At 56.3% G+C, this 57,671-nt stretch carries 47 protein-coding genes and 1 tRNA gene (2 of these 48 cut by a window edge); 17 read left to right on the forward strand and 31 right to left on the reverse strand.

The genetic code is table 11. The features are described 5' to 3' along the window. Nucleotides 1–90 carry the 3' end of a permease gene (locus tag E5C26_RS02375; protein ID WP_135315133.1) on the forward strand. Its footprint begins 969 nt before the window's first position, so only the last 90 of its 1,059 coding nucleotides appear in the window; the start codon falls outside the window, past its left edge; it ends in the stop codon at nucleotides 88–90. A gap of 59 nt (nucleotides 91–149) precedes the next feature. On the opposite strand, the gene nrdG is transcribed toward E5C26_RS02375, so the two are convergent. From nrdG to E5C26_RS02390, 3 genes are all read right to left on the reverse strand, one after another. Further along, a complete protein-coding gene (nrdG, locus tag E5C26_RS02380) occupies nucleotides 150–614 on the reverse strand; it encodes an anaerobic ribonucleoside-triphosphate reductase-activating protein (protein ID WP_135314892.1) in 465 nt (154 codons plus the stop codon). Between the two features lie 60 nt (nucleotides 615–674). After that, nucleotides 675–2,813: an anaerobic ribonucleoside-triphosphate reductase gene (nrdD, locus tag E5C26_RS02385; RefSeq protein ID WP_135314893.1), complete on the reverse strand. Its 2,139-nt coding sequence runs from the start codon at nucleotides 2,811–2,813 to the stop codon at nucleotides 675–677. Nucleotides 2,814–3,085: 272 nt separating this feature from the next. After that, entirely contained in the window at nucleotides 3,086–3,994 is a 909-nt protein-coding gene (locus E5C26_RS02390) for a LysR family transcriptional regulator (protein WP_135314894.1), read from the reverse strand. Nucleotides 3,995–4,098: 104 nt separating this feature from the next. On the opposite strand from E5C26_RS02390, the gene E5C26_RS02395 reads away from it, so the two are divergent. Then, on the forward strand, nucleotides 4,099–4,623 hold the full coding sequence (locus E5C26_RS02395) for an NAD(P)H-dependent oxidoreductase (RefSeq protein ID WP_135314895.1): 525 nt from the start codon (nucleotides 4,099–4,101) through the stop codon (nucleotides 4,621–4,623). Nucleotides 4,624–4,653: 30 nt separating this feature from the next. Here the strand turns inward: E5C26_RS02395 and treC are convergent, their stop codons facing one another. Beyond that, on the reverse strand, nucleotides 4,654–6,318 hold the full coding sequence (gene treC, locus E5C26_RS02400; protein ID WP_135314896.1) for an alpha,alpha-phosphotrehalase: 1,665 nt from the start codon (nucleotides 6,316–6,318) through the stop codon (nucleotides 4,654–4,656). Nucleotides 6,319–6,363: 45 nt separating this feature from the next. Continuing rightward, entirely contained in the window at nucleotides 6,364–7,779 is a 1,416-nt protein-coding gene (gene treB, locus E5C26_RS02405) for a PTS trehalose transporter subunit IIBC (RefSeq protein WP_135314897.1), read from the reverse strand. Between the two features lie 321 nt (nucleotides 7,780–8,100). Here treB and E5C26_RS02410 point away from each other — a divergent pair, with 321 nt between their 5' ends. Next, nucleotides 8,101–8,514 carry an Exc2 family lipoprotein gene (locus tag E5C26_RS02410; RefSeq protein WP_135314898.1) on the forward strand — a complete coding sequence of 138 codons (414 nt, stop codon included), beginning with the start codon at nucleotides 8,101–8,103 and terminating at the stop codon, nucleotides 8,512–8,514. A 31-nt stretch (nucleotides 8,515–8,545) separates the two neighbouring features. Here the strand turns inward: E5C26_RS02410 and treR are convergent, their stop codons facing one another. Beyond that, the gene (gene treR / locus E5C26_RS02415; protein WP_135314899.1) at nucleotides 8,546–9,493 is read right to left on the reverse strand and encodes a trehalose operon repressor TreR; all 948 of its coding nucleotides are present in this window, start codon (nucleotides 9,491–9,493) and stop codon (nucleotides 8,546–8,548) included. 421 nt (nucleotides 9,494–9,914) lie between these two features. Here treR and mgtA point away from each other — a divergent pair, with 421 nt between their 5' ends. Both mgtA and E5C26_RS02425 read left to right on the forward strand, forming a co-directional pair. Next, nucleotides 9,915–12,623, forward strand: a complete 2,709-nt coding sequence (gene mgtA, locus E5C26_RS02420) for a magnesium-translocating P-type ATPase (RefSeq protein ID WP_135314900.1) — start codon at nucleotides 9,915–9,917, stop codon at nucleotides 12,621–12,623. 291 nt (nucleotides 12,624–12,914) lie between these two features. Then, nucleotides 12,915–15,308 (forward strand): beta-N-acetylhexosaminidase, encoded by a 2,394-nt coding sequence (locus E5C26_RS02425; RefSeq protein ID WP_135314901.1) that lies wholly within the window; start codon nucleotides 12,915–12,917, stop codon nucleotides 15,306–15,308. 53 nt (nucleotides 15,309–15,361) lie between these two features. Here the strand turns inward: E5C26_RS02425 and E5C26_RS02430 are convergent, their stop codons facing one another. The 4 genes from E5C26_RS02430 to E5C26_RS02445 form a co-directional block, all read right to left on the reverse strand. Continuing rightward, nucleotides 15,362–16,090 (reverse strand): proteasome-type protease, encoded by a 729-nt coding sequence (locus E5C26_RS02430; RefSeq protein ID WP_135314902.1) that lies wholly within the window; start codon nucleotides 16,088–16,090, stop codon nucleotides 15,362–15,364. A gap of 75 nt (nucleotides 16,091–16,165) precedes the next feature. Further along, nucleotides 16,166–16,960 (reverse strand): transglutaminase family protein, encoded by a 795-nt coding sequence (locus E5C26_RS02435; protein WP_135314903.1) that lies wholly within the window; start codon nucleotides 16,958–16,960, stop codon nucleotides 16,166–16,168. Then, on the reverse strand, nucleotides 16,957–17,886 hold the full coding sequence (locus E5C26_RS02440) for an alpha-E domain-containing protein (RefSeq protein ID WP_135314904.1): 930 nt from the start codon (nucleotides 17,884–17,886) through the stop codon (nucleotides 16,957–16,959). The genes E5C26_RS02435 and E5C26_RS02440 overlap by 4 nt, the downstream gene beginning before the upstream one ends. Next, on the reverse strand, nucleotides 17,880–19,316 hold the full coding sequence (locus E5C26_RS02445; protein WP_135314905.1) for a circularly permuted type 2 ATP-grasp protein: 1,437 nt from the start codon (nucleotides 19,314–19,316) through the stop codon (nucleotides 17,880–17,882). The genes E5C26_RS02440 and E5C26_RS02445 overlap by 7 nt, the downstream gene beginning before the upstream one ends. Before the next feature lie 282 nt (nucleotides 19,317–19,598). Here E5C26_RS02445 and E5C26_RS02450 point away from each other — a divergent pair, with 282 nt between their 5' ends. Together E5C26_RS02450 and E5C26_RS02455 are read left to right on the forward strand one after the other, a co-directional pair. Further along, on the forward strand, nucleotides 19,599–20,237 hold the full coding sequence (locus E5C26_RS02450; RefSeq protein WP_206194225.1) for a hypothetical protein: 639 nt from the start codon (nucleotides 19,599–19,601) through the stop codon (nucleotides 20,235–20,237). 8 nt (nucleotides 20,238–20,245) lie between these two features. Continuing rightward, nucleotides 20,246–20,512 carry a hypothetical protein gene (locus E5C26_RS02455; RefSeq protein ID WP_135314906.1) on the forward strand — a complete coding sequence of 89 codons (267 nt, stop codon included), beginning with the start codon at nucleotides 20,246–20,248 and terminating at the stop codon, nucleotides 20,510–20,512. Nucleotides 20,513–20,588: 76 nt separating this feature from the next. Here E5C26_RS02455 and E5C26_RS02460 read toward each other — a convergent pair whose 3' ends face one another. The 8 genes from E5C26_RS02460 to E5C26_RS02495 all read right to left on the reverse strand — a co-directional run bounded on the left by E5C26_RS02460 (nucleotide 20,589) and on the right by E5C26_RS02495 (nucleotide 30,202). Further along, complete coding sequence (locus E5C26_RS02460; RefSeq protein WP_135314907.1) at nucleotides 20,589–23,570, reverse strand: amino acid adenylation domain-containing protein; 2,982 nt, start codon at nucleotides 23,568–23,570, stop codon at nucleotides 20,589–20,591. A 213-nt stretch (nucleotides 23,571–23,783) separates the two neighbouring features. Then, a complete protein-coding gene (ridA, locus tag E5C26_RS02465; protein WP_017891419.1) occupies nucleotides 23,784–24,170 on the reverse strand; it encodes a 2-iminobutanoate/2-iminopropanoate deaminase in 387 nt (128 codons plus the stop codon). Between the two features lie 185 nt (nucleotides 24,171–24,355). Beyond that, on the reverse strand, nucleotides 24,356–24,820 hold the full coding sequence (pyrI, locus tag E5C26_RS02470; RefSeq protein ID WP_020825003.1) for an aspartate carbamoyltransferase regulatory subunit: 465 nt from the start codon (nucleotides 24,818–24,820) through the stop codon (nucleotides 24,356–24,358). 12 nt (nucleotides 24,821–24,832) lie between these two features. Continuing rightward, nucleotides 24,833–25,768, reverse strand: a complete 936-nt coding sequence (pyrB, locus tag E5C26_RS02475; RefSeq protein ID WP_012005001.1) for an aspartate carbamoyltransferase — start codon at nucleotides 25,766–25,768, stop codon at nucleotides 24,833–24,835. 303 nt (nucleotides 25,769–26,071) lie between these two features. Then, nucleotides 26,072–27,076, reverse strand: a complete 1,005-nt coding sequence (locus E5C26_RS02480; protein WP_135314908.1) for a FecCD family ABC transporter permease — start codon at nucleotides 27,074–27,076, stop codon at nucleotides 26,072–26,074. Then, entirely contained in the window at nucleotides 27,076–28,032 is a 957-nt protein-coding gene (locus E5C26_RS02485; RefSeq protein WP_135314909.1) for an ABC transporter substrate-binding protein, read from the reverse strand. The genes E5C26_RS02480 and E5C26_RS02485 overlap by 1 nt, the downstream gene beginning before the upstream one ends. 89 nt (nucleotides 28,033–28,121) lie before the next feature. Beyond that, nucleotides 28,122–28,940 (reverse strand): ABC transporter ATP-binding protein, encoded by an 819-nt coding sequence (locus E5C26_RS02490; RefSeq protein ID WP_135314910.1) that lies wholly within the window; start codon nucleotides 28,938–28,940, stop codon nucleotides 28,122–28,124. A 20-nt stretch (nucleotides 28,941–28,960) separates the two neighbouring features. After that, nucleotides 28,961–30,202 carry an amino acid deaminase gene (locus E5C26_RS02495; RefSeq protein ID WP_135314911.1) on the reverse strand — a complete coding sequence of 414 codons (1,242 nt, stop codon included), beginning with the start codon at nucleotides 30,200–30,202 and terminating at the stop codon, nucleotides 28,961–28,963. A gap of 192 nt (nucleotides 30,203–30,394) precedes the next feature. Here E5C26_RS02495 and E5C26_RS02500 point away from each other — a divergent pair, with 192 nt between their 5' ends. The 3 genes from E5C26_RS02500 to E5C26_RS02510 are packed head-to-tail and all read left to right on the forward strand — an operon-like array spanning nucleotide 30,395 to nucleotide 33,153. After that, nucleotides 30,395–31,258, forward strand: coding sequence for a MurR/RpiR family transcriptional regulator (locus E5C26_RS02500; RefSeq protein WP_135314912.1), 864 nt, complete (start codon nucleotides 30,395–30,397; stop codon nucleotides 31,256–31,258). Nucleotides 31,259–31,297: 39 nt separating this feature from the next. After that, nucleotides 31,298–32,737 (forward strand): N-acyl-D-amino-acid deacylase family protein, encoded by a 1,440-nt coding sequence (locus tag E5C26_RS02505; protein ID WP_135314913.1) that lies wholly within the window; start codon nucleotides 31,298–31,300, stop codon nucleotides 32,735–32,737. A gap of 17 nt (nucleotides 32,738–32,754) precedes the next feature. Then, nucleotides 32,755–33,153, forward strand: coding sequence for a RidA family protein (locus E5C26_RS02510; RefSeq protein ID WP_099065057.1), 399 nt, complete (start codon nucleotides 32,755–32,757; stop codon nucleotides 33,151–33,153). Nucleotides 33,154–33,269: 116 nt separating this feature from the next. On the opposite strand, the gene E5C26_RS02515 is transcribed toward E5C26_RS02510, so the two are convergent. From E5C26_RS02515 to argF (E5C26_RS02545), 7 genes are all read right to left on the reverse strand, one after another. Continuing rightward, nucleotides 33,270–34,838 (reverse strand): ABC transporter substrate-binding protein, encoded by a 1,569-nt coding sequence (locus E5C26_RS02515; RefSeq protein ID WP_135314914.1) that lies wholly within the window; start codon nucleotides 34,836–34,838, stop codon nucleotides 33,270–33,272. Between the two features lie 324 nt (nucleotides 34,839–35,162). Further along, on the reverse strand, nucleotides 35,163–35,654 hold the full coding sequence (locus E5C26_RS02520; protein ID WP_135314915.1) for an arginine repressor: 492 nt from the start codon (nucleotides 35,652–35,654) through the stop codon (nucleotides 35,163–35,165). 64 nt (nucleotides 35,655–35,718) lie between these two features. Continuing rightward, nucleotides 35,719–37,149 carry a basic amino acid/polyamine antiporter gene (locus tag E5C26_RS02525; protein ID WP_135314916.1) on the reverse strand — a complete coding sequence of 477 codons (1,431 nt, stop codon included), beginning with the start codon at nucleotides 37,147–37,149 and terminating at the stop codon, nucleotides 35,719–35,721. Nucleotides 37,150–37,235: 86 nt separating this feature from the next. Further along, nucleotides 37,236–38,240 carry an ornithine carbamoyltransferase gene (argF, locus tag E5C26_RS02530; RefSeq protein WP_135314917.1) on the reverse strand — a complete coding sequence of 335 codons (1,005 nt, stop codon included), beginning with the start codon at nucleotides 38,238–38,240 and terminating at the stop codon, nucleotides 37,236–37,238. Nucleotides 38,241–38,258: 18 nt separating this feature from the next. Continuing rightward, a complete protein-coding gene (arcC, locus tag E5C26_RS02535) occupies nucleotides 38,259–39,176 on the reverse strand; it encodes a carbamate kinase (RefSeq protein ID WP_441347647.1) in 918 nt (305 codons plus the stop codon). 19 nt (nucleotides 39,177–39,195) lie between these two features. After that, nucleotides 39,196–40,416, reverse strand: a complete 1,221-nt coding sequence (gene arcA / locus E5C26_RS02540; RefSeq protein ID WP_135314919.1) for an arginine deiminase — start codon at nucleotides 40,414–40,416, stop codon at nucleotides 39,196–39,198. Between the two features lie 619 nt (nucleotides 40,417–41,035). Then, nucleotides 41,036–42,055 carry an ornithine carbamoyltransferase gene (gene argF / locus E5C26_RS02545; RefSeq protein ID WP_012005010.1) on the reverse strand — a complete coding sequence of 340 codons (1,020 nt, stop codon included), beginning with the start codon at nucleotides 42,053–42,055 and terminating at the stop codon, nucleotides 41,036–41,038. A gap of 163 nt (nucleotides 42,056–42,218) precedes the next feature. Between argF (E5C26_RS02545) and rraB the strand changes: the two genes are divergently transcribed. Both rraB and miaE read left to right on the forward strand, forming a co-directional pair. Further along, entirely contained in the window at nucleotides 42,219–42,647 is a 429-nt protein-coding gene (gene rraB / locus E5C26_RS02550; protein WP_135314920.1) for a ribonuclease E inhibitor RraB, read from the forward strand. A 55-nt stretch (nucleotides 42,648–42,702) separates the two neighbouring features. Then, nucleotides 42,703–43,467 carry a tRNA isopentenyl-2-thiomethyl-A-37 hydroxylase MiaE gene (gene miaE, locus E5C26_RS02555; RefSeq protein WP_135314921.1) on the forward strand — a complete coding sequence of 255 codons (765 nt, stop codon included), beginning with the start codon at nucleotides 42,703–42,705 and terminating at the stop codon, nucleotides 43,465–43,467. A gap of 21 nt (nucleotides 43,468–43,488) precedes the next feature. On the opposite strand, the gene E5C26_RS02560 is transcribed toward miaE, so the two are convergent. Next, nucleotides 43,489–45,096 carry a GMC family oxidoreductase gene (locus tag E5C26_RS02560; protein WP_135314922.1) on the reverse strand — a complete coding sequence of 536 codons (1,608 nt, stop codon included), beginning with the start codon at nucleotides 45,094–45,096 and terminating at the stop codon, nucleotides 43,489–43,491. Nucleotides 45,097–45,448: 352 nt separating this feature from the next. On the opposite strand from E5C26_RS02560, the gene E5C26_RS02565 reads away from it, so the two are divergent. Continuing rightward, nucleotides 45,449–46,453: an acyltransferase family protein gene (locus tag E5C26_RS02565; protein ID WP_135314923.1), complete on the forward strand. Its 1,005-nt coding sequence runs from the start codon at nucleotides 45,449–45,451 to the stop codon at nucleotides 46,451–46,453. A 47-nt stretch (nucleotides 46,454–46,500) separates the two neighbouring features. Here E5C26_RS02565 and E5C26_RS02570 read toward each other — a convergent pair whose 3' ends face one another. The 4 genes from E5C26_RS02570 to pepA form a co-directional block, all read right to left on the reverse strand. After that, a complete protein-coding gene (locus E5C26_RS02570) occupies nucleotides 46,501–47,004 on the reverse strand; it encodes a GNAT family N-acetyltransferase (RefSeq protein WP_026142174.1) in 504 nt (167 codons plus the stop codon). Between the two features lie 327 nt (nucleotides 47,005–47,331). Further along, on the reverse strand, nucleotides 47,332–50,208 hold the full coding sequence (locus tag E5C26_RS02575; RefSeq protein WP_135314924.1) for a valine--tRNA ligase: 2,877 nt from the start codon (nucleotides 50,206–50,208) through the stop codon (nucleotides 47,332–47,334). Between the two features lie 13 nt (nucleotides 50,209–50,221). Beyond that, on the reverse strand, nucleotides 50,222–50,671 hold the full coding sequence (locus E5C26_RS02580) for a DNA polymerase III subunit chi (RefSeq protein ID WP_135314925.1): 450 nt from the start codon (nucleotides 50,669–50,671) through the stop codon (nucleotides 50,222–50,224). 84 nt (nucleotides 50,672–50,755) lie between these two features. After that, nucleotides 50,756–52,267, reverse strand: a complete 1,512-nt coding sequence (gene pepA / locus E5C26_RS02585) for a leucyl aminopeptidase (RefSeq protein WP_037424420.1) — start codon at nucleotides 52,265–52,267, stop codon at nucleotides 50,756–50,758. 280 nt (nucleotides 52,268–52,547) lie between these two features. On the opposite strand from pepA, the gene lptF reads away from it, so the two are divergent. The 4 genes from lptF to E5C26_RS02605 all read left to right on the forward strand — a co-directional run bounded on the left by lptF (nucleotide 52,548) and on the right by E5C26_RS02605 (nucleotide 56,587). Further along, the gene (gene lptF / locus E5C26_RS02590; protein WP_135314926.1) at nucleotides 52,548–53,642 is read left to right on the forward strand and encodes an LPS export ABC transporter permease LptF; all 1,095 of its coding nucleotides are present in this window, start codon (nucleotides 52,548–52,550) and stop codon (nucleotides 53,640–53,642) included. Next, nucleotides 53,642–54,712, forward strand: a complete 1,071-nt coding sequence (gene lptG, locus E5C26_RS02595) for an LPS export ABC transporter permease LptG (RefSeq protein WP_135314927.1) — start codon at nucleotides 53,642–53,644, stop codon at nucleotides 54,710–54,712. The genes lptF and lptG overlap by 1 nt, the downstream gene beginning before the upstream one ends. A gap of 359 nt (nucleotides 54,713–55,071) precedes the next feature. Beyond that, nucleotides 55,072–55,156, forward strand: a tRNA-Leu gene (locus E5C26_RS02600). Between the two features lie 165 nt (nucleotides 55,157–55,321). Next, nucleotides 55,322–56,587 carry a tyrosine-type recombinase/integrase gene (locus E5C26_RS02605; protein WP_135314928.1) on the forward strand — a complete coding sequence of 422 codons (1,266 nt, stop codon included), beginning with the start codon at nucleotides 55,322–55,324 and terminating at the stop codon, nucleotides 56,585–56,587. Nucleotides 56,588–56,977: 390 nt separating this feature from the next. Here the strand turns inward: E5C26_RS02605 and E5C26_RS02610 are convergent, their stop codons facing one another. Continuing rightward, nucleotides 56,978–57,671, reverse strand: the 3' end of a protein-coding gene (locus E5C26_RS02610; RefSeq protein ID WP_135314929.1) for a primase-helicase zinc-binding domain-containing protein. 1,640 nt of this gene lie beyond the right edge of the window; the window shows 694 of its 2,334 coding nt (coding positions 1,641–2,334); the start codon falls outside the window, past its right edge; it ends in the stop codon at nucleotides 56,978–56,980.

Consider the following 57,671-nt stretch of genomic DNA (forward strand, 5'->3'; position numbering starts at 1 on the left):
GCCTTTTCCGCCAAGGCCCTGTGCCTGACCGCCGCGCTGGTGGCGTTGTGCGGGATCGTCACAGGTGTGGTGGGAATGGGGCTGGTGTAGGTGGACGTGGCATTTCCCTCCTCCCTCTCCTGAGGGAGAGGGCCGGGGTGAGGGGATGATCAACGCAGCTTATGCACCACCTGATTGGCGCTGCCGCGCCAGATCAGCGCCGGGTCTTTTAAATCCTGCACAAACTTGCCGTCAATCAGCACGTTAATCCGATCCACTACCTGCATTTGCTGTTCATCCAGCTCCGCCAGCCGGTAACCGGTCCACAGCCAGATATCCTTGCCGCGGCACTCGGCATGCACTCTTTTCACCAATTGCAGCACCGCCGGGATATTGGCCGGATGCAGCGGATCGCCACCGGACAGCGACAGGCCCTGACGCGGAATACGTGTGTCGTTCAGATCGGCAATCAACCGGTCTTCCATCGCCTGGGTAAAAGGCTGGCCGGAGTTAAGCCGCCAGGTGCTTTTGTTGTAGCAACCGGGGCACTGGTGTACGCAACCGGCAACAAACAGCGTGCAGCGGGTGCCGGGGCCGTTGACCACGTCGAGGGGGTAATACTGGTGGTAATTCATATTTCGCTTTCTGATGGTAGGGGCTCAGCATGCTGAGCCCTGATGCATAGCGGCCCGGCGTTAGCCGATCTGGCCATTCCCCAGGTGTTTTACCCGGCGTTTCACTTCTTCCTGCTTGCCGGCGTTGAACGGCCTGGCATCCGGGCTGCCGAGGTAACCACACACCCGACGGGTGACGGAGACCTTGGACGGTTCGTGATTGCCGCATTTCGGGCAGGTAAAGCCCTTGCTGGTACAGGCAAACTCGCCGGTAAAGCCGCACTCGTAACACTCATCAATTGGCGTATTGGTGCCGTAATAAGGTACGCGGCTGTAGCTGTAATCCCACACGTCTTCCAGCGCTTTCAGGTTGTGCTGCAGGTTCGGGTATTCGCCGTAACAGATGAAACCGCCGTTGGCCAATGGGGGGTAAGGCGCTTCAAAATCCAGCTTGTCGTAAGGATTGACCTTTTTCTCCACGTCGAGGTGGAAGCTGTTGGTGTAATAGCCTTTGTCGGTGACGCCCGGCACCACGCCGAAATCGGCGGTATCCAACCGGCAGAAGCGGTCGCACAGGTTCTCGCTCGGCGTGCTGTACAGGCTGAAGCCATAACCGGTTTCTTCTTTCCAACTGTCGGTGGCGGCCCGCAGGCGGGCAACAATGGCAACCGCCTTGGCGCGCAGCGCTTCGTCGTCGTAGACGTGCCGTTGGTCACCGAACAGCGCGTTAATGGTTTCATGCAGGCCGATATAGCCCAGTGAGATCGACGCCCGGCCATTCTTGAAAATGTCGGCGATATTGTCGTCCGCCTTCAGGCGTACACCGCAGGCGCCTTCCATATACAGGATTGGCGCGACCCTGGCCTTGATGCCTTCCAGTCGGGCGATGCGCGTCATCAGCGCCTTTTTCGCCAACAGTAAACGTTGATCCAGCAACTGCCAGAAGCGGCTTTCATCCCCGACCGCTTCCAGCGCAATGCGCGGCAGGTTCAGGCTGATCACGCCGATATTGTTGCGGCCGTCGTGCACCAGTTCGCCATCTTCTTCATAGGTACCGAGGAAGCTGCGGCAGCCCATCGGGGTTTTGAACGAGCCGGTGACTTTCACCACCTGATCGTAATTGAGGATGTCCGGGTACATGCGCTTGCTGGCGCACTCCAGTGCCAGCTGCTTGATGTCGTAGTTCGGATCGCCGTACTGGTGATTAAGGCCGTCGCGGATGGCGAACACCAGTTTGGGGAATACCGCCGTCTTGCGGTTCTTGCCCAGCCCGGCGATGCGATTTTGCAGGATTGAACGCTGGATCATCCGTGATTCCCAGCAGGTGCCCAGGCCAAAACCGAAGGTCACGAACGGCGTCTGACCGTTGGCGGTGTGCAGGGTGTTGACTTCATATTCCAGCGACTGGAAGGCGTCGTAACACTCTTTCTCGGTGCGTGCCATGGCGTAGCCTTGCGCGTCCGGGATCTGCCACTGTTCGGCGACCTGCCGATGTTTGTTGAAGCTTTCGCTGACGAACGGGGCCAGGATCTCGTCGATGCGGTTAATGGTGGTGCCGCCATAAATATGGCTGGCAACCTGCGCGATGATCTGGGCGGTGACCGCAGTGGCGGTAGAGATCGACTTCGGGGGTTCGATCTCGGCGTTGCCCATCTTGAAGCCGTTGGTCAGCATGCCTTTCAGGTCGATCAACATGCAGTTGAACATCGGGAAGAAGGGCGAGTAATCCAGATCGTGGTAGTGGATCTCGCCGCGCTCGTGGGCCAGCACCACGTCACGCGGCAGGATGTGTTGCTTGGCATAGTGCTTGGCGACGATCCCGGCCAGCAGATCGCGCTGGGTGGGGATCACTTTGCTGTCCTTGTTGGCATTTTCGTTCAGCAGCGCCATGTTGCTTTGCTCCACCAGGCCGCGGATCTCCTGGTTCAGCCGACCGCGCAGTTCACGCGCTACGTCGCGATCGTGACGATATTCAATATAGGCACGGGCCAGCTGCTTGTATTCACCGGCCATCAACTGATTTTCTACCGCCTGCTGAATTTCATGGATATCAACGCGCTGCTGCTGTGACATCCGTTGAGCGACTACGCGGGCGACGGTAGCGCAGTAGTCGGCATTGACAATACCGACGGCCAGCGCGGCGCGCTCGATAGCTTGCCCAATACGTGCCTCGTCAAAAGGTACCTGACAACCGTCCCGTTTAATCACTACTGGTTTCACGTTGTTACTCCTTGTTCCCCGAGGGAGCGCAGATGCCCGGCAGGCTAAAAGCCGTTGGGTATCGGTATGATTTCGGCTTATCCACAGGGCAATGCCGCAGCGCACAAGGGCTGAGGCGACGTGTGGATGATTTTGTGGATAACTACTACATATAGGTGCTGGTGTTTCTTAACGCACTATATATAGATATTGGCGAGATTCTTTTGACGTAGAACAAGGAAATGGAAAGAGCGGGCGTTAGCTGTACAGACAGGAATTTTTGGCCTGAAAACTCAGGCCGGGCGGTGACGAAAATGCTCGAGCAGGAACTCAACCCAGACGCGCACCCGTGGCGGCAGGTCGGCGGAGGCATAGTACAGCCAGAGTGGGGTCGGCCGCGGCCAGCAATCCGCCAGCACAGGCTGCAGGGTGCCTTGTGCAAAATGATGCTCCGCATACCAGCGCGCCAGGCAGACGATGCCCAGCCCGGCCAGCGCCGCGTCCAGCAGCATTTCCGGGCGACTGGCCACCAGGCGGCCCTGCAGCTCCAGCGTTTTGGCTTCGCCGTGTTGTTGCAACGGCCATTTTACGCTGCGACCGGTGGCCGGGTTGCGGTGCAACAGGCAGTTGTGCTGCAACAGATCTTGCGGATCCTGCGGCATGCCGTGCAGCGTTAGATAGCCGGGCGAGGCCGCCAGCACCATCTGCATCGGGTACAAGGATCGCGCCACCAACCGGCTGTCGGGATCGACCCGGCTGCCGATCCCCACATCAAAACCTTCGCCCACCAGATTGACCACCCGTGCATCCAGCGAAAGATCGAGATCGATCTGCGGGTAGCGCTCAAGGAACTGCGGGATCAACGGCATCAGTATCTGCCGGCCAAAACCGGGGATCATGCTGACGCGCACCGTGCCGGAAGGGGTTTGCTGTGCGCTGCCGGCAGTTTCCAGTGTGGCGGACAGTGCCTGCCACAACGGTGCTACCTGCTGCAACAGCGCCTTGCCCTCATCGGTCAGCACCACGTTGTGGGTGTTACGCTGGAACAGCCGCAGCGCCAGTTTTTCTTCCAGCACGCGGATATTCTTGCTGATAGCCGCCGGCGTGACGCCCAGCTGGCGTGCGGCAGCGGAAAAGTTCTGTGCCTGGGCGGCAGCCAGGAATGCCGGCAGCAGACGGTGGACATCAAAGGGCAGCGACATAGTGGTTGATACTTTCAGTTGAAATTAAAGTGACAACTAACAGCCTACACCCGGCGCGCAAGAAATGGAAAAATGCGATATCAAATTTTAATCAAGGATCTCTTATGTCGCGCATTTTAGTGTTAACCGCTCACCGTTTTCCCGATGAATCACGGATTAACAAAACCTTGATCGACGCGCTGCGTCCTTTGCCGAACGTGACTGTTCATGAACTGATGCGTGTCTACCCGGACTATCAAATCGACGTGGCGCGCGAGCAGGAGTTGCTGCAGGGTCATGATGCGGTGGTGATGCTGTTCCCATTCTACTGGTACAGCTCCCCGGCGATCCTCAGTGAATGGCAGGACGCGGTATTAACCCACGGTTTCGCCTACGGCAGCGAAGGCACTCAACTGCAGGGTAAACCGCTGCAACTGGTGGTCACTACCGGCGGTAATCAACAGGCTTATACGCCAGAAGGTTATAACCGCTATCCGGTGGCAGATTTGCTGCGTCCGTTCCATGCGATGGCCAACCTGACCGGCATGGATTACCTGCCGCCGCATCTGGTTCAGGGGGTGTTTGATATTAGTGAGGAGCGTCTGGCGCAAGAGGCTGCCGGCGTGGTGGCACTGTTGAAAAAACTGTAGGGCGCGGCAACAGGCCACGCCCCGACAGCATCAGTCTTCCAGCAACCACCACACCGCTTCGAACGGTCGCAGGGTAGTGGCCTGCGGCTGGGCAGGGGCGTCGGTGTAGTTGCTCATCAACGGACGCCATAAATCAGACGGCTCCACGCCTTCGGCCTGCCAGGCAAGCGGTTCGCGGCTGAGGTTGGCCACCACCAGCAGGCGTTGGCCGTTCCAGCTACGTTGGTAGCACCACAGCGCCGGGTGAGCAGGGGCCAGATCACGGTAGTCACCGTGAGTCAGCAGCGGATACTGTTTGCGCAGGGTGATTAACTGGCGATAGGCGTAAAACACCGAGTCCAGATCGGCCAGCGCCGCTTCGGCGTTGATCTGCGGGTAGTTTTCCGCACAGCCGATCCACGGCGTGCCCTGGGTGAAACCGGCGTTCGGCGCGCTACTCCATTGCATTGGCGTGCGGCCGTTATCGCGCGATTTACTGGCCAGAATAGCCAGCAGTTCGGCGTCACTTTTCCCCTGTGCGCTGAGTTCGGTGTACATGTTCAGACTTTCCACATCACGATACTGCTCTATGGCGTTAAAGCCCGGGTTGGTCATGCCGATCTCTTCGCCCTGATAGATATAAGGCGTGCCCTGCATGCCATGCAGCACCATTGCCAGCATCTTGGCGGCCGGCACCCGCAGTTCAGCTTCATCACCGAAGCGTGAAACGATGCGCGGCTGATCGTGATTACACCAAAACAGCGCGTTCCACGCCTGATTGTGCATGCCTTGCTGCCAGTGGCTGAAAATCTGTTTGAGTTCGACGTAATCCGGCGCCGCCAGCGTCCATTTCTCGCCGCCGGCATAGTCCACCTTCAGGTGGTGGAAGTTGAAGGTCATCGACAGCTCTTCGCCGCTTTGCGCCGCGTACTGCCGGCAATGTTCCAGGGTGGTGGAGGACATTTCACCGACGGTCATCAGGCCACGCGGCTGGAACACGTCGCGGCTCATTTCCTGCAAAAATTCATGAATGCGTGGGCCATCGGTGTAGAAACGGCGGCCGTCACCCTGATTATCGGACGGGAAATCCTGCTGCTTGGAGACCAGATTGATCACGTCGAGGCGCAGACCGTCGACGCCTTTGTCGGCCCAGAACTGACAAACCTTCTTCAACTCTTCGCGTACCGGTGGGTGCTCCCAGTTGAGATCCGCCTGCTCGGTGGCGAACAGGTGCAGATAATACTGGCCGCTGTCGGCGTGCCATTGCCAGGCGTTGCCGCCAAACTTGGAGCGCCAGTTGTTCGGCAGGGCATCGCCTTCGCCGTCGCGCCAGACATAAAACTGGCGGTACGGGCTGTCAGGATCCTGCGAGGCTTTGAACCAGGGGTGTTCGGTCGAAGTGTGGTTGAACACCATATCCATCACGATGCGGATGCTGCGCTGGTGGGCGGCGGCAATCAGGCGGTCGAAATCCTCCATGGTGCCGTAGGCGGGGTCGATGGCGCAGTAGTCTGCCACGTCATACCCGTTGTCCACCTGCGGTGAGACATACACCGGCGTCAGCCAGATGGCGTCGATGCCCAGTTCCTGCAGATAGTCCAGCCGCTGCGTCACACCGGCCAGATCGCCGTAGCCGTTACCGGTGCTGTCCTGAAAACTCTTCGGATAGATTTGATAGATGACGCCGTTCTGCCACCAGGGGATTGGATTACTCATATAAATACCTTAACAGGCCCGGTGTACCGGGCCCCTACATTTCAATCAGACCGGCAGCTCACCGCGGCTGGCCTTGCGTTTGTAAACCATGATGGTCAGTACCAGCGGGATCACCACCGCCACCAGGATCGCCACCGTATAAATCATCCAGAACTGCGGTTTGATCGACAGAATGCCCGGCAAACCACCGACGCCGATACCGTTGGCCATCACACCGTCCAGGCCGCAGATCAGCCCGGCGAAGGCGGAGCCGATCATCGCGCACAGCATAGGGAAACGGTACTTCAGGTTGATCCCGTACATCGCCGGTTCGGTCACGCCGAGGTAGGCGGAGATGGCCGCCGGCACCGAGATTTCACGCTCGTTGGCCTTGCGGCTGACAATGATAATGCCCAGCACCGCCGAGGCCTGCGCAATGTTGGACAGCGCAATCAGTGGCCAGACCGGGGTGCCGCCCATGCTCTGGATCATCTGCATATCGATGGCCAGCGTGGTTTGGTGTACGCCGGTAATCACCAGTGGCGCATACAGGAAGCCAAACAGCGCGGCGCCAATAGGGGCAAAGCTACCGGTCATCACGGCTTTCACCGCCCAGGCTACGCCATCGCCAATCATGCGGCCGAACGGCCCGATAAACGCATGCGCCAGGAACACCGCCAGCAACAGGGAAACTACCGGCACCACCACCAGATACAGGTAATCCGGCACGATCTTTTTCAGGCGGGTCTCAATCCAGCCCAACGCCATACCGGCCAGCATGGAAGGGATCACCTGCGCCTGATAGCCGACTTTCTGAATGGTGAACCAGCCGAAGTTCCACACTTCCGGGATCTGCTGCCCGAGCTGATAGGAGTTCATCAGTTGCGGGGACACCAGCGTGACGCCCAGCACGATACCCAGCACTGGCGTACCGCCCATTTTTTTCACCGTTGACCAGCAAATGGCGACAGGCAGGAACATGAAGATGGCTTCACCGAGCAGCCACAGGAAGTCGTAAATGGTTTTCCACGCCGGATGCATCTGCGCCAGCGTTTGGCCGCCGGACATCGGGATGTCGCCGATCACGTTGCGGAAACCGAGGATCAAACCGCCGCTGATTAAAGCAGGCAGCAGCGGGAAGAAGATTTCGGCGAAGTGCGAGATGGCGCGTTCGCTCCAGGTCATGTTCTGGCGTGCTGCGACCTTGGCCTGCTCTTTGTCAGCTTCATTGACGCCGGTGGTGGCGATCAGGGCCTGGTAGTAATCCCCGACCTCGGGGCCGATCACCACCTGGAACTGCCCGGCGTTGGTAAAGCAGCCTTTGACCATTGGCAGCTCTTCGATTTCTTTCGGTTTGGCCAGGGCTGGGTCATTGAGAACAAAACGCAGCCTGGTAATGCAGTGGCTGACGGTAGCGATATTCTCGCGCCCGCCCACCAACACAATCAGGCGATCGATATCCTGCTGTTTTACTTTGCTCATTATTAGATACCTTTCTTGGTATGGGACTGCCGCAGAGGTGTTGTTGGAGTAATGATCAAAGCTTAGTCACTCCGCTTTTTTTATGGAATGGGAACGTTCCCGGTTTGGGGCGAGGATCACAAAACGATAAAAAAATGACCATTTATCCAACAGGGAATTTTGCGAGCCGGCCGAAACATCCGGAAATATTATCTTGAACAAGGACATTGACGGCTATACTGTCACCCTTAACAATCAATAAGTTGATTGAAATTAGCGCGACTCGTTAGTCCAATACGTTATGTGATCGTCGCTACCACGCACTTTTTTCAAGGAAGAATCATGATTCTGACATTGCCCCGGCTCCTTATTGTCTTCACCGCGCTGTTCCTGAGCGCCTGTACCAGCCAAAAAAGCAGCCCGGAACGCCACGCCAAGCATGCGATTTATCAAATGGCGCGAGAGGATTTCTCCCCCGAAATACGAACCCAAATTCCGGACTCGATAAAAGCCTCTATTCCGTTCTTTGACCAGTTCTATCAAATGGGGAAGGCCGATCGGGCCAAGGGATTGACGCGTCAGCAGGCAGAGCAGCGGGAAGCCTATTTCCGCAGCCCTGAATTCCTCAGCGACGTGGGGAAGAAAGGGACATTTATCAATCAGGAATATTCAGTGGATAACCCGCAAAAACAACGGCAGATCCTGCTGGATTCCGCCGTGGCGACCTACTGGGATGGCTATGACGGCCGGCCTTGAGGGGCGGTTACCACACTATCTAAACCCGCCTTCAGGCGAGTTGGCTTGGCACGATGATCTGGCGGATGCCCTGTTCGCCGCTAAGCTGGCCCAGCAGCTGTTGGGCGGCCTGCAGCCCGGCCGTGCCGTAGCCCAGATCAACCGAAAAGGTTTCGGGGAACAGGAAGTTTAGCAGCGGGGTATTACCGATCCCGCACACCTGCAGCGGGGCAATATGCTGCTGTTGCAGGTATTTGATCGCACCCAGTGCGATGGTGTCGGAGGCGCACACCAGCGCGGTGGTCTGGGCATCGATGACCGAGGCGGCCAGTTGGAAACCGCTCTGATAGCTCAGTTCGCCCAGCGCCACGCTCGGGGTAATCTGCTGTTGCCGACAGGCGTCGAGATAGGCCTGGTGGCGGCGCATACCGGTGGTGGCATCCGACAGTTGCACCCCCAGGTAGCCGATATGCCGGTGGCCTTGTTGCTGCAGGCGTTCCATCAGCAGCCGCACGGCACCGTCGTCGTCGTAGCAAACCGAAGAAAACCCCTCGTATTCGCGCGCCAGCACCACCATTTTATCCTGCCACGGGCTGAGCATCGCTGCCGTAAGATCGGTGAAACCGAACAGGATCACTCCGTCGACGTTACGCTGCTGCAGAACGTGCAAATGCTCTTCCACCAGCCGGGTCTCGAACTGGCTTTCCATTACGATAGGATCGAAGCCGTGCTGATACAGCAGCGGCAACATGGTGCGTACCGCCTGGTTTTCAGACGGAGAGTCGAGACGGGAAACGATAATGCCGACCACTTTGTCGCTCTGGCCGCGCATGGCACGTGCCGATTTGGACGGGGTGAACCCCTGCTGACGGATCACCGCTTCCACCCGTTCGCGGGTCTGCGGGCTCACGCTGCCTTCGTTGTTCAGCACGCGTGATACGGTGGATTTACCTACGCCGCTCAGGCGTGCGATGTCCTTGATGGTCAGCCGGTTTTGCATGGTTTAATTTTCATTGAGGTTAAAAGGCGTAAACTGACGGCCTACGCTGAATGCCCGTCAGCATAGCCTATTTTCCGCAACGGATCTTGGCGCTGTGCAGGGATTTACGTACCGCGCTGAACGGCCGCTCTTGTCGTTTGTTCTTTTCATTTACCGGAGGTTATCACCTATATGGATCCCGATCCGACCCCGTTAGACACCCACTCGGTGACCCGGTAAAACCTGCCCGCTTTGCGCTGCTGTTTTACCGGTGAAGTAATAAACGGTAACCGGTAGCGCGCGCCCGTCGTTCGCTCCTGCTGCTATTAAAAATGTAAGGATCTGCCCCGGCAGAGGCTTTTTGGCGTGTCCGAAAGCCTGGCCGGGGAGGATCTCGTGTTCACCCACTGCCGTTAGGCATTGGGCGACGAGGTGCGAAAAAATGAAACTGAAAAATATCCCCCGTCAACTGCTGGGCCTGCTCAGCCGCAATTTACCGCGCCGTTTGGTGCACCGTGACAGCCTGTTGGACGGCCTTGGCGGCAAAGCGCAGGGGTTGCCCGCCGGTTTGGCACAACAGCGGCTGGAATGCGCTGCCGCCAATTCCACCGAGCTTTATCTGCGTTTTCAAAGCCATCCGGAAGGCATAACCGCTCATGAGGCGGAGCGGGTACGCGAACGCTGCGGTGAGAACGTCATTGACGATCAGCAGCAAGAGGCCTGGTGGCAGCACCTGTGGCACTGCTATCGCAATCCGTTCAACCTGTTGCTGACCGCTCTGGGCATGATCTCTTATGCCACCGAGGATCTGACCGGCGCACTGGTGATCGCCCTGATGGTGGTGATCTCCACGTTGCTGAATTTCATTCAGGAAGCGCGATCCAACAAGGCGGCGGATGCACTGAAAGCCATGGTCAGCAACACCGCCACGGTTATCCGCAGTGACGCAGTGACCGGTAAAAGTGAGCATCTGGAACTGCCGATCTCGCAACTGGTGCCGGGCGACATCATCAAGCTGGCGGCGGGCGATATGATCCCGGCGGACTTGCGCGTGCTGTCGGCAAAAGATCTGTTTATCAGCCAGGCGGCGCTGACCGGTGAGTCTCTGCCGGTGGAGAAAATCGCCGAGTTGCGCGAACAGGTGGAAGATCCGCTGGAATGCCAAAACCTGTGCTTTATGGGTACTAACGTGGTGAGTGGCACCGCGCTGGCGATGGTGATTGGCACCGGCGGCGACACCTATTTCGGCCAACTTGCGCAGCGCGTGATCGGTCAGGATCAGCAACCCAATGCCTTCCAGAGCGGGATCAGTAAAGTCAGTTGGTTGTTGATCCGTTTTATGATGGTGATGACGCCAATTGTGCTGTTGATCAACGGCTATACCAAGGGCGACTGGTGGGAAGCGGCGCTGTTCGCGCTGTCGGTGGCGGTGGGGCTGACCCCGGAAATGCTGCCGATGATTGTCACTTCTACCCTGGCAAGAGGGGCGGTGAAACTGTCCAAACAGAAAGTGATCGTCAAGCGTCTGGACGCTATTCAGAACTTTGGCGCCATGGATATTCTGTGTACCGACAAAACCGGTACCCTGACCCAGGACAAAATCGTGCTGGAGCGCCATACCGACGTGTTCGGCGTCGCCAGCGATCGGGTGCTGCATTACGCCTGGCTGAACAGCTTCTACCAGACCGGGCTGAAAAACCTGCTCGACGTGGCGGTGCTGAGCTGTGCGCAGCAAAGCCAACAGCCGGATGCCTTGCAGCATTACCACAAAGTGGATGAGATCCCGTTTGATTTTGAACGTCGCCGGATGTCGGTGGTGGTGGCCAAAGACGCGCAATATCACGAGCTGATCTGCAAGGGCGCGCTGGAAGAGATGCTGGCGATTTGCAGCCATGTGCGGCAGGGAGATCAAGTGATCCCGCTGACCGAGGCATTGTTGGCACGCATTCGGCGCGTTACCGACGATCTCAACCAGCAGGGGCTGCGGGTGGTGGCGGTAGCCAACAAGATCCTACCGGCGCAGGCTTACGAATATGGCGTGGCTGACGAATCGGATCTGATCCTCGAAGGGTATGTGGCCTTCCTCGATCCGCCAAAAGAGAGCACCGAACCGGCGCTGGCGGCGCTGAAAAACAGCGGCGTAACGGTGAAAATCCTCACCGGCGACAACGAGCTGGTGGCGGCCAAGGTGTGTAAAGACGTCGGGCTGGCGGCGGATCATGTGCTGCGTGGCAGTGAGGTCGAACAGATGGACGACCAGCAACTGGCGCAGGCGGCGGCGCGTACCACGGTGTTCGCCAAGCTGACGCCGTTGCATAAGGAACGTATCGTCAAGCTGCTGCGTCAGCAGGGCCATGTGGTCGGTTTTATGGGCGACGGAATTAACGATGCTCCGGCGCTGCGTGCGGCGGATATCGGGATTTCAGTGGATTCTGCGGTGGATATCGCCAAGGAAGCGGCGGACATCATCCTGCTGGAAAAAAGCCTGATGGTGCTGGAGCAGGGGGTGATTGAGGGGCGTCGCACCTTCGCCAATATGCTCAAATACATCAAGATGACGGCCAGTTCCAACTTCGGTAACGTGTTCAGCGTGCTGATCGCCAGCGCCTTTTTGCCGTTCCTGCCGATGTTGCCGCTGCATCTGCTGATCCAGAACCTGATGTATGACATTTCGCAGGTCGCCATTCCGTTCGACAACGTCGATGACGATCAAATCACCCAGCCGCAGCGCTGGAACTCCGGCGATATTGGGCGTTTTATGGTGTTCTTTGGGCCGATCAGTTCGATTTTCGACATGCTGACCTTTAGCCTGATGTGGTGGGTGTTTAAAGCCAATACGCCGGAAATGCAGACGCTGTTCCAGTCCGGCTGGTTCGTTGAAGGGCTGCTGTCGCAAACGCTGATTGTGCATATGATCCGCACGCGCAAAATTCCGTTTATCCAGAGCCGTCCTTCGTGGCCGCTGTGCATCATGACCCTGCTGGTGATCGCCACCGGCATCGGCCTGACCTTCTCGCCGCTGGCCGGTTTCCTGCAGCTGCAGGCGCTACCGCTCGGTTATTTCCCATGGCTGGTGTTGATCCTGTGCGGTTATATGGTGCTGACCCAGTGTGTGAAAGGCTGGTTTGTGCGCCGTTACGGCTGGCAGTAATTCCCACGCCCCTCTTGCGTCCGTAAGAGGGGCATTTGTGATCCAACCCGGCTTTTCACCCTCACCGTTGGACATCTGCACTGTGCTCAGTCTTTATTTACAGCTTCGCTGTTGAGTTATATGACAATGTTGTTTTGAGCCCGAGATGCCCGGGCCTAGCGCACCGAGGGGCGCTCCGGCAGCTAAAGCTGCTACGACCCCTTCGGCACGCTCTCCCTAATAACAAACTTTGTCAGTAGCTTGTATAGCTTCGCTGTTTTTATTGATATTTTTTCCTCTGAGGAATTTCTGATGCACAGATCCCTGCGTTATACGCTACTGGCTTCATCGTTATTGTGTTCTCTGGGTGCATTGGCACAGCCGGCCGGTGATTTGCCGCTGATGCCCTGGCCGCAGCAGGTGGAACTGACCCAACCGGCGGGCAGGCTGGTGCTGGATCACCGCTTGTCGATTAATCTGCAGGGCGACGATTTGGCCGATGCGCTGCCGCGTTGGCGGCAACGTATTGAGCTGCAAACCGGTTGGACGCTGGCACCCCAGGCGGCAAAAGCCGCAGGCGTGGTGATTAACGTGAACATCAAGGACAAGGTGGCGGCGCAGCCACTGCCGGGCAGCGACGAGAGCTATAAACTGGTGGTGAGGCAGGATGGCATCACGCTGACCGCCAATACCCGTTTCGGGGCGCTGCGGGGCATGGAAACCCTGCTGCAACTGGTGCAGACCGACGGCCAGAACACCTTCCTGCCGCTGGTGAGCATCAGCGACGTGCCGCGTTTCCCGTGGCGCGGCGTGCTGCTGGATTCGGCGCGCCATTTCCTGCCGCTGGCGGATATTCTGCGCCAGCTCGACGGCATGGCGGCAGCCAAGCTCAACGTGTTCCACTGGCACCTGACCGACGATCAGGGCTGGCGCTTTGCTTCTGAGCATTATCCCAAGCTGCAACAGCAGGCCAGCGACGGCCAGTTTTATACTCGCGAACAGATGCAACAGGTGGTGGCCTATGCTACCGCGCGCGGCATCCGGGTGGTGCCGGAAATCGATCTGCCGGGCCATGCTTCCAGCATTGCCGTGGCTTACCCGGAGCTGATGAGCGCGCCGGGGCCGTATCAGATGGAGCGCAACTGGGGTGTCCATAAGCCAACGCTCGATCCGATCCGTGAGGAGGTTTATCAATTTGTTGACACCATTATTGGCGAACTGGCAGCGATCTTCCCCGATCCTTACCTGCATATCGGGGGTGACGAGGTGGATGCCAGCCAATGGAAGCAATCGAAAACCATTCAGGCCTTTATGCAGCAGCATCAGTTGGCGGACACCCATGCGTTGCAGGCCTACTTCAACCAGAAGCTGGAAAAAATCCTCGAACGGCACCAACGACAGATGGTCGGCTGGGATGAGATTTATCACCCGTCGCTGCCGCGCAGCATTGTGATCCAATCCTGGCAGGGGCAGGACTCACTGGGGGCCAGCGCGCAGGACGGCTACCAGGGCATTCTGTCCACCGGCTTTTACCTCGACCAACCGCAGAGCAGCGCCTATCACTATCGCAACGAGATCCTGCCGCAGCCACTGGGCGTCGCCACCGAGGTGCAACCCGATGAAAAGGCGCAGAGCTGGCAGTTCAGCATGCCGCGGCTGAAGGGCAGCGCGGTGGAAGGCAGCTTTACCCTGATTGAAGGGAAGCAGGGGTGGCGTGGCTTTATCGACTTCAACGGCAAATCCCGTCGTGCGCTGCAGGATATCGTCTGGCGTTCGCCGCAGCAGGTGAGTTTCCGCGTCGATACCTGGATGGGCGAGACGCGCCCGGTGTTCACGCTGCAACAGGATAAGCTCAGTGGGTATACGCTGGTTGGCAACGTGCGTTATCCGACCAGTGGCAGCAAGCTGACGGCGATCCCGGCGGGCAAGATGCCGGTGATACCGGACACGAAGCAGCAGGCCAATATTCTTGGCGGCGAGGCGGCGCTGTGGGCGGAAAACATCAGGGCGCCGATCCTCGATCTCAAGCTGTGGCCGCGCGGGTTCGCGGTGGCGGAGCGCCTGTGGTCGGCGCAGGACGTAACCGATGAAAACAACATGTACCGGCGGCTGGCGGCAGTTGACGCTTGGTCGGCCGTCTCGGTGGGCTTGCAGCAGCACGCAGAAACTGCCCGCGAATTCACCCGGCTGGCGAACAGCGTGCAGATCGCGCCGCTGCAAACCCTGGCCGAGGCGGTAGAGCCGGGCCAGTATTACACCCGTCAGCATTTGAAATTCAAAGCCGGTAATTACCATCAGTTCGAACCGCTGAATCGCTTTGCCGACGCTCTGCCGGCGGAAAGCAACGCAGTGCGCGAGATGGGGCTGCAGGTTGCGGCCCTGGTGAAAGATCGCAATGACAGTGCGGCGGCACAGGCGCTGCGCGAACGTTTACAACGCTGGCAGTTGAATACCGCGCCGGTAAAAACGGTGATTGCCGGTAACCGGGTGATGCAGGATCTGGCACCAGTGGCGCAGGATGTTGGTGCGCTGTCGGCACTGGGGCTGATGCTGTTGGAACGTTATCAGCAGAACAAACCCTTGAGCAAAGCCGAAGCCGGGCAGATACAGCAACAGCTGGATGCGGCGGCGCAAATACGCGACGAAGTGGTGATTGCGGCGGTTTATCCGCTGGAAGCCCTGCTGCGCGCCAGCGCGATCGAGTGAGGTGTGGGGCTCTGCATGCGTAGGGGCTCTGCATGCCGAGCCCTGACAAAAACCTACAGCTGCAGCGGCGGCAACTGTTTGAAAATGCTGACCAACCCTTCGCCCCAGCCTTTGCGGATGGCGTTGAAATGCGGATGATCTTCGGTGATACGGTATTGCTGCGCACTGCTGAAACTGTCGCGCGGGTAAATCATCACGTCGAGTGGCAGGCCGACCGACAGGTTACTGCGTAGCGTAGAATCGAGGGAGATTAGTGCGCACTGCATCGCCTGTTCCAGCGGGGTGTCGTAGTTCAGCACCCGATCGATAATCGGCTTGCCGTATTTGCTTTCGCCAATCTGGAAATAGGGCGTATCGCGGGTGGCCTCGATAAAATTCCCCTGCGGATAGATATGGAACAACCCCATCTCTTCGCCCTGGATCTGGCCACCGAGCAGCAGGCTGCAACTAAAATCGGTGGTACTGCCGCTCTGCTGGGCTTCGCTGTCGCGTTGGATCACTTCTCGTACCGTTTCGCCCACCAGCGTGGCGGCTTCGTACAGGCTGGGGGCATTGAGCAGATTGGGGCGTTCGGCGTCTTTGCAGCGGCGCTGCAGCAGACTGATGATGCTCTGGGTGGTCGCCAGGTTACCGGCGCTTTGCAGCACCAGCAAGCGCTCGCCGTCCTGCTGGAACACGTACAGTTTGCGGAAGGTAGAAATATGGTCCACTCCGGCATTGGTGCGTGAATCAGAAGCAAAGACCAGCCCGGATGACAAGCGCATGGCCACACAATAGGTCATTCCACATTCCCTCAAAACAAGACTGGCACGCTGCCAAACGCCAGCGTGCCGTAAAGCTTCATTTTCGGCAACAGGCTATTGCCCGCTGGGCATCATTTGCACTTCGGCTATGGTCTGCATATTCTCGCAGCCGCCGCCCAGCCGCATGCCGCGCACCGGGCAGGCGTCCAGATAGTCGATTCCCACCGCCAGCTTAAGGTGCTGATTCGGCAGACGGGTGTTGTTGGTCACGTCAAAACTGTGCCAGCGTTCGTCGACCCAGGCTTCCGCCCAGGCATGGGTGGCGACGTGGGTGGAGTCCTCGCTGTAGAGGTAGCCGCTGACATAACGCGCCGGAATGTTCAGGTAGCGGCAGCAGGCCAGAAACACGTGGGTGTGATCCTGACAGACGCCGGTACCGGTGGCGAACGCCTGGGCCGCGCTGTCGGTAACGCTGGTGGATCCCGGGCTGTATGGCATTTTCAGCAGCAGTTCGCCCATCAGGTTTTCCAGCCCGTCCAACACCGCCTGCGGCTGGTAATAGCGCAGGGCAAAAGCCTGGATCGCGCTGTCGGGCTGGGTCAGCGGGCTGTGACGCAGGAATACCAGCGGTGACAGATGCCCCATCAACTGATCTTCTACGCCGTCTTCAATCTCTACCACGCCGTGAGCCTGAATGGTGATTGCCTGATGCGGGTGATCCAGCGTCAGCACGTGCAGCACGTTACCGAAGGCGTCGGTGGTGCACACCGCATCTTCCGGCAGCGTCAGTTGCCAGGAGATCACACGCTGATGCTGCGAATTCTGCGGTGTCAGGCGCAGATATTGCGTACTGCGCTGCACCTGCTGGGCGTAGGTGTAATGGGTATTGTGCTCAATGTTGAGTTTCATTGTGCCTCCAGATAGGTGTGATGGACGCTCTCGGCGATGCCGCCAATCTGCCCGAGAAAGCTGTCCAGCCAGTCGTTCAGCCCGATGTTGTTCAGATCTTTCATGCTGCTGAAGCGCAGTTCGGCGTGCAGCGTGTGCGCCAGTCGACGCGGTTGATTGGCGCTGTTGCCACCAATCTGCTCCAGCTGTTGCACCATGTCGCCGACGCAGGCCAGCAGGGAGCGCGGGATCTCATTACGCAGGATCATCAGTTCGGCAATGGTGTCGCGGCTGAGCTGCTGCTTGTAGATGCTGTGATAGGCCTCGCGAGCGCTGACCGCCCGCAGCAGCGTATCCATGCGGTAATACTCGCGTACCGGGTCACCGTCGCTGTCCATCAGCGCGTTTTTCACCCCCAGCAGGCGGGCGGTGCTGTCGGCCCGCTCCAGCAGGGTGCCGAGGCGGATAAAGCACATGGCGTCGCTGCGCAGCAGGGTGCCGAACATCGCGCCGCGAAACAGGTGTGAGCGTTCTTTTACCCAGTCGAAGAAGGCATCGGCACCCACCGAGCCAATGCCCTGACGGCGGATCAGTTTCATCTCGATCCAGGTGGAGTTAATGCACTCCCAAACCTCGGAAGACAGGCTGCCGCGTACCGCGTGAGCGTTGTTCCAGCCCATCTGCAAACAGCTGTAAATGCTGCTGTGGTTGCGGCTGTCGAGGGCAAAAAAACTGACCAGATTGGCCATGGTCAGGTCAGGGTAGGCCGCGGCATACAGCTGCCCGGTGCTGGTCAGATTGAGCGGCACCTGCAGATCCTGATCTTCGCTGTCGCGGATCGGCATCATCGACAGCTTGTTGGTGACGTCGAGTACCCGGGCGATACTTTCTGCCCGCTCCAGATAGCGGGCCATCCAATAGAGTTCACTGGCAGTTCGGCTCAGCATGCGTCGTCCTCCAACACCCAGGTATCCTTGGTTCCCCCGCCTTGCGACGAGTTGACCACCAGCGAGCCTTGCGCCAGCGCTACGCGCGTCAGGCCGCCCGGCACCAGGCGAATTTCCGCGCCGCTGAGGGCAAACGGCCGCAGATCGATATGCCGTGGTGCCAGGCCGTCGTTGACGAAGGTCGGGCAGGTCGACAGCGCCAGTGTGTTTTGTGCAATGTAGTTATGGGGCTTGGCCAGCAGCAGGGCACGGAAGTGGGCGATTTCATCTTTGGTCGCCGCCGGGCCGATCAGCATGCCGTAGCCACCGGCACCGTGAACCTCTTTCACTACCATCTGTTCCAGGTTCGCCAGTACGTACGACAGCTCATTTTTGTGACGGCACTGCCAGGTCGGCACGTTATTAAGGATCGGCTCTTCCTGCAGATAGAAGCGCACCATCTCCGGCACGTACGGATAGATAGACTTGTCGTCGGCCACGCCGGTGCCGATGGCGTTGGCCAGCACTACGTTACCGGTGCGATATACCGACAGCAGCCCCGGCACGCCGAGCATCGAGTCCGGGCGGAAGGCCAGCGGATCGAGAAAGGCGTCGTCCACCCGCCGATAGATCACGTCCACCTTGCAGGGCCCGGCGGTGGTGCGCATAAACACCGCGCCGTCCTTGACGAACAGGTCAGCGCTTTCCACCAGCTCAACCCCCATCTGTTGTGCCAGGAAGCTGTGCTCGAAATAGGCGCTGTTAAAGCGGCCCGGCGTCAGCACTACCACGGTCGGATCGTTAATCGGCGAGCTTTCACGCAGGGTTTGCAGCAGGTGCGAAGGGTAGCGCTCCACCGGCGCAATACGCTGTTGGGCGAACAGCTCCGGGTACAGGCGCATCATCATCTTGCGGTTTTCCAGCATGTAGGACACGCCGGACGGGGTGCGCAGGTTGTCTTCCAGCACGTAATACTGGCCGTCGCCGCCGCGTACCATATCCACGCCGACAATGTGCGCGTAAATATTGCGGTGCAAATCGACGCCTTGCATGCAGGGTTGATATTGATCGTTGGCCAGCACCTGTTCTGCCGGAATGATCCCGGTTTTCAGAATATGTTGTTGATGGTAAATATCGTGCAGGAAGGCGTTCAGCGCCTGGACGCGCTGGCGGATACCGCGATCGAGCATTGCCCATTCGCCGGCGGGAATGATGCGCGGAACGCTGTCGAATGGGATCAGTCGTTCTGCGCCATCATCCTCACCATAAACGTTAAAGGTAATTCCCACCCGATGAAACAGCAGTGCAGCCTCTTCCCTTTTACGCTGAATGGCCTTGTGATCGGCCTGTTGCAGCCAATGCCAGTAAGCTTCGTAATGACCCCGGTGTTTACCCTCAGCCAGAAGCATCTCATCAAAAAACGGTGAAGCGGACAGATCGATATTTAGCATCGTCACCTCGTCGACATTGCAGGCTGTAGACGGATCCAGCATAAAATGTGCCAAGGTGATAAAGGGGCGAAAATGGCGCGAAAACGCCAGGTCGCGGCAGGAAAAGGCCCACTTTGGGTGCACCCAAACCGGACGCTGCCTTAAAACGGGGCAAAACTGCGGCGCGTACCTCAGTCTTTAAACATTGCAGCGGCTTCCTCGAAGACTGAATGTAAAGTGCGTTATAAAATCGAGAATTTACTTCTAACGCATTAATTTATAAAAGTATTCAAGGGAGTGATAATGCCGCATGATTTTAATATTCAGGAACTGGGTCGAAGGGTATTAGCAATAACCAATGAAATTTTTGCTGTCGGCGAACATAACATTCGGGTGCAAATGTTGACCGCAGAGGATTTGGAATGGTGCATTGTACAGACGCGCCAGCAACCTGAAAATCAGCGCATCCCCTGGGCGTTGAGCGGTGCGGTGCTGGATTACCCCGATGCTTTCAACTTTAGTTTTAAAATCCTGGGTGCGGACCAAAGGCCAGCCGGTGCCTGTATATGTCAGTTTTGCCCCGCAACAGGCAATATGTCGGCGGTGCTGAATGTTGAAATGCTGCAAAATTTCCACATACAGGACTCATGTCTTGATGGTAATACCTTTCGTTTTGCTCTCTATGCCGCTGTGCTGTTCATGGTCGAGACTCAATGCTCCGGTCTGCGGCTAATATCACCGATCAATGAAAGGGTTGCGGATTATTACATCAATGAGCATCACTTCGTTGATATCACTTCTGGTGATAAAGGTATTCTCTATCGTGATGCGCAGTCATTATTCCAATGGTTTATCGAAGACTCAACACCTACCGAGTCATCAGCTTTGGTTGATGCTGCACAATATTTGAGCGACAATAACGACCTGCTAACAGGATTATAGGAGGGGATATGGTCATTAAAATCACAAATCGGATTGTAGCGGAAACCACGTCCTATGAGCTGGGAGTATGCCAGGCTGAAGGAGACAGACTGGCAGTGGTAAAAACCTATACTTCTGATGAGATTAACAGCCTGACCCCGCGTGGGATGCCAATTACCGCTTCACGGGAAGAGGTAATAGCCGTTTTAAAACAAGCCGCGAAAAAAATTAAGGCTCAATCTTCCCCGATAATAGAAGCTGCTGGCGCTGTTCGTCGAAACCGAATCGATAAGTAATCTACTGGCCGCAATGGCGGCCAGTAGATTATTCAGTTCAATAAGTCCCCTTCCGGCTACCTTGACGCTTTGGCATTCAAACCTGCAACGACGGCTGTGGAGCGCCGATAGACTGCTGCAGATAATTCAGTAGCACCTGCCGGGTAAAGCGCGGTTCTTCGATCCCGCTGTGCTGCAGGAAATGCTGCAGGTTGCTGCAATCCCATTGGTAGGTATTTTGGTAGAGCTGCACCGTCGATTGCCCATTCACCATATTGTCCCTGAACAGGCTGAGCAACGGGTAGAGCGGTGCATCGCCGTTGTGTTCCCACTGCGCCCGCCATTGTTCGAAGGGCAGCGGGTGGAAGTGGTAGCCAAACTCACGCTCCAGCAGGCCGAAGAAGTCCTGCAGCGTCAGGTTATTGCGGTGCTGGTGGATCAGGTTGAATTTCTTCCCCAGAGCCTGCGGATTACGGCTGACATGCGCAATGGCCTGGGTCATATAGTCCACCGTTGTCAGGCCCTCGCACAAATCCTGCAGCGCTGGGCGCGTGCCACTGGCAATACAGGTTTTCACCAGTCGCCCCCACCATTGATAGCTGGCGCTGACGCCGGTTCGGCTATGGCAGGTGGCATATCCCAGACGGAAGGTCATCAGCGGCAGGCCTTGTGATGCTGCCAGATCGGCAATTTTTTCCATTACCCATTTGCTGCGGACGTAGCCGATATCGGTGATCACCGCCGGCAGGTTCTGATCGATGTCGTCACTTTCCAGCATCACTCGTTTGCCGGTGTGCAGATGCCCCCAGCTGTAGACCGAAATCGTCGACATCAACATCAATGGTTTGGTGCGCTGGTGCGCGGCAAAGCGAATGATTTCGCGCAGGCCATGCACGTTGTCGCGCTTCATATAAGAGTAGGGCTGGATAAAGTTCACCGCGCTTGCCGAGTGATAAATGATATCGACCTGCTGGCTGAGTTCACGGTAGCGCTCGGGTGACAGGGCGAAATCAGGCTCGGCCACGTCGCCGGGAACCAGGTGGATCCGACCGCGCTGCTCGGCGGATAAAGCAATCTGATAGCGAGTCAGGATCTCATCGAGTCGCCGTTGCGGGGATATCCGACCGCGCTCCCGCACCAGGCAATACAATTCGGCACGGGTAGTGGCCAGCAACTCTGCCAGCAGATGTGCGCCGATAAACCCGGTGGCACCGGTGAGCAAAATGGCCCTGGGCGAGCTTATCTGCCCTGCGTCGTATTGCGGATTGATGGTGATGTCTGCGGGCAACCAGACGTCGTCCTGCAGAGCACGCACCGGTTCGCTGTCCACCGTCGGTAGTGCATGGCCGCTGCGTTCATCCAGCGCCTGCGCCAGACGAGTTATCGTCGGGTATTCATAAATATCGCGGACATAAACTTTCACGCCAATCTGCTGGTCGATGGCCGTCGCCAGTTTTGCCGCCAGCAGCGAATGGCCGCCGATGTCGAAAAAGTTGTCTTCGGCACGGATATTCTCCGTCCCCAACAGCCGGCACCAAATAGCGGCAATGGTCTGTCGGCTGCCGGTCAGCTTTTCTGCTGCCGGAGGTTGAACCGTGCGGGAAAGGGCCAGCAGCGCAGCCTTATCGGTTTTGCCGTTGGCGTTGATCGGCAGACGCTCCAGCAGCCGGTAATCGGCGGGCAGGAAGTAAGATGGCAATGTGGCTTTCAAATGTTGCTTCACGCGTTCGATCAGCCCAGCGTCGTTCTGGTTGGCCACCAGAAAGGCCACAATCTGTTTGTTGGCCGGATCCTGCGGCTGGGTAACGGCCGCAACGGCGGCCTTCACGCCTGTCACCTGTGCCATGACGCTTTCTATTTCGCCCAGTTCCACGCGGTTACCACGGATCTTGATCTGGTCGTCGAGACGGCCGAGGAACTGGATCCGATGATCCGGCAGCCAGCGTGCCAGATCGCCGCTGCGATAGAGCCGTTTACCGGCAAAATGCGCGGGGGTAATAAATTTTTCGGCAGTAAGCTGCGAATCATTCAGGTAGCCGCGTGCCAGGCAACTGCCGCTGATGTAAAGCTCGCCGGGTTGCTGCCCGCTGACGGGGTGCAGATTATCATCGAGAATGAATATCTCGGTATCCGCCACCGGCCGACCGATAGTGGCAGGGGCGTGTTGTGTGGCGCAACTGACCAAATTCCAGGTGGCGAAGATGGTAGCTTCCGTCGGGCCGTAGTAATCCACCAACGGGTAGCTCACCCCGCTGAGATCTACCGGGTTGAGTTTTTCCCCAGCGGTAAACAGGTAGCGCAACGCCAGGTTTTCCGGCTGTGGCGCACTGACAATTTCAGCCACCAGCACCGTGGGCACAAAAGCATGGGTGATGTGGTGGTGCGCGAAGAAGTCGAGTAGGGCCGAAGGCTGCAAGCGGGTCTCTTCCTCTGGCAAATACAAGGTAGCGCCGCTGGTCAACGCCGCCCAAAATTCCCACTGAGCCACGTCAAAACCAATACCGGCTATCAGCGTTGAACGGCTTGTACGGTTCATGGCGAACTTTTGGTTATGCCAGAGGACAATATTCAGCAGTGAATGATGGGCAATCATGACCCCTTTGGGATTGCCGGTGGTGCCGGAGGTGAAAATAATATAGGCAGTCTCATTACCCTGCGGTTTTATTAATTCAAAGGGTAACGGTTCACTCGAGGTAATATTATCAATCGCAAAGACTTTTACGTCAGGGGACTTAATTTCAAGATCGATTGATAAGTTGCTTAATATTATTGTGTTAGCTGCACTTTGTCTGAGGATATCCTGAATTCTTTTTTCAGGATATCGGGCATCAATGGGAATATAACTGGCTCCGGCTTTCAGGATGGCCAGAATACCTATCGGGAGTTCAGCGGTACGTAATGCTATGAGCGGCACGCAGTCACCGGGGCGGACGCCTTGCTGTTGCAGGTATCCGCACAGTTGGTTACTGGCATCATCCAACTGCCGATAAGTGAGGCGCTTATTGTTACTGACAATCGCCAGCGCTTCCGGGGAATAGGTCACCTGTTGGATAAAATAATCCAATACGCTTTGAGCCATGGGGTTATTCTCCTGAGATTATTAGTCTGATTAACAAACTGCAAAGAGTCATGTCCCGGCCGGGTGAAAAACAATTATAGACGCATTTTTATTGTGGGAATGAAAATATGTTGAGAATAGAGTTATCTTTATAAAATAACTGGAATAATAATTTTCCTAAAATAAAAACGGCCAGCCGATGGCTGACCGTTGGGCGCGTGCGCAGTCGTGGAGTTAACGACGAACGGCGATGGCTTCGATTTCGATTTTCACGTCTTTTGGCAGACGGGCCACTTCAACGCAAGAACGGGCCGGGAACGGCGCGCTGTGCTCGGTGAAGAAGCTTTCGTAAGCGGCGTTAACGGTGGCGAAATCGTTCAGGTCTTTGACGAAGACCGTGGTTTTCACGATGTCGGCGACTTTCAGGCCGGCAGCTTCAACGATTGCTTTAACGTTTTCCAGCGACTGGCGTGCCTGAGCGGCCACATCGTCGGCAACGGCGCCGGTTTTAGGATCGACCGGGATCTGACCGGAAGTGATGATCATGCTGCCCAGATCAACGCCCTGCACGTAAGGACCAATGGCTGCCGGGGCGAGTTCAGTGCTAATGTTACGTGACATTTTTTCTCCTAATTTACCCTTCGTCTTTCAAACCGCAGCGTTGTTGACTGCGTGTGCTCACCGTAGGGGACGAATAAATTCGTCCCGATTCATTTGGGCGCAGCATGCAGCGCCCCTACAGGGACTCCCATTATAGGGCGTCGCCGGGAGAATAACAGCGCCGTCTCCCGGCGAAAACCGCAGATTCAGTCTGCCTGCAACACCACCTGATGTTCGAACTCTTTCTCGCAGTAGCGGCACTTCAGATGTACGTCGCCGTCGCGGGATTTCACGCTAAAGCTGGAGGAAACCGGCTCACTGCGGCTGATGCAGTTGCTGTTCGGGCAGGTCAGCACGCCGTCGATATGGTCCGGCAGGCTGAGGGTCAGCTTGCGCACCACTTCGTAATTGTCGATGCGGTTAACCGTGGCTTTCGGCGCGTACATCGCCAGCTGGTTGGCCTGCTGCTCGGTCAGAAAGGTGTTCTCGATTTTGATCAGGTCTTTGCGGCCCAGCTCATTGGAAGGCAGGTTCAGGCCGATGGTAATGCGCTGGTCGGTGGCGGTCAGCTTGAACAGCGTCAGCAGCTTAAAACCTATCTGCGCCGGAATATGGTCAATCACCGTACCGCACTTGATCGCTTCAACCTGCAGTTTGTTATCGTGAGTCATGACGGTTCCCCCTTAAAGAGCCAAATCTGCGTTTAATACCAGCGCCAACAGCGCCTGACGGGCGAAAATGCCGTTGCCCGCCTGCTGGAAGTAGTAGGCGTACGGCGTTTTATCCACGTCGGTGGTGATCTCATCAATGCGCGGCAGCGGGTGCAGCACCTTGAGGTTGTCACGTGCCCCGGCCAGATCCGCCGCGCGCAGCACGAACTGCGCTTTCACGTTGGCGTATTCGGAAGGATCCAGACGTTCTTTCTGCACCCGGGTCATGTAGAGAATATCCAGCTCCGGCACCACTTCTTCAATGCTGCTGTGCAGGCTGTATTGAATGCCTTTCTCTTCCAGCATCTGCAGGATGTAGGCCGGCATCGCCAGCGCGTCCGGGGCGATGAAGAAGAAGCGGTTACCTTCAAACTTGGCCAGCGCCTGTGCCAGCGAGTGTACGGTGCGGCCGTATTTCAGGTCGCCGACCATGGCGATATTGATGTTGTTCAGGCGGCCCTGGGTTTCCTGAATGGTGAACAGGTCGAGCAGCGTCTGGGTCGGGTGCTGATTGGCACCGTCACCGGCGTTGAGCACCGGGATGCCGCCGGAGAACTCGGTCGCCAGCCGTGCCGCGCCTTCCTGCGGGTGACGCATCACGATGGCATCGACGTAGGTACCAATCACCGAGATGGTGTCGGCCAGGGTTTCGCCTTTCTTGCCGAGCGAGGTATTGCTGCCGTCGGCAAAGCCGACCACCGAAGCGCCCAGACGGTGCATCGAGGTTTCAAACGACAGGCGGGTACGGGTGGAGGCTTCAAAGAAGCAGCTGGCGATCACCTTGTGCTTTAGCAGCTCGGGTTGTGGATTGGCTTTCAGGCTGGCGGCGGTGCGCAGCACCAGCTCCAGATCCTCGCGGCTGAGATCGTTAATAGAGATGATGTGTTTGTGATACAGCGGGTTGGCCATTTTTCACTCTCCTCGACTCGTGCCCGTGGCGCGGGACTTTTCAGGCAAAAAAAAGCCCCTCAACGAGGGGCTTGAAACGATCGGTTTAGCAACAGGAGAAACAACGGCAGTTGGCTGCCGCTTGGCAGTCGGTTTTGTCGGTTGTGGCTAACAAAACGAACGTCGTTTTTCATGCTTTCTCCTGGCAAATTGTCGCGCATTATACTCGCGCTTTTGATCACTGCAAGCGCTAAAGCGCCGTTTTTTGCCCTTTCGCAATCGATTGGCTGGTGGCCTTTAGAGACAGGCCCTATCAATTGACGATCACTGGGTTCGTCGTAGCAAAATTGCCAGCACGAAAATACCGCCGAGACCGGCAGTAATAATGCCGATAGGCAGTTCCTGTGGCGCAGTAATGACCCGGCTGAGCAGGTCGCCGGCCGAGAGCAGTATGGCGCCCAATACGCCCACCAGCGGCAGCAGACGCCGGTGACGTACGCCGGTAAAGGGGCGAGCCAGGTGGGGGACCATTAACCCGACAAACCCAATCACGCCGGTTAATGCCACCAGTAGCGCGGTCGCCAGTGAACAGCACAGAAAAACTTCGGTGCGTAAGCGGCGGGTGTTGATGCCCAGGGTACCTGCTGTCTGTTCGCCCGCCAGCAAGCCATCCAGCGAGCGCCAGCGCAAGGCAATCAAGACCACCAGGACCAGCAGCGCCAGCAAGGCAAAAATCAAATTATCCCAACGTGCCAGCCCCAGCCCGCCCAACGTCCAGAACAGCACGCTGCTGGCGGTGCGCTGGTCGCCGGAAAACACCAGATAGTTGGTGAAGGCACCGAATAAAAAAGAGACCGCCAGGCCGCAGATAATCAGTTTCTCGGTGCCCTTCTGCGACTGCGTCATAAAAATCACCATAACGACCGCAGCGGACAGCAGCCCGCCAACAAAAGAGGAAACCGGTAATGTCCACGCCCCCAGACTATCGCCGAGACGGGTGATGACCAGCACCACACCGGCAGAGGCACCCGAAGAGAGGCCAAACAGAAAAGGATCGGCCAGATCGTTGCGGGTGGTGGTTTGCAGGAGTGCACCGACCAACGCCAACCCGGCACCGGCCAGCAACCCCAGCAGCGTGCGAGGCAACCGCAGCTCCAGCACAATGCTTTTGATCATCGGCGGTACTTCGCCAGGGGTGATACCCAGTGCGACCATCACCTGAGAAAAGGAGAGCGACACGCTGCCTTGGGCGACATTGGCGAGCATCAGCCCTGCCAGTAACAGCGGGGCGATGACCCACGCCAGCCTGAAACGCATTCTTTCCGACATTAGCTAAAGGCAGCGGGGTAGAGGGCGGCTGCCAGTGTGTGGATGGCCTCAATATTGACTGGCCCCGGCGTCAGCGCCTGATATTTCAATTTCAAATAACGCTGATGAATGACAGCCGGTGTTTGCTTCATCAATGGATGTTGCTCCAGGAAAAGCTGTCGAGGGTCGGTATCGGCGGTGGCTTGCGACTGATAATCCACCAGAATGATAAATTCAGGCTCAGTCGCCGCGACACTTTCCCAGTTGGTGGTCGCCCAACTGGTATTCAGGCTATCCATCACATTCTTCGCCCCGGCGGCTTCAATAATTGCCGTCGGCATCGCGTAAGCTCCGCTGGTAAAGGGCTTGTCTTCACCGGAATCATACAGAAACACCCTTTTTGGGCGTTGCGACGCGATTTTACGCTGGATCTCGGCCACCTGCTGCCTCCAGCCCTCGACCAGCGTTTGCGCCTGTTCCTGTTTGCCGAAGACTTTGCCGAGCCTGATCATGTCACCGTATAACAAATCCAGACTGGCGCGCGGGCGGTGGTTGTCTACGTGGATGCAGCTTTCACTCAGTACCAGTGTTTTGATATTAAATTTCGCCAGTGCCTGCGGGGTCACGTCACCACGCAAGCCATAGTTCCAGCCGGCGAAGAACAGGTCAGGATTAACGGCGAGAAGATTTTCGATCGTCGGGTATTTCGGTGCCAGCTCAGGGATGGAGCCCCGTTGTTGCGTGAATTCAGGGATATTTTTGTACCAGCCGGAGATGCCGGTCACGCCCACCATGGCAGGCTGTAGCTGCAGGGCAAACGCCATTTGCGACATGTTGATGTCCTGGATCACGGCACGCTGAGGGGCTTGAGTGAAGGTCAGTGGCTGACCACAGTTGTCAACCGTGACAGGAAAACCAGAGGCTCCGGCGCTGCCTGAGGTTAATGCCAGTAAGGCGGCGAGGATTAACTTTTGCACATCGACTCCAGATTGATAAACCGAAGTCAGTAACCCGGTTCGTTGGAAACCGGGGCAACATACCTGAATAATTCGTATGACAAATGTAGTTAGATCAAACAACCGTTGATTGGCGGGGCTTTTGTCGGCAACGCCTCGAAAAAGCGCAGGGCCTGGCCGGTGACCGGGTGGCGGACTTGCAGTGATTTCATACCAAACACCTGTTGTAAGTGCGTTGACTCCAGCACAGTGTCCGGGCTGCCATAACAGACTATTTCCCCTTGATTCATCATGATGACGTTATCGGAAAAAGGTTGTACCAACTCAAGGTCATGCAGCACTTTCAGCGTGGCGATCTTTTTTTGATGAATAAGCGACAGCAGTTGGTGCCGGGCTAACGGATCGAGATGGTTGGTGGGCTCATCGAGCAATAGCAGCACTGGCTGCTGCGCCAGTACCCGGGCGAAACCGGCACGCTGGCGTTCGCCACCCGAAAGGTTGCCAAGCGGAAGGTGTTGCAGATGGCGAATACCCACGTCGTCCATCGCTTTTTCGACAATCAGCAGGTGCTCGGATGGCCCCTTGTCAGCCTGCCAGGGCAAGCGACCCAGGGCCACATACTCATTAACCCTAAGCCGCAAATCGGCGTCATCATGCTGGCTAAGCAAGGCGATAGAACGGGCGCGTTGCTGGGGAGGGATGGCGGATAAAGGCGTGCCCCGAAAGAGAATTTCACCTTCACTCGGCTTTAGCTCACAGGTTATTAGCCGCAGTAGCGTGGATTTCCCGCTGCCGTTGGGGCCGATAAGGGTGACGGACTCGTTCTCCTGAAGGGCAAAGCTGACCCGGTTAATCCGTGGGACTTTCCCAGGGCTTGTCAGGGAGAGGTTCTGCACCGACAAGAGACTGTCGGTGGGCAGATTAGGCATGACATATCCTTCTTTCGTTATCAGAAAAACGTCTCAATGGTTTCTATAACGTTGTAATTATCGTCAATCAAAAACAGCGTTTTCCATTTATCAAAGGTCAGGCATGGGTGAGAAGTGGCGAACACCAGAATATCACCGACCTGCACCGGAAACTCCGCCGGGCAGCTTAACATGGCGTGCTGATCCATGATGCCATGGGTCAGTAGATGCTGAATGTCGCTTAGTTGCTGAACCCCATTGCGATAATGGGCGATCGGTTGCGGCAGACCGGCGTCGAAGGCGGCATCTCGTTTGCCGAAGTTGACGATAACCCGGCCCGGCTCAGGCACCGACTGCACCAGCGCCACCAGTTCCAATGCCGAGGTTAATTCTCCCGCCAAATCGCAGGCGTAGCTGTCACGGGCCAATACCGCATTTTGCGCGTCCTGGTAAATTCCCTGGTCATGGGTGATGTAACAGCCGGGGCGGATCACCACACGGCAGTTTGCCGGCAGCGCCTCTTCACTCCAGACGTTGCAAACCACGTCATACCAGGAGGAACCGGCACCGGTCAGGATCGCCTGCTCAGCGTTCAACAAGCCTTGCTGGTGTAGCCTGCGCAGCAGCCCGGCGGCTTCACGCAGGAATTGTTCGATTTTGCTCTGGGCATCATCGCCGTGCATCACGCCTTCATACAGTTCGATACCTTGCAGACGCAACCCCGGCAGCGCGGCTATCTCCTGTGCCAGCTGCTGCGCCTGCGCCACGCTGCGGCAACCGCAGCGCCCGCCGGGGACACCCAACTCCACCAGCACATCCAGCGTTTGCCCGCGCTGGCTGAAAAAGGCTGCGAGGGTCTGCGCATTGCTCAGGCTGTCGATGCAGCAAAAGAAATCCTGGTCGGGATGCTGCGTTTTCAGCTCGGCAATCAGCTGCATATTGGCCTTGCCGACCAGTTGGTTTGCCATCAGTACCCGAGGCACGCCGGCTTCCATGGCCACTTTTGCCTGCCAGGCGGAGCCGACGCCAATGGCCCAGGCGCCTTGCGCTACCTGACGCTGGAAGATCCACGGCGTCATGGTGGTTTTACCGTGTGGGGCTAAAGAGACGCCGCGCGCATCGGCATAGTTTTGCATCCAGGCAATATTGTTTTCCAGGCTGCTGCGCTTGATGGCGGCAGCCGGCAGGCAGACATCTTCATTGAGCAGGTTGGCCGGGCCGTTCGGGGCGCTGTGCATCACGGCGGCTTTGTGGGTAACGGTGAAATCTGTTTGGTATTTCATAACATTATCCTTTGAGGGTTCTATCTTTTTTAAAATGGGTATCGTTATTAAAATTATTGATTTAAATGATTTTTAAATAATATTTGTTGTGATGTGGGTACAAAGTATCATTTTTAGAACTGTTTTTTGTGTAGTCTTCCACTGTTTTCTTGCATTGTAAATGACAAAATTTAACCACTATGAGGTCAGGCGATGGGTGTTGAAATCGACATTATCTCGCGCATTACGGAGCGTTTTATCGAGCTGAGCAGCGCCGAAAAACGCATTGCACAATTCATTCTGGATGATGCGGAGGCGGTGACCGCCCTGCCGATTGCCGAACTGGCCCGGCAGGCTAACGTTAGCCAGGCGTCGATTACGCGTTTCGCCAAAGCGCTGGACTGCCGCGACGTGCGCGATCTTAAGGTCAAGCTGGCGCAGTCGCTGGCGGTGGGGCAACGCTTCATTCACGAAGAGCCGGACCTTGAAGGAATTCAGGGGATTTATGAAAGCATTATCAATGTCCTGAATATTAATCGGCGGACCCTCGATGACGCCGCGCTGGCCAAGGCGGTGGAGTTACTCAGCGGTGCACGACACATTGTGGCGATGGGTATGGGCGGCGGCTCTACCCTCTGCGCAGCAGAGATCCAGCATCGGCTGTTTCGGCTGGGGTTGCCGGTGACGGCACAAAGTGATGGCTTGCTGGTGCGCATGATGGCGGCAGCGGTGAGCAGGCAGGATGTGATCGTGGCGCTGTCACTGGGTGGCTACACGCAGGAAGTGGTGGAAAGTGCCGCCATTGCCCGCCAGTACGGGGCCAAAGTGGTGGCGATTGCCCCTACCGGAACGCCACTGGCGGCGCAGGCTGACGTGCTGCTGGCGTTGGTGGTGCAGGAAAATGATTACATCTACAAACCCAGCAGCTCGCGCTACGCCATGCTGGCGATGGTGGACGTGCTGGCGACGGCGCTGGCCATGGCGAATAAGCGCCAGTCCAGGGACCGGTTGCGCCGCATCAAGCTGGCGCTGGACAGCCATCGCGGCGGGGCCGACCGCCAGCCGCTGGGTGACTGAGCCGGTATCCCACAGACCCTAACGGAAGGATGATGATTCATGCGGTATCAGTATCTGTTTAAAAATGTCACGGTGATCGACGGCAGCGGCGGGCCACTGTACCAGGCGGATGTTGCGGTCAAAGACGACCGCATCGCGGCGATTGCGCCTGTCATCGAGACCGACGCCGAGGTGGTGATTGAGGGGCACGAACGGGTGTTGTCGCCGGGGTTCATCGATGTGCATACCCATGACGATACCAACGTAATCCGCATGCCTGAAATGCTGCCGAAGATTTCACAGGGCGTGACCACGGTGATTGTCGGCAACTGTGGCATCAGCGCGGCCGGTGCGACGATCAGGACCCAGGTGCCGGACCCGATGAACCTGCTGGGGGAGAAAGAACATTTCATTTACCCGACCATTGCGGCCTACCGTCAGCAGGTGGAAGCCGTGACGCCTGCGGTGAATGTGGCGACGCTGATTGGGCATACCACCTTACGCAGCAACCAGATGGATGACCTGTTTCGTCCGGCCAGTGGCGAAGAGCTAGTCGCCATGCGCGAGCAGTTGCGCAGCGCATTGCAACAGGGCGCGTTAGGATTGAGCACCGGTCTGGCCTATGCCTCGGCGTTTTCGGCCCCCACCGAAGAGGTGATGGCACTGGCGGAAGAGCTGGCGGCTGAGCAGGGGATTTACACCACCCATTTGCGCTCGGAGTTTGAACCTATCCTCGAGGCGATGGATGAGGCCTTCCGCATCGGCCGCCACGGCCGGGTGCCGGTAGTGATTTCGCATCATAAATGCGCCGGGGCCAAAAACTGGGGCCGCACGCAGGAAACCTTAAAATTGTTCGACAAGGTGCGTCAGACGCAGGATGTGTCCTGCGACTGCTACCCTTATTCTGCCAGTTCTTCGACGCTGGATTTAAAACAGATCACCGATGAGTTCGAGATCGTCATCACCTGGTCAGAAACGCACCCGGAGATGGCGGGGCAGTCTTTGCGCGACATCGCCGGAACCTGGTCGCTGAGCTTGCATGAGGCCGGCAAGCGGCTGATGCCGGCAGGGGCGATTTACTACAACATGGACGAGCAGGATGTGCGCCGGGTGTTGAGTTATCCGCTGACCATGGTGGGGTCGGATGGTTTGCCGAACGATCCGATGCCGCATCCACGCCTGTGGGGAGCCTTCCCGCGCGTGTTGGGGCATTACAGCCGTGACGAAGGACTGTTCCCCCTGACCGTGGCGGTACACAAAATGAGTGGCATGTCTGCGGCACGCTATCAACTGCCGCAGCGTGGGCTGATCAAAACGGGTTACTACGCCGATCTGGTATTGTTCGATGCGTTGAAAGTAAAAGACAGCGCGACGTTCAGCCAACCTCAACAGCCCGCCGCAGGGATCGACGCGGTGTGGGTGAACGGCGTACTGAGTTATCAACATCAGGCCGTTACCGGCCTGCGCGCCGGGCGGTTTTTGTGCCGTCAGGGCAAATAAATCGACAGGAGCAAGGCATGACGATCAAAAGATACGGTATTGATGGTGGCACCGGCACGGGTGGGCAGCACCTGCCCTTTTCCAGAGCGGTAGAAGCCGGTGGTTGGCTGTATATCTCCGGTCAGACGCCGATGAAAGACGGTGAAGTAGTGGAGGGCGGCATTATCGAGCAGTCGCGCCTGGCGATCCAAAACTGCCTGGATATTATGCAGGAAGCGGGATATGGCCTGGAGGACGTGGTGCACGTTAAGGTCATTCTGACCGATGCCCGTTATTTCCAGTCATTCAATAAAGTCTTCCGTGAGTTCTTTGCCGCTCACCCACCGGCGCGTATTTGCGCGGTTGCCGATTTAGTGGTGGATTGCAAAGTTGAAGTGGATATTACCTGCTATAACGCTGCACGCATTACCCGCTAGTGGGTGACGAAACGATCATGACCTGATGGTTTCACTGCTTGTCACTCTGTAAAAAAGCCAGGCCTACTGAGGGGCCTGGCCGCCTCGTCATATCCCACGGCTTAAAGATGCCCCCTTTATTTGCTGACGCGATCGTAATAGACCATGTCGGCATTCAGACCCTGTTGATAGCCTTTGACGTTATCGCGTAGCACCACTTCGGTTTTTGCCTGATCGATAAACACATACGGCGAGTTACGCTGCAGTTCCTGCTGCATGGCGGTGTACAGCGCGGTTCGCTTGGCCGGATCGGCTTCGGCTACCGCCGCCAACGTTTGCTGGCTTAACTGCGGGATCTGCCAGCCGTTGAGGCCCGCCACCGTGCTGGCCTTGCCGTCGTTATAGGCGAAGGCGCTGGCGTTGGAGTGGGCGTCGAAATAGTCGGGGATCCACAAACGGATAGCGGCCTGATGCTGGCGGGCGCGTACCCGCGAATAAACCTGGCTACCGGCGGCCGGCAACAGTTCCAGCTTCACACCGCCCTCGGCAAAGCTGGCCTGCATCGCCTGGGCGATGGTGATAAACGGCGGTTTGTTCTCTACGTCCAGCGTCAGCGTGGCGTTGGTGATCCCGGCTTTGGCCAGAATGGCTTTGGCTTTGGCCGGATCGAAGCTGAACGGGTTGTCTTCCAGCGCACCCGGCAAACCGACCGGCAGGAAGCTTTGGTGGACGAAATACTGGCCCTTCAGCAGATCTTTGGTGATGCCCTGGTAGTCAATCAGATAACGCGCCGCCTGCCAGAAGGCCGGATTTTTCAGCAGCGGGTTGGCGGTGTTGCCAGTGTTAAACACCAGGTAGTTTTGCTCGGCGGAAGGGATCTCCAGCACCTTCACGCCCGGCTGATTTTTCAGCGCCACGGTCTGGTCCGGGCCAAGCTCGCGCGCCACGTCGGCGTCGCCCTGCTGGATCAGCAGGCGGCGGGTGGCGGAGTCTGGCACGCTTTTAATGATGATGCTTTTCAGCAGCGGTTGGCTGCCCGGTGAGGTCGGATTGGCATCCAGCACAATCGCCTGATGCGGTTGGTAGACGCGCATTTTGAACGGCCCGCTGCCGGCAGAGTGCATTTTCAGCCAGGCGTTGCCGTAGTCGCCGTTTTTGGCATTCGGCTGCACCGTTTTGCTGTCAACGATTGAGGCGATCGGGGTGGAGAGAATATTCAGCGCTACTGCCGGGCTGACGTCTGCCGTCCAGCTCAGTTGCAGGCTATGGTCGTCAATTTTCTTCAGCTGTGCGTCGATGTTATCCGGCTGCCAGCCGAGGACGTTGAGAATAAACGCCGGTGACTTGTTCATCTTCACCGCGCGGCTGTAGGAAAAGATCACGTCATCGGCGGTCAACGGGTTACCGGAGGCAAATAGCGCCTGTGGACGCAGTTTGATGGTCAGGGTTTTGGCAGCGGCGTCGCCTTGCCAGCTTTCTGCCAGCACCGGCACCACTTTTGCCGGATCGTCGCGATCCGCCTGTACCAGCCGTTGATACAAACTTGGCACGGTCTGGATGCTGGACAGTTCGTTGGCTTCCGCCGGATCGAGGCTGACGATGTCATCCAGCGATTGCACCACCACCAGCGTGTTGGGTGGAGTGGCGGCCAATGTGGCGGTGGACAGCGCGGCAAGCATTAACAGCGGCAGGACTTTGGCTTTCATTGTTTTTTCCCCTGAATGCACCGCGGGCTCCGGTGCCGAGAAGTCATTGTTATCGTTAGTTTTCGCGGCGTTTTGCCGTCAGCATGCACGGTAGAACCTTTGTCGGTGGCTGACAAAGGTTAATCGGCTATTTGATAGACAAAAAAACTATAAGAGGCCAGAGCGCGGAGCGCCATTTGAAAGGTGCTCCGTTGTTTCGTGGTAAGGGCGCCGCATGCTGCGCCCTATAGGACAATCAATGGGTTAAATCGGGTCGAACATGTTCGACCCCTACCTATTTATAAGCCGTCTGAAAGCCCTGTTCAAGACAGGGCTGGTTGGTCATCAAAGACCGGGATTGCTGTCCAGCAGGTTCAGCAGGCGCTGATGCAACTGTGCGACATCGCGTGTATCGCGTGGCGCTATCCACACCACATTGCTGCTGGCGATCACGCCCAATACGGCGGGCCAGGCGCAAAGATCGATAATCCTCGCCATGGCTTTCGCGTAGCCGGAATTCATGTGGATCAGCACAAACTTGTCGTTATGCTCGACGTCGATCAGCATCGCTGATAGCGGCTCGTTGATATCGGGTGCCGGGTGGTGCAGCGCATTGAGGGAATAGACTTTTTTCCCCTTGGCATTCTGCACCTTCATCACTCCCAGCATTTTCAACAGGCGAGATACGGTCGACTGGCTAATGCCCTGATAGCCGCTGCGCATCATTTGATGACGGATCTCCTCCTGTGATGAATAACGTTGGCTGACCACCAGTTTGCGGCACAGTGCCAGTTTGCGTTGTTCCTTTCCCCATGAGGTTTCTATCTTATTCGTCATTTTAATACTGCCTTGGTTTGAAAATGAGCGATAACTCTATATAAATCAATGTAATAAATTATCGCTAACCGAGGGTGATATGACCGGTCGCAATCATATAAACGGTAATGCCGGCGATAATGACCAAAAAGGTGGCAATTAGTGCTTCATAGCCTTTCAAAAGCCGCTCTGCACGCTGGGTTTTCTGGTGCCACAGGAACACCAGCAAACCGGGAACGAACAGCAGCGAACTCAGCAACATCTGGCTGCCGGCCGCATAACACAGCCAAAAACCGTAGAGGGTACCAATCAATCCGAGGGCCAGATCGCGGGTGCGCGACTCCCCAGCCCGGTAGTTTTCGCCGGTGATCGCCAGTTTCAGACCATAGGCGGCGCTGAACAGGTAAGGGGGAAGAATGGCGGCGGTGGCGATAGAGAACAGGGCCTGATAACCGGCACTACAGAAAAATGTCAGCAGCAGGAACAGTTGAATCAAACCATTGGTGATCCACAACGAGGTTGCCGGTGAGCCATTGGCATTGGTTTTGGTAAATACTTTTGGGAACATGCCGTCTTTGGCCGCGACAAACGGCAGTTCCGAGGCAAACAGTGTCCAGGCCAGCAGCGCGCCGGCTACCGACAAAGTGACCCCGGCAGCGACCAGGCGTGCGCCCCAAATACCGATCACGGATTCCAGCACCCCAGCGGTCGACGGATTCTTTAATCCGTTCAGCGTGGCTTGATCGAGCACGCCCATCGACAGCACGCTGACCAAAATATAAATCACCAGGCAACCCAGCAACCCAATCACGGTGGCCTTGCCGATATCGGCGCGCTTGGCTGCCCGTGAGGAGACCACGGTGGCGCCCTCGATGCCGACAAACACCCAGGTGGTAATCAGCATGGTGCCTTTTACCTGTTCAAACAGCGCGGGATGACTGCCATTGACCAGCATCATGCGGCCCCAGAAGTCTGCGGTGAAAATGCCGATGCGGAAGGCGATCACCACTGCGGCGATAAACACCAGCAATACCAGTACTTTGACTACCGTCAGCACGGTATTGATCATTGCGGTCTCTTGCACGCCGCGCAACACCAGCGCATGTACCAGCCACAGCACAATGGAAGCCCCGAGGATCGACTGCCAGTTATTGCCCAGGCCGAACACCGGGAAGAAAAAGCTGAGGGCGCTAAACAGCAGTACCGAATAAGAGACGTTGCCCAGCCAGGCGGCGAACCAATAACCCCAGGCAGACTGGAAACCGATAAAGTCACCGAATCCGGCGCGGGCATAGCTGTAAATACCCCCTTCCAACTTTGGACAACGGGCGCTGAGATTCTGATAAATCAGTGCCAGGCAAATCATCCCGACGGCGGTAATCAGCCAGCCGATCAACAGCGCACCGGGTGAGGCCACAGAAGCGAAGTTTTGCGGCAGGCTGAACACGCCGCCACCCACCATGGAACCTATCACCAGCGCAATAAGCGCCATCAGTCCCAGTTTTTTTTCAGACATAAGGGTTCCTCCAGCTACGCAGGGCAGCAAGAAAATAATGATGCAGAGATGAGAACGCGGCAGTGACTGGCACCGCCGCGCGCCGATCAATCGCCTAGGGTGGCGACCATGACGGCCTTGATGGTGTGCATGCGGTTTTCCGCTTCATCGAACACGATGGAGTGAGGGGATTCGAACACCTCTTCGGTGACTTCCAGTCCTTTCAGACCGTAGGCAAGCTCAATCTCTTTACCCACTTTGGTTTGCTCGTTATGGAAGGCGGGCAGGCAGTGCATAAACTTGACCTGTGGGTTGCCGGTGGTTTTCAGCACCGCGGCATTGATCTGATAGGGCTGCATCAGCTTGACGCGTTCGGCCCAGGCTTCCTTGGGTTCCCCCATCGAGACCCAAACGTCGGTATAGAGGAAGTCGACCCCTTTCACGCCTTCTTCAACCTTGTCGGTCAGGGTGATATGCGCGCCGGTATGGCGGGCGATATCGGTGCACTGTGCGACCAGTGCTTCGTCAGGCCAAAAGGCCTTTGGTGCGACCAGGCGGATATCCATGCCCATTTTTGCTGCGCCGACCATCAACGAATTACCCATGTTATTGCGCGCATCCCCAAGGTAGGCGAAGGAGATTTGATTGAGCTTTTTGCCCGGCTTGTGCTCCAGCATGGTCATCAAATCCGCCAGAATTTGCGTCGGGTGGAATTCGTCGGTCAGACCGTTCCATACCGGCACCCCGGCAAATTCCGCCAGTTCTTCGACAATTGCCTGGCCGAAGCCGCGGTATTCAATGCCGTCATACATCCGGCCCAGCACCCTGGCGGTATCTTTCATCGACTCCTTAATGCCGATCTGGGAGCCGGTGGGGCTGAGATAAGTGACCCGGGCACCCTGGTCGAACGCGGCCACTTCAAACGAGCAGCGGGTGCGGGTAGAGGTTTTCTCGAAAATCAACGCGATGTTTTTACCGCACAGGCGTTGTTTCTCTGCTTTTCCGGATTTGGCTTTTTTCAGTGCGAAGGCCAAGTCGATCAGGTGCTGGATTTCCTCGCTGGTGAAATCCAGCAGTTTCAGAAAATGGCGATGACGTAAGTTGATGCTCATAAGGTTGCCCCTCTCTATTCAATGCGTTGGAGTAATTAATGTGCCTTGCTCGCCGGTCAGAATGCGGGTGGCATCTTGCAGTGCGCCAATGCCGGCAATGCCGTGGCGAGAGCGCACAAAATGGCTGGCAGCCGAGACTTTCGGCCCCATGGATCCGGCGTCGAAGGTGATGTCGGCCAGCTCGTTTGGCGTCACCTTGCTCAGCGCGCGCTGCTGTTGGGTGCCCCAGTCGAGATACACGGCGTCGGCATCGGTCAGGATCAGCAGAGCGTCGGCGTTGATTTGTTCTGCCAGGAACGCGGCGGACAGATCTTTGTCGATCACCGCCTCAATCCCCTGCAATTTGCCTTCCTGCCGCAGCACCGGAATGCCGCCGCCACCGGTACAGACAACCAGATGGCCCTGGGCAATCAGGGCGTTAATCGCGGCAGTTTCAATGATGTTGAGCGGTTTGGGTGAAGGCACCACGCGGCGGAAATACTTGCCGTCCGGTTTGATGGCCCAACCTTTATCCAGGCTTAGCGCCAGCGCGGTTTCCTGGTCGTAGACCGGCCCGATATATTTGCTGGGGTTGCTGAAGGCGCCGTCGTCAGGGTCAACCTCCACCTGGGTGAGCAATGCACTGACTTGCTGCTCCGGCAGACAGTTTTTCAACTCCTGAATCAGCAGATAGCCGATCATGCCCTGGCTTTCTGCACCCAGTACGTCCAGCGGATAAGGCGCGACCTGCGGGTAGGCGCTGTTTTGCAGCGCCAGCAATCCGACTTGCGGGCCGTTGCCGTGCACCAGTACCACGTTCCAGTCCTTGGTCAGCGCAGCGATTTGGCGGCTGGCGAGCAACACGTTGCGGCGCTGGATATCCGCCTCAAGCGGTTCTCCACGGCGCAGCAGGGCGTTCCCACCCAGGGCAATCACCACAGTAGGTTTAGTCATGATGTTTTTATTCCGTTGGGGGTTAGATAGCGTCGCGTTCCAGCGGGCAGCTCATGCAGCGCGCGCCGCCGCGGCCACGGCCCAGTTCATCGCCGGGGATCGGCAGTACGGTGATGCCGGCCTTGTCGTATTTTTCGTTGGTCCAGGTGTTGCGCTCGTAACCGATAACCACGCCAGGGCGGACAGTAAGGACGTTATTGGCATCGTTCCATTGCTCACGCTCGGCTTCGAAGCTGTCGCCACCGGTGGTGATGAGTTGCACCTGAGTAATGCCCAGCGCGCGTTCAATCGCGGTCAGGAAGTGTTTTTCCTGCTGGCGATGCAGGCCGCCTTTGCCGTCGGGGGTCAGCGTCCAGCACTGTGACTCTTTGCGTACCACTTCCGGATAGACCGAGAAGGTATCCAGGTTGATGTGAGTCATGACGGTATCCAGGTGCATACAGGAACGGTGTTTGGGTAATTCCAGTGCGATGACCCGTTCCGCCTGATGGGACCGGAAGAGGGCCTGCGCCAGGAATTCCACCCCCTGTGGCGTAGTGCGTTCCGACATACCGATTAATACCGCGCCGCGGCCAATCACCAGGACGTCGCCGCCTTCCAGCGTGGCGTGATCATAATTACGCTCTTCGTCGCCAAAATAAGTCGTGAAGTTGCCTTTGGAAAAGTAAGGATGCCATTTATAAATCGCGCGAAGATTATTAGTCTCACGCTGCCGTGCCGGTTTTGCCATTGGATTGATCGACACGCCGTTATATATCCAGCATGAGGTATCGCGAGTAAATAAATGGTTAGGCAGAGGCTTCATAATAAAGTCAGTGCCCTGATGGGTGTCGACCACCATATTACTGAAGCTGGCGGGGATCTCGGCATAGGTCAGGCCGCCGGTCATATGGCGGGAAAGTTGAAGATCGGACAAGTCGCCCAGCCAGCCACGAATATCGGCCGCCAGTGACGGCCCAAGCCGGAAGTCTGAAACCTGTGTCGACAACAGCCATTGCTTGGCGGCGGGAATGCTCATGGTTTCTTTCAGCAGATCGGTAAGCAGTAATACTTCGACATTCTGATCTCTTAACGTTTTGGAGAATATATCGTGGTCGGCGCCTGCTCGTTCGACGGATAATACGTCATCAAATAACAGTTCATGACAATTAGATGGCGTTAATCTTTTCAAACTTAAATTAGGACGGTGAAGCATAACGCTGCGCAGTTGGCCTATTTCAGACCCTACATAGTTCTTATTCATTTCATTCCCTATTTTCAGATTTGAGTAACATCGAACGAAAAGAAATAAAGAGCTTATTTCCTTTCATAAGGATGGGTACCGTTGCGTTGCGGAGAATAATAAACTTTGCTTGGCGGTGTTTTGTGATGCGGATCACATGATAAATAGAGGGGAAATGAAATAGGCAATGAATTGATTGGTGTCATTGTTTTGTTTTTAAATCTATTATTCAGAATGCATTAATACTCGCGCCTCGCGTTAATTATCCAGTAACAAAGGGAGTTATGTGGATTTTAGCTAACTAAGTTTTATCTTAACTTGTTGTTTTTTCTTTCTTTGTGTCGGCTGTTAGCGTACTTATTCACTAAATGGCAATTTATATTTCTGTGGACTCATGATTTTTTGAATTTTTATTCCTGTTGGCGGTAAGGGGGCGATTTTTATTTTTGTGATAGGGTCGGTTTATCTTTTTTTTATGCTGAATAAACAGATTATTGGCAGCAAGGTATGTCCTGGCCAGGATAGGGTTATGCGAGCTGGTTGCATAAAAATCCACTGAAAGGCGAAAGAGGGCGGAATAATTAATCGGGAAGGTGATGGGGCGGGTTAAGGGCCCGCCCGTCATGCCTGGCTGGTGGGATTAAAGCGTTTCGCTCAGGGTGGCGACCATCACCGCCTTGATGGTGTGCAGGCGATTTTCCGCCTGATCGAACACCACACTGTGTGCGGACTCGAACACTTCATCGGTGACTTCCATGCCGCCATGCAGTCCGTATTGCTCTGCCATCTGCTTGCCAAGGGTGGTTTGGTCGTCGTGAAACGCCGGCAGGCAGTGCAGGAATTTAACGTTCGGGTTGCCGGTCAGTTTCACCATCGCCATATTGACCTGATAGGGTTTCAGCAGCCCGATACGCTCGTGCCAGGTTTCTTTCGGTTCACCCATCGACACCCAGACGTCGGTATACAGGAAGTCCGCGTCCTTCACCCCTTCGGCAATGTCTTCAGTCAGGGTGATCTTGGCACCGGTCTGTTTGGCTAATGCCTGGCATTCCGCCACCAGCTCCGGCTGCGGCCAGCAGGCCTTCGGCGCCACCAGACGCAGATCCATCCCCGCCAGTGCGGCGGCTTCCAGCAGAGTGTTGCCCATATTGTTGCGGGTATCGCCGAGGTAGGCGAACTTCACCTCGCTCAGCGGCTTGCCCGGCAGCTGTTCCTGCACCGTGAGCAGGTCTGCCAGCAATTGGGTCGGGTGGAACTCGTTGGTCAGCCCGTTCCACACCGGTACGCCGGCATGCTGGGCCAGGGTTTCCACCAGATGCTGGCCGTAACCGCGGTACTGAATACCGTCATACATCCGCCCCAGCACGCGGGCGGTGTCTTTCATCGATTCCTTATGGCCAATCTGGCTGCCGCTCGGGCCGAGATAGGTGACCTGAGCACCCTGATCAAAAGCGGCAACTTCGAAAGAGCATCGGGTACGGGTCGAGTCTTTTTCGAAGATGAGCGCGATGTTTTTGCCCTGCAGGTGGCGTACTTCCTTGCCTTGCTTCTTGGCCTGCTTCAAATCGGCCGACAGTTTCAGCAGTGCGTGCAGCTGTGCCGGGGTGAAATCCATTAACCTCAGGAAGTGACGTTTGTAGAACGGGTTTATGCTACTCATGGTCGTATATCCTTATCGCTTTAATTGAATTTAAATTCACTTTATATGTATGAATATTCAAATTCAACCCCGCGGTAGAAATCTTTCACGTTTATCGTGGAAGCAATGCCGACGGTGTGTGAAAATAGGCGCAATACAGGCCATTTGACTTGAGGATATAGGCATGGCAAACAGCGAACAGCTAGACGAACAACGTGAAGAGACCCGCCTGATCATCGAAGAACTGCTGGAAGACGGCAGCGATCCAGAGGCGCTCTACACCATCGAACACCATCTCTCTGCCGAAAAGTTTGAAGTGCTGGAGAAAGCCGCTGTCGAAGCCTTCAAGTTGGGCTTTGAAGTGACTGACGCCGAAGAGCTGGAAGTGGAAGACGGTAGCCTGGTGATGTGTTGTGACGTGATCAGCGAAGTGGGTCTGAACGCCGAAGTGATCGACGCTCAGGTCGAGCAACTGGTGGCGCTGGCGGCACGTTGCGGCGTTAACTACGACGGTTGGGGCACCTACTTCGAAGATCCAAACGGCGAAGAAGGTGACGATGATGAAGAAGAAGGTGACTTCATCGACGAAGACGACGACGGTAAACGCCACTAATTAACTTCTGCTTAATTCCTGTGGGCCAGCGCTTGTTGGCCCCTGATAAGAACACATGAAATACCAATCCCTGCTAGCCCCGATTTTAAACTTCCTGCACTGTGAAACCCCAGACGCCTGGATTGAAGCTGCGCGTCGCCCGGAAAACCTGCCGCTGTTGCTGACTGACCATATGGTGTGCGAGCTAAAAGCCGCGCAGACCGGCATGTGGCTGATCCGTCGCTACGTGGCGGACAAGGAGAGCGGTGACGCATTGCTGGCACTGCTCAGGCCCTATGAGGCGTTTTTGCATGAAGCGCAGGGCGTGCCGGAAGCGCTGTTCCAGCAGAACAATTTCACCCGTAAGATCCTGCCGAAAAACGGCTCGGCCTACGGTCAGGATCTGGCGGACAGAATGGTGCTGCTGATCAAAGAAGAGCTGCATCATTTTTCGCAGGTGCTGGAGATCATGCTGGCACGGCAGATCCCGTATAAGAAAATCACCGCCAGTCGCTATGCCAAAGGCATGATCCGTGAGATCCGCACCCACGATCCGGCCACGTTGATTGATAAACTGATTTGCGGCGCCTATATCGAAGCGCGTTCCTGCGAACGTTTCGCCCGCCTGGCACCGCACCTGGACGACGAGCTCAACCGCTTTTACGTTTCGCTGCTGCGCTCCGAGGCGCGTCACTACCAGGACTACCTGACATTGGCCGAACAGATAGCCGGTGGCGATATCAGCGAGCGGGTGGCCCACTTTGGTCGCATTGAAGCGGCGCTGATCCAAACCCCGGACAGCGAGTTCCGCTTCCACAGCGGCGTGCCCGCCATCGCCTGACAACCGGGCACCCAGATGATTTTATTGTGGCGTGCCCAGCAGTAAATCCACCGCTTTTTCTGCCAGCATGATGGTCGGCGCATTGGTATTGCCGCTGGTCACCTGCGGCATCACCGAACAGTCGATCACCCGTAGCCGTTCAAATCCATGCACCCGCAGTTGCAGATCGGTCACCGAGTCCTGCGGGGATTGCCCCATGCGGCAACTGCCTACCGGGTGATACACCGTTTTGCAGAAGTTGCGCACGAACTCCTCCAGTTGCGCTTCATCGTTCAGCCACTCCGGCTGTGGCATCAGCAAATCTTTGATAATCGGTTTGAGGGCGGCGGTTTGCAGAAAACTCAGGCCGAACTTCACCGCACGCACGCTGCCGGCCAGATCTTCCGGATGACCGAGATAGTTGGCGTGCAGCTTCACCGGATCCTTGGGATCGCGACTGCGCAGCAGTACTTCACCGCGGGCCCTGGGTTGCAGATAGCCAACCTTGAGCGTGAAGCCGTGAATATCGGGCAGCGGTTCGCCGGGTACGTCGTCCCAACTGTCGAGCATCGGCAGGAAGTGGATCTGCACGTCCGGCCGGCCGTCGCCCAGGCTGTCGGTGAAGGCGGCCCCTTCCAGCACGTTGGAGCTCAGTACACCGCTGCGAAACGCCAGCCATTCGGTAGCGTGGCGTAGCGCCTGCAGGCCGCGATCGGCACCGTACAAACTGATTGGCTCGCGGGTACTGACGTTGATCGACATATGCAGGTGATCGTGAAAGTTCTTGCCGACTGGCAGGTCCGCCAGCGGTTCGATCCCCAACTGCTGCAGGTGTTCGCGTGGCCCGATGCCGGATAGCATCAGGATCTTCGGCGATCCTACCGCACCTGCGCTGAGGATCACTTCCTGGGCGGCATGGGCCGTGACCTCGGCACCGCCGTTTTGGCTATACACCACGCCAGTGGCGACGTTGTTGTCGAACACCACCCGGTGTACCAGTGCATTCAGTTTCACCACCAGCCGTTGTTCATTTCGTACGGCTTTCAGGTAAGTGCGTGCGGTGCTGGCGCGTTCGCCGTTGTGGGTGGTGGTTTGGTAGAAACCGACGCCGTGCTGGCTGTCGCCGTTGAAATCGTTGCGATAGGGGAGATCAAGCTCCTGACCGGCGCGAATAAACGCCATGCTGAGCGGGTGACGGTAACGGTTCTCGCTGACCGGCAGCAGACCCTCACCGCCGTGATAGGCATCCGACAGGCTTTCGTTGGCCTCGGCACGTTTGAAGTAGGGCAGTACGTCCTGATAACCCCAGCCGACGCAGCCATAGCGTTCGGCCCACTCGTCGTAATCCTGTCGCTGGCCGCGAATATAGATCATGCCGTTGACCGAACTGCTGCCGCCCAACACCTTGCCCTGGGCTATCTGCATGCGGCGATTATTGGCATGCGGCTCCGGCTCGGTTTCATACGGCCAGCTTTTTTTGCCGATGATTTTCGCCACCCCAGCCGGCATCTTGATGAACAGATTATTGTCGTCACCACCGGCCTCCAGCAGCAGCACCCGCGCCTGGGTGCGGCGGATCAACTGCGCCGCCAGCACACAGCCGGCAGAACCGGCACCGACAATGATGTAATCAAAAGCGTTTTCCGACATGACTGCTCCTTGTGCGATTGCGGCATGAGCCGATGTTGGCAGAGTAGCGCAAGCGGGCGGCAGGTCAATTTGTAATCATTAATTTGTTAATGAATATCACAAAAAATATTTTTATTTTATATCATATACATGATTTTTATGAATAAAAAATAACATAACTATGTTAATTATTGGTTGTTATTTTTCTGCGGGTACAGGCTGACGAGAGAAAATGCGGTTTTATAAACAAAGGGTGCATTGTTTCTTAAAGGAATATTAATTATGAGACTTATCCGAGCAGGAAAGAGAGTGTCAGAGCAAAATTGCTGCTATATGATGAGCCAATCTATCATCGGATAAGATATTAAGAAATATGGAAATTTCGATTAATAAATCTAATTATTTAAAAGGGATTGCCATCATTCTGATGTTAATCCACCACCTGTTTGCCTACCCAAGCCGCATTAGCCCGGACATCACGGTTTATCATATGGTTAACAGCGTCGATATTGAGATGTTTGTTGGCCTGTTCGGCAAGATTTGCGTGTCGATGTTCCTGTTTTTATCCGGCTACGGGTTCTCGCTAAAAAAAGAAGTTACGTTTAAATATATCTGGGGCAAGCTGAAGAACTTATATATCAGCTACTGGATAGTGCTGTTTATCTTTGTGCCGATCGGCATCATCTTCTTTCCGGGGGAAAGATATTCCCTGTCGCCGTCGCTGTTTTTCGAAAACCTGGTGGGCATAAAATCCACTTATAACAGCGAGTGGTGGTTCTTTAAACTTTACGTTTTATATGTGCTTTCTCTGCCGCTGTTGTCGCGCTTGAATATCGGCCCGTTACTGGGGCTGTTGTTTCTGGCGGCGCTGTGCGGCAAGGGGTTGCAGTATGTCGGCTGGGCGCCAGAAGTGTTGATCGAATATTGCACCTGGCTGCTGCCGTTTGGCTTTGGCATGGTGTTTGGCCGTAGCCAGAAATTGCCGCCGAACTCGTGGCTGGTGAAACTGATTACGATCCTGAGCCGTACCCATCCGCTGATCTTGCTGATAGTGACGGTGGCGGTATTTATCGTCGCCCATAATCCTGGGCTGCTGCTGGTGACACCGCTGTTTATTATTGCGCTGATGAATACGGCCGAGGGGCTGGGTAGTGGGGTGAACCGGGTGGTGGGTGAGTTGGGCAAGCATTCGATGTACATGTGGCTGACCCACAGCTTCTATTGCTATTACTTCGCCCAGAAGCTGATCTTTGCGCCGCGCTATACGCCGCTGATCCTGCTGTTTTTAATTACCGTATCCTACCTGACCAGCCTGGTGCTGAGCCGGATTGAGTTGGCTATCAAAGGCGGGGTGACGGAGAGGGTGCGATCCCAGTAGGGGCGCTGCATGCTGCGCCCGTTATTACCGCGGGCGCAGTAGCAAGATTAAAGCGTCTTCAGCATGGTGACTTCGCAGTCGACGTGGCCGGTGGTGCCCATTGCCTGGTCGATATGCTCAAAGCCCAAATGCTCATACAGGCCGATGGCCTGGGTCAGACTGGCGGTGGTTTCCAAATAACAACAGCGGAAGCCCTGTTGACGGGCGAACTCCAGTGCCTGCAGCGCCAGGCGTTTTGCCAGGCCCTGGCCGCGTAAAACCGGCAGGAAATACATTTTCTGCAATTCGCAAATATCCACTTCACCGCCCTGCAGCGGCGCTACACCGCCACCCCCGGCAATCTGGCCGTCGACTTCTATCACCCAATAAGCGCTGCGAGGCAGGCTATAGAGCTGATACAAGACGTCCAGATTGGGGTCGGAAACGGTATAGCCTTTGTCCGCCGTCAAACCGTGCTCAGCGGAGACTTCGCGAATGACATTGGCAATAGCGGCATTATCGTCAGCCGTTATTGGGCGCACCAGAAGACGTACTGGGGTTGCTGTTGTCATGTTTACACTCGCCATAAGAAGAACCTTAGTGGTTCCGAAATTTCATTTTTGTTGCAGACAAAAACGCGCCGGAGTTATTTCCCGGCGGCGTCCATGCAGCATTATATACCCGTCATCTTTCAAGTTGCAGCGTTGTTACCTGCACTCGCTCACCCCAGTTACTTACCTGAGTAAGCGCCTGGGGATGAGCGAGCTGGGCGCCTAGCTGCAACTTGAAAGCTATAGGGTAGGCTTTGTAATAACATCTTAAGCGGGCCAGATGCAACGGCGATAAAAAAACAGCGGGGAAATCCCCGCTGTTTTCAGCTGTTGCAGTGAACCGACAGATTACAGCGCGGCGATGGTTGCCTGCTGTTCCTGCAGCTTCACTTTGCCTTCTTTGCAGGCGGTCAGACGTTCGCGCTCTTTGGCGACTACGGCTTCTGGCGCGCGCGCCACAAAACCTTCGTTAGACAGCTTGCCTTCGATCGAGGAGATTTCCGCATCCAGCTTGCCCATCTCTTTCGACAGACGCGCGATCTCGGCGTCCTTATCGATAAAGCCGGCCATAGGGATCAGCAGCTCGGCACCGTCCACCAGTTTGGTGACCGACAACGGGCCTTTGTCACCGACAGGCAGCAGGGTGATGGATTCCAGACGCGCCAGACGCTGAATAAAGCTCTGGTTCTCCTGCACGCGGCGCTCTGCGTCGGCATTGCAGTTACGCAGCAGCACTTCCAGCAGTTTGCTTGGGGCAATGTTCATCTCGGCACGAATGTTACGCACCGCGGTGATCGCCTGCTTGATCCACTCCAGATCGTTCAGCGCTTGCGTATCTTCCAGCGCGGCGTCGTACTCTGGGAACGGCTGCAGCATGATGGTGTCTGCGGTTTCGCCGGTCAGGGTTTTCACGCGCTGCCAGATGGTTTCGGTAATGAACGGGATCACCGGGTGCGCCAGGCGCAGCAGGGCTTCCAGCACGGTGATCAGCGTATGGCGGGTGCCGCGCTGTTCCGCTTCGCTGCCGTTGGTCACCACCGGCTTGGTCAGCTCCAGATACCAGTCACAGAACTGGTTCCAGGTGAATTCGTACAGAATGTTGGCGGCCAGATCGAAGCGGTAGGTATCCAGCGCTTCGCGGTAAGCCTTCACCGTACGGTTGAATTCAGCCAGGATCCAGCGGTCCGCCAGCGACAGCACTTTCTCGCCGCCGTTAAAGCCACAGTCCTGACCTTCTGCGTTCATCAGCACAAAGCGGCTGGCGTTCCACAGCTTGTTACAGAAGTTGCGGTAGCCTTCCAGGCGCTTCATGTCCCAGTTAATGTCACGGCCGGTAGAAGCCAGTGCCGCCAGGGTGAAGCGCAGGGCGTCGGTGCCGTGCGGCTCGATACCGTTCGGGAACTGCTTCTCGGTGCGCTTGCGGATTTTTTCCGCCAGCTGCGGCTGCATCATGTTACCGGTGCGTTTCTCCAGCAGGTCTTCCAGCGAGATGCCATCAACCATGTCCAGCGGGTCGATCACGTTACCTTTCGACTTGGACATTTTCTGCCCTTCGTCGTCGCGGATCAGACCGGTCATGTAGACGGTTTTGAACGGAACCTGTGGCTTGCCGTTTTCATCCTTCATAAAGTGCATGGTCAGCATGATCATGCGCGCAATCCAGAAGAAGATGATATCGAAGCCGCTGACCATCACGCTGGTCGGGTGGAAGGTTTTCAGCGCGTCGGTCTGCTCTGGCCAGCCCAGGGTGGAGAAGGTCCACAGGCCGGAAGAGAACCAGGTATCCAGCACGTCCTCGTCCTGGTTCAGCACCACGTCAGGGCCCAGGTTGTTCTCGCTACGCACTTCTTCTTCGCTGCGGCCAACATAGACTTTGCCGTTCACGTCGTACCAGGCCGGGATACGGTGACCCCACCACAGCTGACGCGAGATACACCAGTCCTGAATGTCGCGCATCCAGCTGAAGTACATGTTTTCGTACTGCTTCGGCACGAACTGGATCTCGCCTTGCTCAACCGCTTCCACCGCCACTTTCGCCAGCGGGGCAGTACGCACGTACCATTGGTCGGTCAGCATAGGTTCGATCACCACGCCGCCGCGGTCGCCGTAAGGCACCGTCAGGTCGTGTGGCTTGATTTCTTCCAGCAGGCCCAACTCTTCAAAGGCAGCCACTACCGCTTTACGCGCCGCGAAGCGCTCCAGGCCACGGAACTGGGCTGGGATCTCGTTGCAATAGTCGGTGCAGATTTCGCCGAGGGTGTTGAACACTTCCGCTTCCTGACGGATATCGCCGTCGAAAGTCAGGATGTTGATCATCGTCAGGCCGTGACGTTTACCGACTTCGTAGTCGTTAAAGTCGTGCGCCGGGGTGATTTTCACGCAGCCGGTGCCTTTTTCCATATCGGCATGTTCGTCACCAACGATGCGGATACGGCGGCCAACCAGCGGCAGAAGGATTTCTTTGCCGATCAAATCTTTATAGCGTGGATCTTCCGGGTTCACCGCTACGCCGGTATCACCGAGCACGGTTTCCGGACGGGTGGTGGCGACCACCAGGTAATCTTTGCCTTCGGCGGTTTTTGCGCCGTCGGCCAGCGGGTAACGCAGGTGCCACATGGAGCCTTTGGACTCGCGGTTTTCCACTTCCAGATCGGAGATGGCGGTGCGCAGTTTCGGATCCCAGTTCACCAGGCGTTTGCCGCGGTAGATCAGATCTTCTTTGTGCAGACGAACAAACACTTCACGTACCGCGTTGGACAGGCCTTCGTCCATGGTGAAGCGCTCGCGCTCCCAGTCCACGGAGTTGCCCAGACGGCGCATCTGGCGGGTGATGGTGCCGCCGGATTCTGCCTTCCACTGCCAGATTTTGTCGATGAACGCATCGCGGCCATAGTCATGGCGGGTTTTGTTTTCTTCTGCGGCGATCTTGCGCTCAACCACCATCTGGGTGGCGATACCGGCATGGTCGGTACCCGCCTGCCACAGGGTGTTTTTGCCCTGCATGCGCTGGTAACGGATCATGGTGTCCATGATGGTCTGCTGGAAGGCGTGGCCCATGTGCAGGCTGCCGGTGACGTTCGGCGGCGGGATCATGATGCAGAAGCTTTCCTGGCTGGTATCACCATTTGGCTTGAAGTAACCCTGGTTTTCCCAGTGATCGTACAGCTTCTGTTCGATCTCTTTCGGGTCGTAGGCGGTATCGAGGTGACTGTTTGTCTTTTCCATTTTATATCGTTGTTCAGTGAGTTGGCGGCGTGGCCGTGGTCAAATGGAAGCCGACGCTGCGATAAGCTTTATATCGGTCGCGCGCCAACTGTTTTAAGGTGTCTTCGTATGGGACGAAGTCTACCACTTCATGGAAAGCAGTAGCAAAATCTGCAAACTGCGGCAGCAGGGCGATCAGCAGGTCACGCGGGGAGTTGCCGCGTTTGCCGGGCCAGCACAGTTCGACCGGGGCGCCATAATGCGGGCCTTCACCGGCCAGATTGTGTGGCACGAACTGGTGCGGATCTCGCTGCCATAGCGCTTCGTCCAACCGCTCGGCCTGTTCCTGGCTTTCGCAGGCGATCAACACCCGCTTGCCGGAACGGAAGCCGTTGGCGGCAACGGCGCAGGCCACGGCCTCATGCGCGCTGAGCGCACCTGCGGGTTCCGCGTGTTCGATTAGATAGAACGTTGCCTGTTTCATGGTCTGATTCACCGCTGCCTATAAAAAGTGTAGGGGCACAGCATGCTGTGCCCCTCGGGATTATACCTGAATTACCACTCAGATTTAATCGTCGCCGTTCAGTCCTGCACGGTTCAGCAAGAACTGCGACAACAAGGCAACCGGACGACCGGTGGCCCCTTTGGCCTTGCCGGAACGCCAGGCGGTGCCGGCGATATCCAGGTGTGCCCAGCTGTACTTGCGGGTAAAGCGCGACAGGAAGCAGGCTGCGGTGATAGCCCCGCCCGGACGGCCACCAATGTTCGCCATATCGGCAAAGTTGGAGTCCAGCTGCTCGTAGTACTCGTCGGACATCGGCAAGCGCCACGCGCGATCGCCTGCCTGTTCGGACGCGCCGATCAGTTCATGCGCCAGCGGGTTGTGGTTCGACATCAGGCCGGTGATGTGGTGGCCCAGCGCGATCACGCAGGCACCGGTCAGGGTGGCAACGTCAATCACCAGCTCCGGATCGAAACGCTCAACGTAGGTCAGGGTGTCGCACAGTACCAGGCGGCCTTCGGCGTCGGTGTTCAACACCTCGACGGTCTGGCCGGACATGGTGGTCAGCACGTCGCCCGGACGATAAGCGCTGCCGCCCGGCATGTTTTCACAGCCGGCCAGCACACCGATCACGTTCAGCGGCAGGTTCAGTTCCGCCACTACACGCATCACGCCGTACACGGTGGCAGCGCCACACATGTCGTACTTCATCTCGTCCATGCCATCGGCAGGTTTGATCGAGATGCCGCCGGCATCAAAGGTCAGGCCCTTACCGACGAGCACAATTGGCTTAGCGTCCGGGTTAGGATTGCCCTTATATTCCATCACTGACATCAATGATTCGTTACGCGAACCTGCGCCAACCGCCAGATAGGCGTTCATCCCCAGCTCTTTCATCTGCTGTTCGCCGATGACGCGGGTGGTGATGTTGGTGCTGAAGGCGTCCGCCAGTTGGCGAGCCTGTGAGGCCAGGTAACCGGCGTTACAGATGTTCGGCGGCATGTTGCCGAGATCTTTCGCCGCCTTGATGCCGGAAGACACCGCCAGCCCGTGCTGGATCGCACGTTCACCGCTGGTGAGCTCACGACGGGTCGGCACGTTGAACACCATCTTGCGCAGCGGACGACGTGGCTCCACTTTATTGCTTTTCAACTGATCGAAGGTGTAGAGCGTTTCTTTCGCGGTTTCCACCGCCTGACGCACCTTCCAGTAAGTGTTGCGGCCTTTCACGTGCAGCTCGGTCAGGAAGCAGACCGCTTCCATGGAGCCGGTATCGTTAAGGGTATTGATGGTTTTTTGAATCACCTGTTTGTACTGGCGTTCATCGAGCTCGCGCTCTTTGCCACAGCCAATTAACAGGATGCGTTCGGAGAGAATGTTAGGTACATGGTGCAGCAGTAACGTCTGCCCGACTTTACCTTCCAGTTCGCCACGGCGCAGCAAAGCGCTGATATAACCATCACTGATTTTGTCGAGTTGTTCTGCGATAGGGGACAAGCGGCGCGGTTCAAAAACGCCGACTACAATACAGGCACTGCGCTGTTTTTCCGGGCTACCGCTTTTTACACTGAACTCCATGCACTCTCCTGAATCTTAAAGACAAAGGCAGGCGCTACGGCTAGAATGACGCACTCCGTAACGATCTCCCGCCATTGAGTTAACGAGTTATGTTAACCTGAACGGCGTAAATTGCTCTGTTTTGGCGACTATAAGCAAGTTCCTATAGGACACCCAAATGCTAGATGTTGTAATACTATTTTAGCTGTGTTGGTTGCCATATGATGAGAATAAATGGCGGATTAGCGATGAAACTATCGATTTTCCTGCAAAAAGACAAGTTTTCACAGGCGTAATAAGCGTGATCATCATAAGATATCTGGTACGGGAAACGCTAAAGAGCCAAATCGCGATCTTGTTCATCCTGCTTCTGATCTTCTTTTGTCAGAATTTAGTCAGGGTGTTAGGCGATGCGGTGGACGGCGATGTCCCGACAAATTTAGTTCTCTCTTTGCTCGCATTGGGTGTGCCGAAGATGGCGCAGCTAATCCTGCCATTAAGCCTGTTTCTTGGCTTATTGATGACGCTTGGGCGGCTGTATACCGACAGCGAAATCACCGTGATGCATGCCTGCGGGCTGGGTAAACGTACCCTGATCATCGCGGCCATGGTATTGGCACTCTTCACCTCCGTTATTGCGGCGGCCAACGTGTTCTGGGTCGGGCCATGGGCCTCGCGCTATCAGGACGTGGTGGTTTCTGAAGCCAAAGCCAACCCAAGCATTGCCGGGCTGGCAGAAGGGCAGTTCAAGACCTCGCAAGATGGCAACGCGGTGCTGTTTATCGGCAACGTTAAGGGCAGCACCTTTAACAACGTGTTCCTGGCGCAACTGCGGCCTAACGGCAACCAACGCCCTTCGGTGGTGGTGGCTGAACACGGCAAGATCAACCAGTTGAAAGACGGTTCGCAGGAAGTGACGCTGGACAAGGGCACCCGCTTTGAGGGCACCGCGCTGCTGCGTGACTTCCGTATTACCGATTTCAATGACTATAAAGCGGTGGTCGGCCACCGTGCGGTCGCCGTGGACGGCAACCAGGCCGATCAGATGTCGATGAAGACGCTGCTGAAGTCTGACGACCCGGACGCGCGCGCCGAGTTCCACTGGCGCCTGACGCTGGTGCTTTCCGTGGTGATTATGGCGTTGCTGGTAGTACCGCTCAGCGTGGTGAACCCGCGTCAGGGGCGCGTGCTGAGCATGCTGCCGGCGATCCTGCTGTATTTGATATTCTTCCTGCTGCAGACCTCGCTGCGTTCCAACGCCGGTAAAGGCAAGCTGGATCCGATGCTGTGGATTTGGCTGGTCAACGCCGTGTACTTTGTTATCGCGCTGGCGCTAAACCTGTGGGATACGGTGCCGATGCGTAAGCTGCGTGCACGCCTGAGAGGAGCAGCCTGATGTTTGGTGTTTTAGACCGATATATCGGTAAGACAATTTTCAACACCATCATCATGACGCTGTTCATGCTGGTGTCGCTTTCCGGCATCATCAAGTTCGTCGACCAGCTGCGCAGAGTGGGCCAGGGGGACTATACGGCGCTGGGCGCCGGGATGTTTACCCTGCTGAGCGTGCCGAAGGACATTGAGATCTTCTTCCCGATGGCGGCCCTGCTGGGTGCCCTGCTTGGCCTGGGGCAACTGGCGACGCGCAGTGAACTGGTGGTGATGCAGGCTTCCGGCTTTACCCGCATGCAGATCGCCGGTTCGGTGATGAAAACCGCCATCCCACTGGTGCTGTTGACCATGGCGATTGGCGAGTGGGTGGCGCCGCAGGGCGATCAGATGGCGCGTAACTACCGCGCACAGCAGATGTACGGCGGCTCGCTGCTTTCCACCAAGAACGGCCTGTGGGCGAAAGACGGCACCGACTTTATCTACATCGAACGCGTTGCGGGCGAGAAAGAGCTTTCCGGTGTGAATATCTACCACTTCAACGACCAGCGCAGGCTGGAGACGGTGCGTTATGCCGCCAGCGCCAGTTTTGAAGACGGCGTATGGAAGCTTTCGCAGGTGGATACCTCTGACCTGACCAACGAAAAACAGGTCACCGGCACCCAAACCCTGACAGGCGAATGGAAAACCAACCTGACCCCGGACAAACTGGGCGTGGTAGCACTGGACCCAACCTCACTCTCCATCAGCGGCCTGCACAACTACGTGAAGTACCTGAAGCAGAGCGGCCAGGAAGCCAACCGTTACCAGTTGAACATGTGGAGCAAGGTGTTTTCGCCGCTTTCCGTTGCGGTGATGATGCTGATGGCGCTGTCGTTCATCTTCGGCCCACTGCGCAGCGTGCCAATGGGCGTGCGTGTGGTGACCGGCATCAGCTTCGGGTTCTTGTTCTACGTGCTGGACCAGATATTCGGCCCGCTGAGCCTGGTGTACAACATGCCGCCGGTGCTGGGCGCGTTGCTGCCAAGCATGCTGTTCTTGTTGATCAGCGTTTATATGCTGTTAAAACGCAAGTAGCGGCGCTGCAGGCAGTTAAAGAAGGCGTAGCCATGCGGTTGCGCCTTTTTGTTTCTGTGGTCTGGTGAGGCGCTCTTGCTGATATTAATACGTAGGGGCGCCGCATGCCGCGCCCTGGTGTTTGTTATGGGTGCTTGCTGGTGTTAATACGTAGGGGCGGCGCATGCTGCGCCCTGATGTTTGTTGTGGGCGCTTGCTGGTATTAATACGTAGAGACACTGCTTACTTCGCCCATAAACCAGCCAAATGTGACCCCATTGGCGCTTTTTTCAGCACTTAACTCATTGAACAACGGATAAGTGTTGCACGTGGATCACTGAAAGGTATAATGCACCCGTTTTCCGCATACTACTTGCAGTGCCGAAGTGGCGAAATCGGTAGACGCAGTTGATTCAAAATCAACCGTAGAGATACGTGCCGGTTCGAGTCCGGCCTTCGGCACCATTAGTATGTTCGAGAACGTCCGTAACAGTCCATAAGTTACTAAAATTAAAGCCGAAAGGCTTTTTTTTTGGTCTGAATCCGTCCGAGTACATCCGTTGACATCCAGATCTTTTGGGGGTCACAATGGGGGTCAGCTCGGTTCGATAAAGGTTTGACCCCCAATTTATGGCAATAACAGACGTAGCAGCCCGCACAGCAAAGCCTCGCGACAAAGAATACAAAATCACTGACTCCCACGGTTTATACCTTTTAGTCAAACCAAACGGCTCAAAACGCTGGTACCTAAAATTCCGCCACGAAGGTAAAGAAAGCCGAATTGCCTTTGGCGCCTACCCGATTGTGACACTGGCGAAAGCACGTGAAAAACGTGATGAAGCAAGAGCGCTACTTGCCGATGGGATTAACCCTAGCGCCCAACGAGAAATCGATAAGGTTGAGGCATTAGCTGAAACCTTGACCTTTGAAAAGGTTGCCCGAGACTGGCATGCGATGAATAAGCGTTGGTCTGAAGGCCATGCATTGCGAGTGATGCGGGATTTAGAGCGGAATATTTTCCCGGTGATTGGAAAGCGTAATATTGCTGACCTTGAAACCAGAGACCTCTTAGTCCCTCTGAGAGAGGTTGAGCTAAGTGGCCGTTTGGATGTTGCTTCCCGATTGCAGCAGCGAATTACCGGCATTATGCGTTTTGCGGTGCAAAGTGGGCTTATTCCTCGTAATCCTGCCCAAGATTTAGCTGGAGCTATTACAACTCGTAAGGTCATACATCGACCAGCTTTACCGCTTGAGCGTCTCCCTGAATTCCTTCAGCGCCTTGATACTCACAAAGGCAGAATGCTGACCGGATTAGCGGTCAGGTTAACACTCAGTATTTTCATCCGTTCCAGTGAATTACGTTTTGCTCGCTGGGGAGAGATCGATTTTAAAAAGGCACTTTGGACAATACCTGCTGAACGTGAAGCTATTGAGGGGGTTAAGCATTCGCACCGAGGATCAAAGATGCGGACTATTCACCTCGTACCACTATCCAAACAAGCGATTCAATTGCTTGAACAAATACACGAACTTTCAGCAGGCAATGATCTGGTTTTTCCCGGGGATCACCATCCACATAAACCAATGAGCGAGAATACGGTAAACAAGGCGTTACGCTCTCTTGGCTATGACACGCAGGTTGAAGTTTGCGGCCATGGTTTTAGGGCCATGGCATGCAGTGCGCTGGTCGAGTCAGGCCTATGGTCGAGGGATGGGGTTGAACGCCAGATGAGCCATCAAGAGCGCAACGGCGTGAGAGCAGCATATATTCACAAGGCTGAGCATATGGAAGAACGCCGGTTGATGGTGCAATGGTGGGCTGATTACTTGGATATGAACAGTGAGTGCCACATTACACCGTATGAATTTGCAAAAATGACAAAGCAAGCTCGGTGAGCTGAACCAGAAAAAATAGATTTATAGAAAAACTGGTCACACTGTTCACTTTTGTTTTTAGTTGTTTAAAAACAATAGATTAACCAGTGATTGGTTGGTGATTAGTTTGCCCTGACTGGTCACTCGCAGTGAACAGTCAGACCCAAAAATGCAAAACACCGGCCTGAGTCGGTGATTTATTGCACTGTGGGTGAATGGCAGGGAGAGGTTTCAGGCAGAGAAAAGGCCTGCAATGCAGGCCTGAGTAGTCACCGCCACGGGGTTCCCCGGTGTTGGGTGTATGCGGTTTGTACAGGGGAACTATAAGTGCCCCCACACAACAGCGTCCAATGGGTTCGGCAGATCAATAACTGCATATTGATCGGCAGAAACGATCGTGATGCCATTCGCTCAACGCATTTCACACTTGGGCAGCCAGTCGGCTTCGCAGTCTTCGCTCAATATCAGGTTGGTTTGCATCCCCTGATTGGTCTTGCGCTTCAACAGTGCTATTTCGTACTCACGCAGGGTTTGCGGCACGGCACGCCCGAACGCGGTCAGATTCAATGGGTATTTGTGTCCCCGGGCTTCCATGTAAGACAGATACGCGTGGTACAGATACTTGCGCGGGTTCGCCGGGGTAATGTTGGCATTACCGATATACAGGCCGTCAGGCGCACTGACCGCCAGCAGGTAGCCACAAAAATCGACCAGCGGATCGGCACTGCGTTTAATCTCCAGCGCTTCGTCGGAGTTCTGTTGTGCTTCCAGCAGTGCGCGTGCGTCATTGGGCGCAGCAAAACGCTGCATCAGGTGGCGCACTATCACTGCCAGCTCACCGGTGATTTTTGCCAGCAACTGCGGGTCACGCTCGTTGGCCGGTATCACCTCCGGGAACGGCAGGATCACCCGGCGACGGGACACACCGCCGCTGCGGTCACTGAACTGCATCGGGTTGTTATTCACCGCCAGAATCACCGCCGGAATGTGCGTGGAGTAGGCATCCCGGTATTTCGGATCGATAGCCACCGCATCGCCGCCGGTGATCGCTTTGATGCCCGCACCGTCACCACTCCATTTCTCTTGGTCAGGCAGGATAATCAGC

This window comes from Serratia proteamaculans, assembly GCF_004684015.1.
Classification (GTDB): Bacteria; Pseudomonadota; Gammaproteobacteria; order Enterobacterales; family Enterobacteriaceae; genus Serratia; species Serratia proteamaculans_F.

Excerpts from the sequence above, each read along its gene's own strand:
- argF (WP_012005010.1), bottom strand. The coding sequence starts at position 42,055 with ATGAGTAGCATAAACCCGTTCTACAAACGTCACTTCCTGAGGTTAATG.
- E5C26_RS02565 (WP_135314923.1), top strand. The coding sequence starts at position 45,449 with ATGGAAATTTCGATTAATAAATCTAATTATTTAAAAGGGATTGCCATC.
- E5C26_RS02410 (WP_135314898.1), top strand. The coding sequence starts at position 8,101 with ATGATTCTGACATTGCCCCGGCTCCTTATTGTCTTCACCGCGCTGTTC.
- ridA (WP_017891419.1), bottom strand. The coding sequence starts at position 24,170 with ATGTCACGTAACATTAGCACTGAACTCGCCCCGGCAGCCATTGGTCCT.
- argF (WP_135314917.1), bottom strand. The coding sequence starts at position 38,240 with ATGAGCATCAACTTACGTCATCGCCATTTTCTGAAACTGCTGGATTTC.
- E5C26_RS02510 (WP_099065057.1), top strand. The coding sequence starts at position 32,755 with ATGACGATCAAAAGATACGGTATTGATGGTGGCACCGGCACGGGTGGG.
- E5C26_RS02605 (WP_135314928.1), top strand. The coding sequence starts at position 55,322 with ATGGCAATAACAGACGTAGCAGCCCGCACAGCAAAGCCTCGCGACAAA.
- E5C26_RS02440 (WP_135314904.1), bottom strand. The coding sequence starts at position 17,886 with ATGCTGAGCCGAACTGCCAGTGAACTCTATTGGATGGCCCGCTATCTG.
- E5C26_RS02560 (WP_135314922.1), bottom strand. The coding sequence starts at position 45,096 with ATGTCGGAAAACGCTTTTGATTACATCATTGTCGGTGCCGGTTCTGCC.
- E5C26_RS02500 (WP_135314912.1), top strand. The coding sequence starts at position 30,395 with ATGGGTGTTGAAATCGACATTATCTCGCGCATTACGGAGCGTTTTATC.
- E5C26_RS02450 (WP_206194225.1), top strand. The coding sequence starts at position 19,599 with ATGCCGCATGATTTTAATATTCAGGAACTGGGTCGAAGGGTATTAGCA.
- E5C26_RS02570 (WP_026142174.1), bottom strand. The coding sequence starts at position 47,004 with ATGACAACAGCAACCCCAGTACGTCTTCTGGTGCGCCCAATAACGGCT.
- E5C26_RS02575 (WP_135314924.1), bottom strand. The coding sequence starts at position 50,208 with ATGGAAAAGACAAACAGTCACCTCGATACCGCCTACGACCCGAAAGAG.
- E5C26_RS02460 (WP_135314907.1), bottom strand. The coding sequence starts at position 23,570 with ATGGCTCAAAGCGTATTGGATTATTTTATCCAACAGGTGACCTATTCC.
- nrdG (WP_135314892.1), bottom strand. The coding sequence starts at position 614 with ATGAATTACCACCAGTATTACCCCCTCGACGTGGTCAACGGCCCCGGC.
- E5C26_RS02490 (WP_135314910.1), bottom strand. The coding sequence starts at position 28,940 with ATGCCTAATCTGCCCACCGACAGTCTCTTGTCGGTGCAGAACCTCTCC.
- miaE (WP_135314921.1), top strand. The coding sequence starts at position 42,703 with ATGAAATACCAATCCCTGCTAGCCCCGATTTTAAACTTCCTGCACTGT.
- E5C26_RS02515 (WP_135314914.1), bottom strand. The coding sequence starts at position 34,838 with ATGAAAGCCAAAGTCCTGCCGCTGTTAATGCTTGCCGCGCTGTCCACC.
- E5C26_RS02580 (WP_135314925.1), bottom strand. The coding sequence starts at position 50,671 with ATGAAACAGGCAACGTTCTATCTAATCGAACACGCGGAACCCGCAGGT.
- E5C26_RS02455 (WP_135314906.1), top strand. The coding sequence starts at position 20,246 with ATGGTCATTAAAATCACAAATCGGATTGTAGCGGAAACCACGTCCTAT.
- E5C26_RS02480 (WP_135314908.1), bottom strand. The coding sequence starts at position 27,076 with ATGTCGGAAAGAATGCGTTTCAGGCTGGCGTGGGTCATCGCCCCGCTG.
- E5C26_RS02395 (WP_135314895.1), top strand. The coding sequence starts at position 4,099 with ATGTCGCGCATTTTAGTGTTAACCGCTCACCGTTTTCCCGATGAATCA.
- E5C26_RS02520 (WP_135314915.1), bottom strand. The coding sequence starts at position 35,654 with ATGACGAATAAGATAGAAACCTCATGGGGAAAGGAACAACGCAAACTG.
- lptG (WP_135314927.1), top strand. The coding sequence starts at position 53,642 with ATGTTTGGTGTTTTAGACCGATATATCGGTAAGACAATTTTCAACACC.
- E5C26_RS02505 (WP_135314913.1), top strand. The coding sequence starts at position 31,298 with ATGCGGTATCAGTATCTGTTTAAAAATGTCACGGTGATCGACGGCAGC.
- treR (WP_135314899.1), bottom strand. The coding sequence starts at position 9,493 with ATGCAAAACCGGCTGACCATCAAGGACATCGCACGCCTGAGCGGCGTA.
- treC (WP_135314896.1), bottom strand. The coding sequence starts at position 6,318 with ATGAGTAATCCAATCCCCTGGTGGCAGAACGGCGTCATCTATCAAATC.
- pyrI (WP_020825003.1), bottom strand. The coding sequence starts at position 24,820 with ATGACTCACGATAACAAACTGCAGGTTGAAGCGATCAAGTGCGGTACG.
- E5C26_RS02435 (WP_135314903.1), bottom strand. The coding sequence starts at position 16,960 with ATGAAACTCAACATTGAGCACAATACCCATTACACCTACGCCCAGCAG.
- pyrB (WP_012005001.1), bottom strand. The coding sequence starts at position 25,768 with ATGGCCAACCCGCTGTATCACAAACACATCATCTCTATTAACGATCTC.
- E5C26_RS02445 (WP_135314905.1), bottom strand. The coding sequence starts at position 19,316 with ATGCTAAATATCGATCTGTCCGCTTCACCGTTTTTTGATGAGATGCTT.
- mgtA (WP_135314900.1), top strand. The coding sequence starts at position 9,915 with ATGAAACTGAAAAATATCCCCCGTCAACTGCTGGGCCTGCTCAGCCGC.
- pepA (WP_037424420.1), bottom strand. The coding sequence starts at position 52,267 with ATGGAGTTCAGTGTAAAAAGCGGTAGCCCGGAAAAACAGCGCAGTGCC.
- E5C26_RS02495 (WP_135314911.1), bottom strand. The coding sequence starts at position 30,202 with ATGAAATACCAAACAGATTTCACCGTTACCCACAAAGCCGCCGTGATG.
- treB (WP_135314897.1), bottom strand. The coding sequence starts at position 7,779 with ATGAGCAAAGTAAAACAGCAGGATATCGATCGCCTGATTGTGTTGGTG.
- E5C26_RS02425 (WP_135314901.1), top strand. The coding sequence starts at position 12,915 with ATGCACAGATCCCTGCGTTATACGCTACTGGCTTCATCGTTATTGTGT.
- arcA (WP_135314919.1), bottom strand. The coding sequence starts at position 40,416 with ATGAATAAGAACTATGTAGGGTCTGAAATAGGCCAACTGCGCAGCGTT.
- E5C26_RS02430 (WP_135314902.1), bottom strand. The coding sequence starts at position 16,090 with ATGACCTATTGTGTGGCCATGCGCTTGTCATCCGGGCTGGTCTTTGCT.
- rraB (WP_135314920.1), top strand. The coding sequence starts at position 42,219 with ATGGCAAACAGCGAACAGCTAGACGAACAACGTGAAGAGACCCGCCTG.
- E5C26_RS02390 (WP_135314894.1), bottom strand. The coding sequence starts at position 3,994 with ATGTCGCTGCCCTTTGATGTCCACCGTCTGCTGCCGGCATTCCTGGCT.
- E5C26_RS02525 (WP_135314916.1), bottom strand. The coding sequence starts at position 37,149 with ATGTCTGAAAAAAAACTGGGACTGATGGCGCTTATTGCGCTGGTGATA.